General features: G+C 66.0%; 55 protein-coding genes, 1 tRNA gene and 1 pseudogene (1 of these 57 cut by a window edge). 27 read left to right on the top strand and 30 right to left on the bottom strand.

Features of this window, described 5'->3' with window-relative positions; translation table 11 throughout:
* Positions 1-448, bottom strand: partial view of a trimeric intracellular cation channel family protein gene (locus IEV67_RS14625; RefSeq protein WP_188437320.1) — the 5' portion only. 239 nt of this gene lie to the left of the window's left edge; only the first 448 of its 687 coding nucleotides appear in the window; the start codon lies at positions 446-448; its stop codon lies beyond the left edge, outside the window.
* A gap of 36 nt (positions 449-484) precedes the next feature.
* On the opposite strand from IEV67_RS14625, the gene recO reads away from it, so the two are divergent.
* Together recO and IEV67_RS14615 are read left to right on the top strand one after the other, a co-directional pair.
* The gene (gene recO / locus IEV67_RS14620) at positions 485-1,228 is read left to right on the top strand and encodes a DNA repair protein RecO (RefSeq protein ID WP_188437319.1); all 744 of its coding nucleotides are present in this window, start codon (positions 485-487) and stop codon (positions 1,226-1,228) included.
* Positions 1,225-2,022: an isoprenyl transferase gene (locus IEV67_RS14615; protein WP_188437318.1), complete on the top strand. Its 798-nt coding sequence runs from the start codon at positions 1,225-1,227 to the stop codon at positions 2,020-2,022. Before recO ends, IEV67_RS14615 begins: the two co-directional genes overlap by 4 nt.
* On the opposite strand, the gene IEV67_RS14610 is transcribed toward IEV67_RS14615, so the two are convergent.
* Together IEV67_RS14610 and IEV67_RS14605 are read right to left on the bottom strand one after the other, a co-directional pair.
* On the bottom strand, positions 1,968-2,576 hold the full coding sequence (locus IEV67_RS14610) for a P-loop NTPase family protein (protein ID WP_188437317.1): 609 nt from the start codon (positions 2,574-2,576) through the stop codon (positions 1,968-1,970). The genes IEV67_RS14615 and IEV67_RS14610 overlap by 55 nt on opposite strands.
* 74 nt (positions 2,577-2,650) lie before the next feature.
* Complete coding sequence (locus IEV67_RS14605; protein WP_188437316.1) at positions 2,651-3,244, bottom strand: P-loop NTPase family protein; 594 nt, start codon at positions 3,242-3,244, stop codon at positions 2,651-2,653.
* Between the two features lie 52 nt (positions 3,245-3,296).
* Between IEV67_RS14605 and IEV67_RS14600 the strand changes: the two genes are divergently transcribed.
* Positions 3,297-3,977 (top strand): DsbA family oxidoreductase, encoded by a 681-nt coding sequence (locus tag IEV67_RS14600; protein ID WP_188437315.1) that lies wholly within the window; start codon positions 3,297-3,299, stop codon positions 3,975-3,977.
* Here IEV67_RS14600 and IEV67_RS14595 read toward each other — a convergent pair.
* The gene (locus tag IEV67_RS14595; protein ID WP_188437314.1) at positions 3,974-4,468 is read right to left on the bottom strand and encodes a glutathione peroxidase; all 495 of its coding nucleotides are present in this window, start codon (positions 4,466-4,468) and stop codon (positions 3,974-3,976) included. The genes IEV67_RS14600 and IEV67_RS14595 overlap by 4 nt on opposite strands.
* A gap of 61 nt (positions 4,469-4,529) precedes the next feature.
* Here IEV67_RS14595 and dusB point away from each other — a divergent pair, with 61 nt between their 5' ends.
* The 5 genes from dusB (at position 4,530) to IEV67_RS14570 (ending at position 9,925) form a co-directional block, all read left to right on the top strand.
* Positions 4,530-5,684 (top strand): tRNA dihydrouridine synthase DusB, encoded by a 1,155-nt coding sequence (gene dusB / locus IEV67_RS14590; protein ID WP_188437313.1) that lies wholly within the window; start codon positions 4,530-4,532, stop codon positions 5,682-5,684.
* On the top strand, positions 5,677-7,083 hold the full coding sequence (locus IEV67_RS14585) for a deoxyguanosinetriphosphate triphosphohydrolase (protein ID WP_229703159.1): 1,407 nt from the start codon (positions 5,677-5,679) through the stop codon (positions 7,081-7,083). The genes dusB and IEV67_RS14585 overlap by 8 nt, the downstream gene beginning before the upstream one ends.
* On the top strand, positions 7,083-8,942 hold the full coding sequence (dnaG, locus tag IEV67_RS14580; RefSeq protein WP_188437311.1) for a DNA primase: 1,860 nt from the start codon (positions 7,083-7,085) through the stop codon (positions 8,940-8,942). Before IEV67_RS14585 ends, dnaG begins: the two co-directional genes overlap by 1 nt.
* Before the next feature lie 36 nt (positions 8,943-8,978).
* Complete coding sequence (locus IEV67_RS14575; RefSeq protein ID WP_188437310.1) at positions 8,979-9,755, top strand: ATP-binding cassette domain-containing protein; 777 nt, start codon at positions 8,979-8,981, stop codon at positions 9,753-9,755.
* Positions 9,756-9,849: 94 nt separating this feature from the next.
* Positions 9,850-9,925, top strand: a tRNA-Asn gene (locus IEV67_RS14570).
* A 191-nt stretch (positions 9,926-10,116) separates the two neighbouring features.
* Here the strand turns inward: IEV67_RS14570 and IEV67_RS14565 are convergent.
* Both IEV67_RS14565 and def read right to left on the bottom strand, forming a co-directional pair.
* The gene (locus tag IEV67_RS14565; protein ID WP_188437309.1) at positions 10,117-10,659 is read right to left on the bottom strand and encodes a septum formation family protein; all 543 of its coding nucleotides are present in this window, start codon (positions 10,657-10,659) and stop codon (positions 10,117-10,119) included.
* Between the two features lie 118 nt (positions 10,660-10,777).
* Complete coding sequence (gene def / locus IEV67_RS14560; protein WP_188437308.1) at positions 10,778-11,344, bottom strand: peptide deformylase; 567 nt, start codon at positions 11,342-11,344, stop codon at positions 10,778-10,780.
* A 61-nt stretch (positions 11,345-11,405) separates the two neighbouring features.
* Between def and IEV67_RS14555 the strand changes: the two genes are divergently transcribed.
* Complete coding sequence (locus IEV67_RS14555) at positions 11,406-12,485, top strand: DMT family transporter (RefSeq protein WP_188437525.1); 1,080 nt, start codon at positions 11,406-11,408, stop codon at positions 12,483-12,485.
* Here the strand turns inward: IEV67_RS14555 and pgl are convergent.
* Genes pgl through tkt form a run of 6 tightly spaced genes read right to left on the bottom strand, consistent with a single transcriptional unit; the run spans position 12,479 to position 20,581 of the window.
* The gene (gene pgl / locus IEV67_RS14550; protein WP_188437307.1) at positions 12,479-13,258 is read right to left on the bottom strand and encodes a 6-phosphogluconolactonase; all 780 of its coding nucleotides are present in this window, start codon (positions 13,256-13,258) and stop codon (positions 12,479-12,481) included. The two genes, IEV67_RS14555 and pgl, sit on opposite strands and share 7 nt — an antisense overlap.
* Before the next feature lie 5 nt (positions 13,259-13,263).
* The gene (locus IEV67_RS14545; RefSeq protein ID WP_188437306.1) at positions 13,264-14,199 is read right to left on the bottom strand and encodes a glucose-6-phosphate dehydrogenase assembly protein OpcA; all 936 of its coding nucleotides are present in this window, start codon (positions 14,197-14,199) and stop codon (positions 13,264-13,266) included.
* Complete coding sequence (gene zwf / locus IEV67_RS14540) at positions 14,196-15,743, bottom strand: glucose-6-phosphate dehydrogenase (RefSeq protein WP_188437305.1); 1,548 nt, start codon at positions 15,741-15,743, stop codon at positions 14,196-14,198. Before zwf ends, IEV67_RS14545 begins: the two co-directional genes overlap by 4 nt.
* 22 nt (positions 15,744-15,765) lie before the next feature.
* Positions 15,766-17,373, bottom strand: coding sequence for a phosphoglucose isomerase-related protein (locus IEV67_RS14535; RefSeq protein WP_188437304.1), 1,608 nt, complete (start codon positions 17,371-17,373; stop codon positions 15,766-15,768).
* Complete coding sequence (gene tal, locus IEV67_RS14530; RefSeq protein ID WP_188437303.1) at positions 17,370-18,482, bottom strand: transaldolase; 1,113 nt, start codon at positions 18,480-18,482, stop codon at positions 17,370-17,372. The genes IEV67_RS14535 and tal overlap by 4 nt, the downstream gene beginning before the upstream one ends.
* Entirely contained in the window at positions 18,479-20,581 is a 2,103-nt protein-coding gene (gene tkt, locus IEV67_RS14525; protein ID WP_373284492.1) for a transketolase, read from the bottom strand. Before tkt ends, tal begins: the two co-directional genes overlap by 4 nt.
* A gap of 242 nt (positions 20,582-20,823) precedes the next feature.
* On the opposite strand from tkt, the gene IEV67_RS14520 reads away from it, so the two are divergent.
* Positions 20,824-21,729: a heme o synthase gene (locus tag IEV67_RS14520; RefSeq protein ID WP_188437302.1), complete on the top strand. Its 906-nt coding sequence runs from the start codon at positions 20,824-20,826 to the stop codon at positions 21,727-21,729.
* Here the strand turns inward: IEV67_RS14520 and IEV67_RS14515 are convergent.
* The 3 genes from IEV67_RS14515 to IEV67_RS14505 all read right to left on the bottom strand — a co-directional run bounded on the left by IEV67_RS14515 (position 21,675) and on the right by IEV67_RS14505 (position 24,026).
* On the bottom strand, positions 21,675-22,130 hold the full coding sequence (locus IEV67_RS14515) for a hypothetical protein (protein WP_188437301.1): 456 nt from the start codon (positions 22,128-22,130) through the stop codon (positions 21,675-21,677). The genes IEV67_RS14520 and IEV67_RS14515 overlap by 55 nt on opposite strands.
* A 121-nt stretch (positions 22,131-22,251) precedes the next feature.
* Entirely contained in the window at positions 22,252-22,926 is a 675-nt protein-coding gene (locus IEV67_RS14510) for an HAD family hydrolase (RefSeq protein ID WP_188437300.1), read from the bottom strand.
* Positions 22,923-24,026 (bottom strand): COX15/CtaA family protein, encoded by a 1,104-nt coding sequence (locus IEV67_RS14505; protein ID WP_188437299.1) that lies wholly within the window; start codon positions 24,024-24,026, stop codon positions 22,923-22,925. Before IEV67_RS14505 ends, IEV67_RS14510 begins: the two co-directional genes overlap by 4 nt.
* Positions 24,027-24,257: 231 nt before the next feature.
* On the opposite strand from IEV67_RS14505, the gene sufB reads away from it, so the two are divergent.
* The 7 genes from sufB to IEV67_RS14470 are packed head-to-tail and all read left to right on the top strand — an operon-like array spanning position 24,258 to position 30,853.
* A complete protein-coding gene (gene sufB / locus IEV67_RS14500; protein WP_188437298.1) occupies positions 24,258-25,676 on the top strand; it encodes a Fe-S cluster assembly protein SufB in 1,419 nt (472 codons plus the stop codon).
* Positions 25,677-26,897: a Fe-S cluster assembly protein SufD gene (sufD, locus tag IEV67_RS14495; RefSeq protein WP_188437297.1), complete on the top strand. Its 1,221-nt coding sequence runs from the start codon at positions 25,677-25,679 to the stop codon at positions 26,895-26,897.
* Positions 26,894-27,220, top strand: coding sequence for a non-heme iron oxygenase ferredoxin subunit (locus tag IEV67_RS14490; RefSeq protein WP_188437296.1), 327 nt, complete (start codon positions 26,894-26,896; stop codon positions 27,218-27,220). Before sufD ends, IEV67_RS14490 begins: the two co-directional genes overlap by 4 nt.
* Positions 27,221-27,991, top strand: a complete 771-nt coding sequence (gene sufC / locus IEV67_RS14485; RefSeq protein ID WP_188437295.1) for a Fe-S cluster assembly ATPase SufC — start codon at positions 27,221-27,223, stop codon at positions 27,989-27,991.
* Positions 27,992-28,000: 9 nt separating this feature from the next.
* Entirely contained in the window at positions 28,001-28,330 is a 330-nt protein-coding gene (locus IEV67_RS14480; protein ID WP_188437294.1) for a metal-sulfur cluster assembly factor, read from the top strand.
* A 7-nt stretch (positions 28,331-28,337) separates the two neighbouring features.
* Positions 28,338-29,495 carry a MalY/PatB family protein gene (locus IEV67_RS14475; protein WP_188437293.1) on the top strand — a complete coding sequence of 386 codons (1,158 nt, stop codon included), beginning with the start codon at positions 28,338-28,340 and terminating at the stop codon, positions 29,493-29,495.
* Positions 29,492-30,853 carry an MFS transporter gene (locus tag IEV67_RS14470; protein WP_188437292.1) on the top strand — a complete coding sequence of 454 codons (1,362 nt, stop codon included), beginning with the start codon at positions 29,492-29,494 and terminating at the stop codon, positions 30,851-30,853. The genes IEV67_RS14475 and IEV67_RS14470 overlap by 4 nt, the downstream gene beginning before the upstream one ends.
* On the opposite strand, the gene IEV67_RS14465 is transcribed toward IEV67_RS14470, so the two are convergent.
* The 4 genes from IEV67_RS14465 to IEV67_RS14450 all read right to left on the bottom strand — a co-directional run bounded on the left by IEV67_RS14465 (position 30,775) and on the right by IEV67_RS14450 (position 34,822).
* Positions 30,775-32,106 (bottom strand): acyltransferase family protein, encoded by a 1,332-nt coding sequence (locus tag IEV67_RS14465; protein ID WP_188437291.1) that lies wholly within the window; start codon positions 32,104-32,106, stop codon positions 30,775-30,777. The genes IEV67_RS14470 and IEV67_RS14465 overlap by 79 nt on opposite strands.
* A gap of 99 nt (positions 32,107-32,205) precedes the next feature.
* A complete protein-coding gene (locus IEV67_RS14460) occupies positions 32,206-32,874 on the bottom strand; it encodes a response regulator (RefSeq protein ID WP_188437290.1) in 669 nt (222 codons plus the stop codon).
* The gene (locus tag IEV67_RS14455) at positions 32,871-34,163 is read right to left on the bottom strand and encodes a sensor histidine kinase (RefSeq protein ID WP_188437289.1); all 1,293 of its coding nucleotides are present in this window, start codon (positions 34,161-34,163) and stop codon (positions 32,871-32,873) included. The genes IEV67_RS14460 and IEV67_RS14455 overlap by 4 nt, the downstream gene beginning before the upstream one ends.
* Positions 34,160-34,822 (bottom strand): DedA family protein, encoded by a 663-nt coding sequence (locus IEV67_RS14450; RefSeq protein ID WP_188437288.1) that lies wholly within the window; start codon positions 34,820-34,822, stop codon positions 34,160-34,162. The genes IEV67_RS14455 and IEV67_RS14450 overlap by 4 nt, the downstream gene beginning before the upstream one ends.
* Positions 34,823-34,996: 174 nt before the next feature.
* Here IEV67_RS14450 and IEV67_RS14445 point away from each other — a divergent pair, with 174 nt between their 5' ends.
* Both IEV67_RS14445 and IEV67_RS14440 read left to right on the top strand, forming a co-directional pair.
* Complete coding sequence (locus IEV67_RS14445) at positions 34,997-36,595, top strand: ABC-F family ATP-binding cassette domain-containing protein (RefSeq protein ID WP_188437287.1); 1,599 nt, start codon at positions 34,997-34,999, stop codon at positions 36,593-36,595.
* A gap of 23 nt (positions 36,596-36,618) precedes the next feature.
* Positions 36,619-37,356: a class I SAM-dependent methyltransferase gene (locus IEV67_RS14440; RefSeq protein WP_188437286.1), complete on the top strand. Its 738-nt coding sequence runs from the start codon at positions 36,619-36,621 to the stop codon at positions 37,354-37,356.
* A gap of 99 nt (positions 37,357-37,455) precedes the next feature.
* On the opposite strand, the gene IEV67_RS14435 is transcribed toward IEV67_RS14440, so the two are convergent.
* Positions 37,456-38,049, bottom strand: a complete 594-nt coding sequence (locus IEV67_RS14435) for a histidine phosphatase family protein (RefSeq protein WP_188437285.1) — start codon at positions 38,047-38,049, stop codon at positions 37,456-37,458.
* Positions 38,050-38,088: 39 nt separating this feature from the next.
* A complete protein-coding gene (gene map / locus IEV67_RS14430) occupies positions 38,089-38,871 on the bottom strand; it encodes a type I methionyl aminopeptidase (protein ID WP_188437284.1) in 783 nt (260 codons plus the stop codon).
* A gap of 116 nt (positions 38,872-38,987) precedes the next feature.
* Between map and IEV67_RS14425 the strand changes: the two genes are divergently transcribed.
* From IEV67_RS14425 to IEV67_RS14395, 7 genes are all read left to right on the top strand, one after another.
* Positions 38,988-39,494: an MFS transporter permease gene (locus tag IEV67_RS14425; protein ID WP_188437283.1), complete on the top strand. Its 507-nt coding sequence runs from the start codon at positions 38,988-38,990 to the stop codon at positions 39,492-39,494.
* Positions 39,495-39,660: 166 nt separating this feature from the next.
* The gene (gene rplS, locus IEV67_RS14420) at positions 39,661-40,005 is read left to right on the top strand and encodes a 50S ribosomal protein L19 (protein WP_033107360.1); all 345 of its coding nucleotides are present in this window, start codon (positions 39,661-39,663) and stop codon (positions 40,003-40,005) included.
* A gap of 125 nt (positions 40,006-40,130) precedes the next feature.
* Positions 40,131-40,862 carry a signal peptidase I gene (gene lepB / locus IEV67_RS14415; RefSeq protein WP_188437282.1) on the top strand — a complete coding sequence of 244 codons (732 nt, stop codon included), beginning with the start codon at positions 40,131-40,133 and terminating at the stop codon, positions 40,860-40,862.
* A complete protein-coding gene (gene rnhB, locus IEV67_RS14410) occupies positions 40,859-41,518 on the top strand; it encodes a ribonuclease HII (protein ID WP_188437281.1) in 660 nt (219 codons plus the stop codon). Before lepB ends, rnhB begins: the two co-directional genes overlap by 4 nt.
* 20 nt (positions 41,519-41,538) lie before the next feature.
* Positions 41,539-41,865, top strand: a complete 327-nt coding sequence (locus IEV67_RS14405) for a DUF2469 family protein (RefSeq protein ID WP_033107234.1) — start codon at positions 41,539-41,541, stop codon at positions 41,863-41,865.
* A gap of 93 nt (positions 41,866-41,958) precedes the next feature.
* The gene (locus IEV67_RS14400) at positions 41,959-42,321 is read left to right on the top strand and encodes a YraN family protein (RefSeq protein WP_188437280.1); all 363 of its coding nucleotides are present in this window, start codon (positions 41,959-41,961) and stop codon (positions 42,319-42,321) included.
* Entirely contained in the window at positions 42,318-43,424 is a 1,107-nt protein-coding gene (locus IEV67_RS14395; RefSeq protein WP_188437279.1) for a YifB family Mg chelatase-like AAA ATPase, read from the top strand. Before IEV67_RS14400 ends, IEV67_RS14395 begins: the two co-directional genes overlap by 4 nt.
* A 174-nt stretch (positions 43,425-43,598) precedes the next feature.
* Here the strand turns inward: IEV67_RS14395 and IEV67_RS14390 are convergent, their stop codons facing one another.
* The 8 genes from IEV67_RS14390 to IEV67_RS14355 form a co-directional block, all read right to left on the bottom strand.
* Positions 43,599-46,391, bottom strand: a complete 2,793-nt coding sequence (locus tag IEV67_RS14390; RefSeq protein ID WP_188437278.1) for an NACHT domain-containing protein — start codon at positions 46,389-46,391, stop codon at positions 43,599-43,601.
* Between the two features lie 71 nt (positions 46,392-46,462).
* Positions 46,463-47,221 (bottom strand): hypothetical protein, encoded by a 759-nt coding sequence (locus IEV67_RS14385; protein ID WP_188437277.1) that lies wholly within the window; start codon positions 47,219-47,221, stop codon positions 46,463-46,465.
* A gap of 385 nt (positions 47,222-47,606) precedes the next feature.
* On the bottom strand, positions 47,607-47,924 hold the full coding sequence (locus IEV67_RS14380) for a metal-sensitive transcriptional regulator (protein WP_188437276.1): 318 nt from the start codon (positions 47,922-47,924) through the stop codon (positions 47,607-47,609).
* A gap of 14 nt (positions 47,925-47,938) precedes the next feature.
* Positions 47,939-50,158 carry a heavy metal translocating P-type ATPase gene (locus IEV67_RS14375; RefSeq protein WP_188437275.1) on the bottom strand — a complete coding sequence of 740 codons (2,220 nt, stop codon included), beginning with the start codon at positions 50,156-50,158 and terminating at the stop codon, positions 47,939-47,941.
* 74 nt (positions 50,159-50,232) lie between these two features.
* The gene (locus tag IEV67_RS14370; protein WP_188437274.1) at positions 50,233-50,493 is read right to left on the bottom strand and encodes a YHS domain-containing protein; all 261 of its coding nucleotides are present in this window, start codon (positions 50,491-50,493) and stop codon (positions 50,233-50,235) included.
* A gap of 19 nt (positions 50,494-50,512) precedes the next feature.
* The gene (locus IEV67_RS14365) at positions 50,513-52,840 is read right to left on the bottom strand and encodes a heavy metal translocating P-type ATPase (RefSeq protein ID WP_188437273.1); all 2,328 of its coding nucleotides are present in this window, start codon (positions 52,838-52,840) and stop codon (positions 50,513-50,515) included.
* 52 nt (positions 52,841-52,892) lie between these two features.
* The gene (locus IEV67_RS14360) at positions 52,893-53,855 is read right to left on the bottom strand and encodes a DUF8832 domain-containing protein (RefSeq protein ID WP_188437272.1); all 963 of its coding nucleotides are present in this window, start codon (positions 53,853-53,855) and stop codon (positions 52,893-52,895) included.
* Complete coding sequence (locus IEV67_RS14355; RefSeq protein WP_188437271.1) at positions 53,852-54,064, bottom strand: heavy-metal-associated domain-containing protein; 213 nt, start codon at positions 54,062-54,064, stop codon at positions 53,852-53,854. Before IEV67_RS14355 ends, IEV67_RS14360 begins: the two co-directional genes overlap by 4 nt.
* Before the next feature lie 101 nt (positions 54,065-54,165).
* Between IEV67_RS14355 and IEV67_RS14350 the strand changes: the two genes are divergently transcribed.
* Complete coding sequence (locus IEV67_RS14350; RefSeq protein ID WP_188437270.1) at positions 54,166-55,230, top strand: NAD(P)/FAD-dependent oxidoreductase; 1,065 nt, start codon at positions 54,166-54,168, stop codon at positions 55,228-55,230.
* On the opposite strand, the pseudogene IEV67_RS14345 reads toward IEV67_RS14350, so the two are convergent.
* A pseudogene (locus IEV67_RS14345) lies at positions 55,196-55,903 on the bottom strand (ISL3-like element ISPfr2 family transposase); the annotation flags it as partial. The gene IEV67_RS14350 and the pseudogene IEV67_RS14345 overlap by 35 nt on opposite strands.

The raw sequence follows: 55,903 nt of genomic DNA, 5'->3' as shown, positions 1-55,903 counted from the left end.
CGGGCAACCCCATGATGACATCGCGCAGGATGCTGCCGCCCACGGCGGCGCACGCGCCGATGAAGACCGCGGGCACGGCCGGAACACCCAGACCGAGTGCCTTGCTGGTGCCAAAAGCACCGAACATCCCGATCACGACGGCATCGAGACCCACGATGACGGCGTTCGCACGGTTCAGGAGACCGGCAAGCAGCATGCCGATGATGGCAGCACCACCGGCGGCGATGAGATACCAGTTGTTCTGCAGCGTCGCCGGTGGCTGCCCCAGCAACAGATCGCGGATGAGGCCACCGCCCATCCCGATCAGGATGCCGATGATCGCAACCCCGAGCAGGTCGAGTCGGCGCTGGCCCTGGAACCCAGAGGCGAACATCGCGCCCTGGATACCGCCGAGGCCGACGCCGAGAAGGTCCGCCCAGAGCGGAATGGTGAAGAGCGGTTCGGTCACACGACCATTGTGTCGTGGACGGAGGATAATCGGACAGTGCCCACCTATCGAGATGAAGCGGTGATCCTGCGCACTCACAAGCTCGGTGAGGCAGATCGCATCGTCACCATGCTGTCTCGCCGCAACGGCAAGATCCGTGCCGTGGCCAAGGGCGTGCGGCGCACCTCGTCGAAGTTCGGCTCCAGACTCGAGCCGTTCATGGTCGCTGATCTGCAGTTGTATCAGGGGCGATCACTCGACATCGTGCAGCAGGCGGAGTCTCTCGGCGCATACGGCGCGGAGATCGCCGCGCACTACGACCGCTTCACCTCGGCGAACGCCATGGTCGAGACCGCCGACCGCCTGAGCGACGCCGAGGCGACGCCGGAGCAGTATCTGCTGCTCGTCGGTGGCCTTCGCGCGCTTTCCCGTGGCGAGCACGCTCCTCGCAGCATCCTGGATTCCTATCTGCTGCGTGTGATGGCGCTGTCGGGCTGGGCGCCTGCGCTGAGCGATTGCGCGCGGTGTGCAGCACCGGGACCGCACACGCACTTCATCGGTCAGCTCGGCGGACTCGTGTGCGCGAACTGTGCGCCCGCAGGCAGCCCCCGGGTCTCGCAGTCGACGCTGCAGCTGCTGCGCGCCCTCATGCAGGGGGAGTGGGATGCCGTGGACGCGGCGCCGCACGCCGAGACCGCCGCCGCGTCCGGTCTCGTGTCGGCATACGCGCAGTTCCATCTGGAACGCGGCATCCGCTCGCTCGCCCACGTCTTTGACTCGTCTCGAGAGGACTTTCGTTGACGCCGAAGCCCTATACGCACAAGGATGCCGTCGCGTATCGTCCGCTGGATTGGACCGGCGTGCATCCGCCGGCGTTCGCGAAGGTGCCCGAGCACGTGGCGATCGTGATGGACGGCAACGGCCGCTGGGCCAACAAGCGCGGCCTCACTCGCATCGAGGGTCACAAGGCGGGTGAGGAGGTGCTGCTCGACGTCGTCGCGGGTGCCATCCAGGCTGGCGTGAAGCATCTTTCGGTCTACGCGTTCTCGACCGAGAACTGGGCTCGCTCGCCCGAAGAGGTGCGCTTCCTGATGGGCTACAACCGCGACGTGCTGCATCGCCGGCGCGATCAGCTCAACGAGTGGGGCGTGCGGATCCGCTGGGCGGGAAGAAAGCCTCGACTGTGGGGATCTGTGATCAAGGAGCTGCAGCGCGCGGAGGAGCTGACCAGGGACAACGACGTGCTGACACTCACGATGTGCGTGAACTACGGCGGGCGGGTCGAGCTGGTCGACGCGATGCGCTCACTTGCGGGCGAGGTGGCCGCCGGGCGTCTGAAGCCGAAGGCGATCACCGAGAAGATGATCGGCCGCCAGCTGTACGTGCCAGAGCTGCCGGACGTCGACCTGTTCCTGCGCAGCTCGGGTGAGCAGCGCACCTCGAACTTCCTGCTCTGGCAGTCGGCGTACGCCGAGATGGTGTTCCTCGACACGCTCTGGCCCGACTTCTCGCGCCAGGAGCTCTGGCGGGCGATCGAGATCTATGTGTCGCGCGATCGCCGCTTCGGCGGCGCGGTGGATGCGCCGTCCGCCTGAGATTGCAGCCAGCGCTCCGTCTCGCGCGGGTGTCGAAGCCGCACGATCGTGAGATGGGGGAATCGCTCTCGGACGTCTGGCATCTTCGCCGTCCAGAACCCCAGCGTCTTGGTCTGCCACGCGAGGATGTTCTCGCCAGGATCGCGGGTCGCCAGCAGCTTCCACAAGGGCTTCTCGACGTTGCCGTTGTACATCTCGGTGCGCAGGATGCTGCGGCCGAGAGTGCGACGGATCAGTCGCGAGCGCACCACCGGATACGGATAGTCCAGCCAGAGCGCGAGCTGCGCGTGCGGCGTCATGATCTCATCCGTGCCCTTGCTGGTGTACTGCCACTCGGTCACCCAGCGGTCCGTTGCGGCGAATGCGCGCACGTCGTCGAGGAACTCAGGTCGCGGCGTCCAATTCGGGCCGTGGAAGAGCGAGTCGATCTCGATGTGTTCGAGCGACCAGAGACGTGCGATGCGGCCGGCGAGGGACGTCTTGCCCGATCCGGTGACGCCGGCGATCAGCACGCGCTCGGGCCGGAACGGGAGCGGATCGTCGGCTGAGAGCATCCGAAGATGCTATCAACGGAGGGGTGGTGCCTATGCGGCTCGGTGAGGTCGTGGCTTCGACTCGCTTCGCTCGCTCAGCCCGTTTCGTCTCGCTTCGCTCGCTCAACGCCCCGTTGGTGTGCGAGCCAGCGCTCCGTCTCGCGCGGATGCGTGAGCCGGACGATCGTCAGATGCGGGTGCTCTGCTTCGATCTGCGGCATCCGCTCGCTCCACTTGTGGCGAGTGCGGCGCTGCCAGTCGAGGATGTTCTCGTCGCTGCGCACGGTGAGCGCATGCCACAGGTTCGGCTCGACGTTCCCGTTCCAGAGCTTCGTGCGTAGGATGCGACGCTTCCAGGTGCGACGGATGAGCCGTCGGCGTGCGACGCCGTACGGGTAGTCGATCCACACCAGCAGATCAGCACTTCGCGGGAGGACCGTGTTCGTTCCCTTGGACGTGTACTGCCACTCGGTCACCCACCGGTCCGTTGCGGCGAATGCGCGCACGTCGTCGACGAACTCCGGTCGGGGTGTCCAGCCGGGTCCGTGGTAGAGCGCGTCGAGCTCCTGGTGCGTGAGATCCCAGCGGGCCGCGATCCGCCGTGCAAGCGTCGTCTTGCCCGATCCGGTGACGCCGGCGACCAGCACGCGCTCGGGCCGGAACGGGAGCGGATCGTCGGCTGAGAGCATCCGAAGATGCTATCAACGGAATACTCGCGCGTCCGAGGAGGTTTCCACTGAGGTGAGCCAACCTATCTCGATTGACATCTGGTCCGACATCGCCTGCCCTTGGTGCTACATCGGCAAGCGCAACCTCGAAACAGGTCTTGCGGCGGTCGCCGACGACGAAGACGCTCCGAAGGTCACCGTGACCTTCCATTCGTTCGAGCTCTCGCCCGATACTCCCGTCGACTTCGATGGTGACGAGATCGACTTCCTCGCCGGCCACAAGGGCATGCCTCGTGACCAGGTGGTGGGCATGCTCGACAACGTGACCGGCATCGCCAAGAACGCCGGTCTCGAGTACCGCTTCGATCTGCTGAAGCACACCAACACGGTGAAGGCGCACGAACTGCTGCACCACGCCAAGGCGAACGATCTGCAGCACGAGATGGAAGAGCGTCTGATGTCGGCGTACTTCACCGAGGGAAAGCATGTCGGGCGTATCGACGACCTGATCGAGCTGGCTGTCGAGGTCGGCCTGGACGCCGATGAGGCGCGCGCAGCGCTCGAGAGCGAGAAGCACCTCCCGGATGTCCGCCAGGACCAGGAGCAGGCTCGCGCATACGGCATCCAGGGCGTGCCGTTCTTCGTGATCGACGGTCAATACGGCATCAGCGGGGCCCAGCCGCCGGAGACGTTCGAGAACGTGCTGCGTGACCTCTGGGCCAAGCGCGGCGAGACCGCAGAGTCTGCCGTCTAGCGGACCAGGGCGCCCTCGATCGCCTCGACGATCTCGGGGGCGTCCGGCTTCTGCTTCGGACGGAAGCGCTTGACCGAACCGTCAGGCAGCACCAGGAACTTCTCGAAGTTCCACTCGACGCGGCCGGCCTTGCCGCCGGCATCCGGAGTCTCCTTGAGCGCCTTGTAGAGTTCGTCGGCCTTGCGGCCGTTGACCTTGACCTTGTCGTTCACGGGGAAGGTCACGCCGTACGTGGTGGAGCAGAACTCCAGTATCTGCTCCACTGAACCGGGCTCCTGACCCATGAACTGGTTGCTCGGGAACCCGACGACGCTGAAGCCGCGTTCGCCGTAGGTGCGCTGCAGCTGCTCGAGCTGCTCGTACTGCGGTGTGAGGCCGCATTTCGACGCCACATTGACGACGAGCAGAACGTCGGCTCCCAGGTCGTCGAGCGTCTTCTCAGCGCCCGTGGCATCGGTGAATGGGATCTGGCGCACGCTGGTTTCAGTCATATCCACAGCCTAAGACGCGGTGCGGCGCCGAGGGCCGTGGGGATGGGAGAATGGAAGGGATATGACTCTCGCTTCCGCCCCCGCTCGCGCCCTGCGCATCGGCCCGATCGACCTCGACGTGCCGGTCGTGCTCGCACCCATGGCGGGCATCACCAACACCGCGTTCCGCCTCCTGTGCCGCGAGTACGGCGCCGGCCTCTACGTCAGCGAGATGATCACGTCTCGCGCCCTGGTGGAGCGCAACGACACGACGATGCGGCTCATCCGTCACCATGAGAGTGAGACGCCGCGGTCGATCCAGCTGTATGGCGTCGACCCAAAGACCATCGCCGAGGCCGTGCGCATCATCGTGGCGGAAGATCACGCCGACCATGTCGACTTGAACTTCGGATGCCCCGTTCCCAAGGTCACCCGCAAGGGCGGGGGAGCGGCGCTGCCGTGGAAGACCGGTCTGTTCGCCGAGATCGTCGATCAGGCGGTCAAGGCGGCCGGAGACATCCCGCTGACGGTGAAGATGCGCAAGGGCATCGATGCCGACCACCTCACGTTCCTCGACGCCGGCCGCGCCGCTGAGGATGCCGGTGCCGCCGCCGTCGCGCTGCATGCACGCACCGCGAGCGAGTTCTACTCCGGCCACGCCGACTGGAACGCGATCGGCGAGTTGAAGCAGGCCGTCACGAGCATTCCGGTGCTCGGCAACGGCGACATCTGGTCGGCCGACGACGCCGTGCGGATGATGGCCGAGACCGACTGCGACGGCGTCGTCGTCGGACGAGGATGCCTCGGCAGGCCGTGGCTGTTCGGTGATCTCGCCGCAGCATTCGGCGCTGAGTCGCGCCCGGTCGACGCCACCCTGGGCTTCGTCGCCGACGCGTTCCGCAGGCACGCGCAGCTGCTCGTGGAGTTCCTCGAGGACGAGGATCACGGATGCCGCGACATCCGCAAGCACGTCGCCTGGTACTTCAAGGGCTATCCCGTCGGCAGTGACGTCCGAACAGGACTCGCCACCGCGCAGAGCCTCGCGCACATCGATGACCTGCTCGGTCAGCTGGACCGTGATGCGCCGTATCCCGGCGCGGATGCTGAGGGGCAGCGCGGTCGTGCCGGTCGCCCGAAGCGCCCCGCTCTGCCCGACAAGTGGTTGGACTCACGTGATGTCGCCGGCGACACCGGCGAGATGCTGCGCGGCGCGGAGATCGAGAACAGCGGTGGTTGATCGTTCGTCCGCTGAGCCCGTCGAAGCGTCTGCGGCTGCGCGAACCGACGGCTACGAAGCACGCGACACCGCGCGCTTCGTCAGCGAGCAGCATCGCTCAGAGCGTGATGACTTCGCCCGAGATCGTGCCCGCGTGCTGCACTCGGCTGGTCTGCGTCGTCTGGCGGCGAAGACGCAGGTGCTGAGCCCTGCGAGCACTGCCGACTTCGCCCGCAACCGACTGACGCACTCGCTCGAGGTCGCGCAGGTCGGCCGAGAACTCGCCGGAGCGCTCGGCGTCTCGGCCGACGTCGTCGACACCGCCTGCCTCAGCCACGATCTGGGGCACCCGCCATTCGGGCACAACGGCGAACGCGCCCTGAACGAATGGGCGGAGCCGATCGGCGGGTTCGAGGGCAACGCGCAGTCACTGCGCATCCTCACCCGACTGGAGGCGAAGGTCCTCGACGACGATGGCCACTCCGTCGGCCTGAACCTCACACGGGCGAGCCTGGATGCGACCTGCAAATATCCGTGGACGGTCGACAGCCCGATCCCCGACCCAGGGGGACGTCTGAAGTTCGGCGTGTATCCCGAGGATGAGGACGTCTTCCGCTGGATGCGCGAGGACGCACCGGGGCGTCTGCGGTGCATCGAGGCGGAGATCATGGATCTCTCCGATGACATCGCCTATTCCGTGCACGACTTCGAAGATGCGATCGTCAACGGATATCTCGATGTGGCCACGCTTTCGAACCCGAAGGAGCACGATGCGCTGGTCGGGCGCGTGCAGCAATGGGTCGGCTACGACTTCACTCGGGAAGAGCTCGCCGACGCTCTGTACCGTCTGACGAGCCAGCCGATGTGGCTGAAGTCCTTCGATCGCTCTCGCCGCGACCTCGCCGGCCTCAAGAACCTCACCAGCGACCTGATCGGCCGCTTCGCGCGCGCCGCCGTCGCCGCGACGCGTGAGACCTACCGAGGCCCGGTGCTCGCCCGGTACAGCGCGCACGTCGTCGTGCCGCGGGTGGTGGAGGCGGAGATCGCCGTGCTCAAGGGCATCATGGGGCAGGCGATCGTGACGATCGATGCACGCAAGGGCGTCTACAAGGAACAGCGACGCGTGCTCAAGCGCCTCGCCGATGCGCTCTGGTCGACCGATGCTCTGTGGACGGCGGGAGCAGACGTGCTCGAGCCCGCCTTCGCGGCGGACTTCCACGACGCCGAGACGGATGCGCAGCGCGCGCGGGTGGTCGTCGACCAGATCGCCAGCTTGACGGATCAGACGGCTCTGGACTGGCACAGCCGGCTTGTCGGACACATCGACCCCGCAGAGGTCGGAATCTGGTCTCCGCGCCACGTCCGGCAGCGCTCCGGGGTGCACGAGGACGAACGGGCCGTCGCCGAAAGGGCGAACTGATGCCGAGGATCCGACAGGCAGACGTCGACGAGGTCAAATCGCGTACCAACATCGGCGACATCGTCGGAGAACGCGTCGCGCTGAAGTCCGCCGGTGTCGGTTCCCTCAAGGGACTGTGTCCCTTCCACGACGAGAAGAGTCCCAGCTTCCACGTGCGCCCGCAGGTGGGTTATTACCACTGCTTCGGCTGCGGAGAATCCGGCGACGTGTACTCGTTCCTGCGGGAGATGGATCACGTCAGTTTCACCGAAGCGGTCGAGCGTCTCGCGGGCCGCATCGGGTACACCCTGCACTACGAGGACGGCGGGTCTGCACCGGAGAACAGCGGCCGCAGCCGCCTGTATGCGGCGAACACCGCAGCTGCCGAGTTCTTCCGCGGCCAACTGCTGTCCGCCGAAGCGGAGACCGGGCGGAAGTTCCTCGGAGAACGCGGCTTCGATGCAGGGGCCGCAGCCCATTTCGGCGTCGGCTATGCGCCGCGCGGATGGGAGGGGATGATGAAGGCCCTCACCGCGCAGGGATTCACCCGCGACGAACTGCTCGCCGCAGGACTCGTGTCACAGGGACAGCGCGGGGTGTACGACAGATTCCGCGGCCGCCTGGTCTGGCCGATCCGCGATGTGACCGGGCAGACCATCGGCTTCGGCGCACGCAAGCTCTATGACGACGACCAGGGGCCGAAGTATCTGAACACCCCCGAGACGATCATCTACAAGAAGGCCCAGGTGCTCTACGGGCTCGACCTGGCCAAGCGCGACATCTCTCGTGGTGACCCGCGGCGCGTCGTGGTCGTCGAGGGGTACACCGACGTCATGGCGTGCCACCTTGCGGGTCTGACGACAGCTGTCGCGACCTGTGGCACGGCGTTCGGCGCGGAGCACATCAAGGTTCTGCGACGTGTGATGGGCGACGACAACGCCTCGGGAGAGGTCGTCTTCACGTTCGACGGCGACGAGGCGGGCCAGAAGGCGGCGCTGCGCGCCTTCACCGAGGACGACCGCTTCAACGCCCAGACTTTCGTCGCCGTTGCTCCGAATGGTCTCGACCCGTGCGATCTGCGCCTCCAGCGCGGCGACGCCGCGGTGCGCGGGCTCATGGAAGCCAAGGTGCCGATGTTCGAATTCGCGATCGACCGCAGGCTCGGCGGTTTCGATCTCGCCACCGTCGAGGGGCAGGTCGGCGCGCTGCGCGCCGCGGCCCCGATCGTCGCCGAGATCCGCGATCGCCTGCTGCGCCCAGGGTACGAGCGGGTACTCGCACGACGTCTGGGTATGGACCCGACCGAGGTGCGCGCGGAGGTGGAGCGTGCTGCGCGCGGAGCGAGCCACGCTCCTGCACGACGCGAATCGGCAGAGGCCGCGCCGCCGAGTTCGGATCCGGCGGCGGTCGCGCCGGTGACGCTGGCGAGCCTGCCGCGCACGGCAGACGTCGCACTCGAGCGCGGCGCGATGATGGGAGCCCTGCAGTACGGGCATCAGATCGATGAGGCCACGCTGGCGCGCGCGCTCGAGGTGCCGTTCCGTCACCCGGCGCTGGAGGCGATCCGCGAGGTCGTCGTGGCCGCACCTGACCGCACGCGCGTCGGATGGTCGATGGATGCTGTCAACGCGGTCCGCGAGCCGTATCGCTCACTCGCCGGGGAGCTGCTCATGTCGCCGTTCCCGGCACGAGATGAGGAGGGCGCGGCGAGATCGACGGCGGATCTGTTCCGGCGCATGATCCTGCGCAACCTCGATCGGGAGAAGAACGAGCTGCTCGGCGCGGTGCAGAGAGTGCCTGCGGACTCGGACGGCGGTCGGGCATTACGCATGAGACTGCGCGATCTCGACATCGAGCGCCAGCGCTTCACCGAGTCGTAACGGGCCACCGCGCCGTTTCGGGGGAGGATGGAACCCATGTCCCGAAGGCAACACTCCTCGAACGTGATCGACTGCTTCGATCTGGTCATAGATCGCATCGGGCACGGAGCTCCCACGCGCGCCGTCGACGGAGTCACGTTCGCCCTCGCTCCCGGCGACCTGATCTGCGTCGCCGGTCCCACCGGATCCGGCAAATCCACGCTGGTCGCTGCGCTCGCGGGTTCCACGGACCCATCGGTGCGCATCGTCGGCGGCACCGCCGAGGTCTGCGGTGTGAACGTGCGAAAGCCCGGTCGCCGGCACCGCGAGCTGACATATCTCACCGGCTTCATTCCGCAGGGGGCCGGCGCTGATCTTCCGCCGACGCTCACGGTGAGCGAGGTGATCGCTGAGCCGATCCTCATCCGCGAGAAGCGCGTCAACAGCAAGGCGCTCTCGATCCGCATCGCCACGCTGCTGGACGAACTGCACCTGCCGCTCGGCACAGCGGCGAAGTTCCCGTACGAACTCAGCGCCGGGATGCGTCAGCGAGTCGCGATAGCACGAGCCTTCGTCCTCGAGCCTCGAGTGCTCATCGCCGATGAACCGCTCGCGAATCTCGATCTCGAAGTGCGGCCGGTGGTGTTCGACGCGATCACCCGGCGCCGCAAGGAGCAGGGGATGGGAGCGCTGCTCGTCACGAACGATGCGGCTTTCATCCGTGAGCTCAATGCCGAGACCCTGATGCTGCGTGCCGGTCATGTGGTGGCGCGAGGGGTGGGGAAGGACCTGCTCTGGGTGCCCAATGGCGAGGCGGATTCGCTCGGCCGCTGATCCCTGTTCGACACGCCCGAGGGAAGCGGCGAGTGTCACGACCACCCTCGGGTGTTTGCTAAGATTGTGGAGTTGCTTCGGCGACGACGCCTGATCCCCAATAGCTCAATTGGCAGAGCAGCCGACTGTTAATCGGCAGGTTATTGGTTCGAGTCCAATTTGGGGAGCCAGCACAGAAGGCCCCGTCTTGCACGGGGCCTTCTTCGTTTTGCGGGCGATCCCGCGACCGATGGGAGCTATTCGCACGCGTGCGATGTTCGGAACGTGCGAGAACCTCCCATCGACTTCGATCGCGACGTTCCGCAACGCACAAGAGGCTTCGCCCGATCGGGCGAAGCCTCTCGTGCGCATCAGCGGCTGATCAGCGCGCGGCGCCCTTGAGCGTGCCGGTGACTTCGAGCGAAGCCTGCGGGTCCGCGGGGTCGGGCTCGTAGATCACGCACTGCACGAGACGGTCGTCAGCCTGCGTCCAGGTGTCCTCGGTGGGGGTGAGCCACCAGAAGTCGAGGGTGGAGTCGTAGTAGTCGATGCCGACGAATTCGCTGAAGGCGGGGACGCACTGCGCCTCGACCTCTGCGGTGATCTCGTCATCGGTCGGAAGGTCGCCTTCGGCGAGTTCGAACTCGAAGAAGACCTCGTCCGCGTGCGGCTCGGAGCACGGAACGACATCGGCATCGGTGATCTCGCCGGAGGTGTCGCTCGCCGGCATGCAGTCGCCGACCTTGAGGGAGAAGATGTCGATGTTCGAGCCCTCGGTGACCTCGCCGGTCTCTTCATCGCGCTGAGCGTCGTTGGCGCCGCCCACGATGAGGTCGTTGAGCGCGCTGCAGCCGCTGAGGGCGATGCTGAGCGCAACGGCCGTTCCTGCCAGTGCGAGCGCGCGCCGGTTGCGCAGTTTCATCATGTGAGTTCCCCTCCGAGGAATTGTCTTCAACGGACACCGATGGCCCGCCCCACCGGAACGGTACTAACACTGAACCTGAGACGCAACTTTGAATGGGTTATGCAGAAGCTGTACGCGCTCAGGCCTCGAGATCGTCGATTCCGGGCATCCAGCTCGCACCGGGCTTGCCCCATCCGCGCTTGCGCGCGATCTTCTGGACCGTCTTCCAATCACTGTCGGACAGCCGGTCGATGTAGAGGATGCCGTCGAGATGATCGAACTCGTGCTGCATGATGCGGGCCCGCCAGCCGTCCACCTCGATGCGCACTGCCGCGCCGTCCAGATCGAGACCGGTCACCAGCACGCGGTCGGCACGACGCAGCGGGAACCGCTCACCCGGAAACGACAAGCAGCCCTCGGACTCCTCGTCCGGGTCGGGGGCTCCGGGCTCGGGGGGAGACATCCACAGCACCGGGTTGATGAGCACGCCGCGCCACGGCTGGTCGTCATCATCCACATACGAATACGTGTAGATGCGAAGGGGCACTCCGACCTGGGGGGCGGCGAGGCCGACCCCAGGGGCCGTGTCCATGGTCTCGAACATGTCGGCGACGAGAGTGCGGACCTCGTCATCGATCTCTGCGACGGGCGATGCGGGGGAATGCAGAACGGTGTCGCCCATGATGCGAATCGGTAGAACAGCCACGCCACAACCCTACTGTGCGCCTTGTGCCAGGTAGTGTTTCAGTGTGAGCGCGGGCGTGTGGATGGCAGAGACGGATGTCGGCAACCAGCTCGTCGGCGTCTTCCAGAACCCTGCGCTGCTGCTCGGCATTCCGTTGGCGCTCGCGGGCGCGGTGTTCATGTCGCTCGGAGCGCAGTACCAGCACCGCGGCGTCGAGAAGGTCGAGCGCCTCAGCGGCGCAGACGGAGCGAACGGTCTGAGCGTCGACCAGCTCAAACGACTGTTGACCAGGCCGTCATGGATCCTCGGCACGCTCATGTTGGGCCTTGCGATCGTCTGCCAGCTCGCGGCACTCTCCGCTGCGCCGCTCATCGTCGTCCAGCCGCTCGGCGCGATCGCACTCGTGATCACCACCCTGCTCAACGCCCGTGTCTCAGGGCACACGCCCACCAGGAAGTCGCTCATAGCCATAGGCGCGTGCGTGGGCGGCATCTTCATCTTCGTCATCTTCGCGGCACTGTTCGCCGTTGAGCAGGAGATCACCGATCGCGAGCTCTTCGTGATCCTCGCGATCCTGCTGGTCGTGATCATCGTTCTCGGCGGATTCTGGCTGATCCTGCGCCACCGGATGCGGGCTCTCTTCTACGTCGTCGGCGCCGGCATCCTCTACGGCTTCGTCGCGACGCTGGCCAAGGCCGTCATCAAGCGCGTGCAGGCCGGGGAATTCGACTGGGTGACGCTGGTGTGCGTGATCGCCCTGGTGGCCGCATCCGCCGTCGGTGCCTACTTCGTCCAGACCGCATACAGCTCGGGCCCGCCCGACCTCGTGATCGCCGGATTGACCGTGGTCGATCCGATGATCGCGGTTCTGATCGGGATGCTCGTGCTCGGCGAAGCCGCGGCCGCCCCGCCATGGGTGCTGGTCTGCTTCGGCCTCGCCGGGGCGATCGCGATCTGGGGAGTGGTCGGGCTCGCCAGGTATCACCCGCAGGTGCTCAGCGAGAGCCAGGAACTCGGCATCGTCCGGGGGAGCGACGCCTCTGACACGTCCGCCTCTGGCCCGTCCAACTCTGACACGTCCGCCTCGGACACATCCAAAGGCTCAGGCGCCACGCGCCCAGGAACCGAGTACGGCCCAGGGGTGGAGAGCAGCGATCAGTAGACCTGTTCGATGAGGTCTTCGGAGACCTCCGACGCAGCAGCCTGATCGACGAAGAAGATCGTGCGCTTGCGTCCCTTGGCGCCCGCTGCGGGCACGTTCGTGTAGCTCGCGCCCGCGAGTGCGAGCCCGAGCGCTGAGGCTTTGTCTGCACCGGTGAGAACCAGCCAGACGCGCTTGGAGGAGTTGATCACCGGGCGGGTCAGCGTGACCCGCTCCGGCGGCGGCTTCGGAGAGTCGCGAACGGGCAGCACCGCGGCATCCGTCTCGGTGACCTCAGAGCGATCCGGGAACAGCGAGGCGATGTGACCGTCGGGACCGACGCCGAGGAAGCACACCGCGAACGACGGCCAGGCATGTTCCTCGTCGCCGAACTTCGCGAGCTCCGCGGCGTACGCCTCGGCGGCCTCATCGAGTGAGAGACCGCTGTCGGAGCCGGCGACCTCATGGATGTTCTCCGCAGGCACCGTGATGTGATCCAGCAGCGCTTCACGCGATTGCAGGGCGTTTCGATCCCGATCGTCGCGAGCGACGAATCGCTCATCACCCCACCAGAAGTGCACCAGCGACCAGTCGATGCGGTTCACCTTCGGATGTGCGGCGACAGCGCGAAGAACCGTGCTGCCCATCGATCCGCCGGTGAGGGCGACATGCGCGGTCCGGCCGTTCTTCGTCCGAGCCTTCACCCGCGTGAGGAACGCCTGCGCGACCCGGTCGGCGAGAGCGGACGGCGTCGGCTCGACGACGACCAGCTTCTCGGCGGATGATGCCTGCATGTCGTTCACTCTCCGGTCTCGGGCGGACCCAGCTTCTCCCAGCCCTCGGTGATCACTCGACCGTACAGGACGTCGGGATCAAGACGGCGCAACTCCTCCGCCAGGCACTCCCTCAGAGTGCGGCGCGGCAGATGCAGATCGTGGTTCGGCTGACCGGGCTGTGTCAGGACGGCATCGCCGGGGACAGGACGCTCCAGCATGATGTCCCCGCTCGCACGGCTGAGACGAACCGACTTGATGCCTTCGTCCCATTCATCGCGCTTCTCGTACGCCCATCGCACCGGAACGTCGAGGGCGAGCTGGAGCCATGCAGCGAGCAGTGCCGTGGACGGCGACGAGGCCGCACCTCGCACCTCCACGGCCGTGACCTCTTCGAACGGCGGCTGGTCGAGCACTGCCGCGAGCTGCTCGCGCCAGTACGTGAGACGGGTCCACGCGAGGTCGGTGTCGCCGGGGGCGTGGGAACGCCCGAGCGACTCGATCTGCGCACGCACGTCCTTGGCGGTGGCGGCGTCGGTGATACGACGCTGGGCGATGCGTCCGAGCGGGGTGGCTGACGGCTCCTCCGGAGCGTTGTCCGGCCACCAGGCGACGACCGGGGCATCCGGCAGCAGAAGACCGGTGAGCAGGCTCTCCTGATTGCTGGCCGCCTCACCGTCGGCACGGAGTACGACGACCTCGCTCGCGCCGGCGTCGCCGCCGACACGGATCTGGGCGTCGAGACGCGCTTCGCCGTCGCGTTCGGTGAGGACGATCACGCGCATCGGATGCTCACGGGATGCGTCGTTCGCCGCCTCGATCGCCTCTTCTGCGACCTCTTCGCGGGCGGCGATGACCAGCGTAAGCACGCGGCCGAGAGCCACGGCGCCGCCCTCTTCACGCAGTTTGACGAGCTGCTTGGCGACCTGGCTGACGGTCGTGTCGGGAAGGTCGATGATCACGGTCGTCTCCAGACTCGTCCGTCGCGGGCCAGAAGGGCATCGGCGGATGCCGGGCCCCACGAACCGGGGGCGTACTGCTCCACCGGTGTCTTCTGCGATGCCCAGTACTTCTCGACGGGGTCGAGGATCTTCCAGGACAGTTCGACCTCTTCGTGGCGTGGGAACAGCGGCGGGTCACCGAGGAGCACGTCCAGGATGAGCCGCTCGTACGCCTCGGGGCTCGCCTCGGTGAAGGCGTGGCCGTATCCGAAGTCCATCGTCACATCGCGGACGTTGCTTCCCGCACCCGGGACCTTGGATCCGAACCGGATCGTCACTCCCTCATCGGGCTGAACCCGGATGACGAGGGCGTTCTGACCGAGTTCAGCCGTGTTCGAGCGTCCGAACAGATGTTGCGGGGCGCGCTTGAAGACCACTGCGATCTCCGTGACGCGGCGACCCAGACGCTTGCCGGTGCGCAGATAGAACGGAACATCGGCCCAGCGTCGCGTGTTGATGTCGAGCCTGATCGCCGCGTAGGTCTCCGTGGTGGAGTGCGGGTCCATCCCGTCCTCGTCGAGGAACCCGGTGACCTGTTCGCCACCCTGCCATCCGCCCGCGTACTGGCCGCGTGCTGTGGCGAGGGAGAGATCGTCGGGAAGGGTGACGGCTGCGAGCACCTTCTCCTTCTCGGCGCGCAGGTGCTCGGCGCTCAGGCTGATCGGCTCCTCCATCGCGGTGAGCGCGAGAAGTTGCAGCAGGTGGTTCTGGATGACATCCCGTGCAGCGCCGACACCGTCGTAGTACCCGGCACGACCGCCGACGCCGATGTCCTCGGCCATCGTGATCTGCACGTGATCGACGTAATTGCGGTTCCAGATCGGCTCGTACAGCTCGTTCGCGAAGCGCAGCGCCAGGATGTTCTGCACCGTCTCCTTGCCGAGGTAGTGGTCGATGCGGAAGATCGCGTCTGCGGGGAACGCGACCTCGAGCGCCTCATTGAGGTCGCGCGCCGATTCGAGATCGTGGCCGAAGGGCTTCTCGATGACGACGCGCCGCCAGCGCTCGTCGCCGTGGTCCTCGCCGACCAGCCCGGAGTCCTTCAGCTGCTTCGTGACGACGGGGAACGACTTCGGCGGGATCGACAGGTAGTACGCGTGGTTTCCCATCGTGCCGCGTTCGACGTCGAGCTTCTCGACGGTCTCGCGCAGCTTCGCGAACGACTCGGGGTTGTCGAACTCGCCCGAGACGAAGCGGATGCCCTGCAGCAGCTGCTGCCAGGTCTCCTCGCGGAACTCGGTGCGCGCGTGCTTCTTCACCGCGTCGTACACGACCTCGGCGAAGTCCTGATCCTCCCAATCGCGTCGGGCGAAGCCGACCAGGGCGAAACCGGGAGGCAGCAGCCCTCGGTTCGCCAGGTCGTACACCGCCGGCATGAGCTTCTTGCGTGACAGATCGCCCGTCACACCGAAGATCACCAGCGCGCTGGGACCTGCGATGCGATTGAGGCGACGGTCGTCGGGGTCGCGCAGCGGGTTATGGCCGCGTGATACGGGAACGGTCATCGGCGGGGGATTCTCCTACGGGCTACTTCTGGGCGGCTTCGAAGAGGGCGAGCACGTCGGCCGAGTCCTCTGTGATCGTCAGCGAGACGACGGGGCGACCATGCTCGGCGAGCACACCGGCGTCACCGGCGGCCTGCGCCTGGATGAGCTGCCCGAAGGTGAACGGGCGCTCGGGGATCTCGAGATCGACGTCTGTGCGTTCCAGGATCTGCAGGAACACACCCTGTGCGGGTCCGCCCTTGTGATACTGGCCGGTCGAGTGCAGGAACCGAGGACCCCAGCCGAACGTGGTCGGACGGCCGGAATCGGCGGCGACCAGCTCGCGAAGGCCCTGCAGCTGCGGCAGCTCCAGACGGTTGACGTATGCCTGGATCGACACGTAGCCGTCTTCCGGCAACTGCGCCCACAACGCGTCCAGGACCGCCTCGATATTGCCCGAAGCGGCAAGTGCCGGATCGGACACGCGGACCTCTACGCCGCTCTCGACGAACGCAGGCGCCGTCGGCTCCGGTCGTGCGTCCAGCAGGCCGCGGGTGGCGACCTTGGCGGACTCGACGTCGGGCTGGTTGAACGGATCGATGCCCAGCAGGTAGCCGGCGATCGCGGTCGCATACTCCCAGACGATCAGGTTCGCGCCGAGCGATCCGCTCACGAGGATCTCGCCCTCGTGGCGCTCGCGCAGGTGGAACTCGTTCGCGTCATCGACGAGGCGCACGATCTGCAGGTCGGCGGGGACATCGTCCAGCTCGGGCGAGACCGGCAGCAGGACGACGGGCAGGATGCCGGTGCCGTCCTTGCCCGTCGACTCGGCGATGAGCTGCTCGATCCAGTCCGGCAGGCCGTTGATGTGCGTTCCGTCGGTGATCAGGCCCAGCTTGTCGCGCCGCGGGCTCGTGCCGGCGATGGCTGCGCCGAGGCGCAGTGCCGGGTTGTCGGCCGCATCGACGGCGACCTGCAGCAGCGTCGCCTCGGCCTCGTCGAGCAGTTCGGAGATGTCGGCACCGGCGAGCCCGGAGGGCACCAGGCCGAAGGCAGTGAGCGCCGAATAGCGGCCGCCCACGTTCGGGTCGGCGTTGAACACCCGGTACCCGGCCTCGCGGGCGGATGTGTCCAGCGGCGAACCGGGGTCGGTGACGACGATGATCCGCTCGACGGGATCGATGCCGAGGTCGCGGAACGCCGCTTCGAACGTGCGGCGCTGCGAGTCGGTCTCGACGGTGGAGCCCGACTTCGACGACACGACGAGGGCGGTCTGCTCGAGACCCTCGTCCAGCGCGGCCAGCACCTGGCCGGGCGCCGTCGAGTCGAGGATCGTGAGCGCGACCCCTGCGGTCTGCGTGATCACCTCCGGTGCGAGCGACGAGCCGCCCATGCCGGCGAGGACCACGCGAGTGACACCCTTGGAATGCAGCTCATCGCGGAGCGCGACGATCTCCGGAACCAGAGGACGCGATACCGACACGGCCTCGACCCAGCCGAGACGCTTGGCTGCCTCTTCTTCGGCGGCTTCGCCCCAGAGCGTCGAGTCGAACCCGGTGATGCGGGATGCGATGAGGTCGCCGACAAGCTGCGGGACGACCTCGTCGATCGCCGTCTTCGCCGCGCCCGACGCGTGGATCGAGAACGTCATCGCTGGGCCTCGAGCCCCTCGGCGACCTGGGTGAGCAGGTCATGCCAGGAGTCGATGAACTTCGCGACGCCCTCGTCCTCGAGCACCTGGGTGACATCGGCGAAGTCGACGCCGACCTTCTCGAGTCCGGCGAAGACCTCGCGTGCCTCGTCGTAGCCGCCGGTGATCGTGTCGCCCGCGATGACGCCGTGGTCGAAGGTCGCCTCGAGCGTCTTCTCCGGCATCGTGTTGACGACGCCGTTCGCGACGAGTTCTGTCACGTACAGCGTGTCGGGAAGAGCCGGGTCCTTGACGCCCGTCGAGGCCCACAGCGGACGCTGCAGGTTTGCGCCGGCATCCAGAAGCGCCTTGGCGCGGTCGCCCGCGAAGGTCTTCTCGAACAGTTCGTACGCGAGACGAGCGTTCGCGAGGCCGGCTTTGCTCTTGAGCGCGAGCGCCTCATCGGTGCCGATCGCGACCAGGCGCTTGTCGGTCTCGGTGTCGACGCGCGAGACGAAGAACGACGCCACCGACTCGATCGTCGACAGATCGATGCCTGCGGCCTTCGCCGTCTCGAGCCCGGTCAGGTACGCCTCGATGACCTCGGCGTAGCGCTCCAGGCTGAAGATCAGGGTGACGTTGATGCTGATGCCCGCGCCGATCGCCTGCGCGATCGCGGGAAGGCCCGCCTTGGTCGCGGGGATCTTCACGAGCAGGTTCGGGCGATCGATCTCCGCCCACAGCTGCTTCGCCTGCGCGACCGTTCCTTCTGTGTCGTGGGCGAGGTCGGGGGAGACCTCGATCGAGACTCGTCCGTCGACGTGTCCGGACTTCTCCCACACGGGACGGAAGACGTCCAGGGCTGCACCGACGTCCTGGGTGGTGGCCGCGAACACGGCCTCCTCGGCAGTCGCGCCCGAAGCGGCGAGCTCGGTGACCTGCGCGTCGTACGACGTGTCATCCGGGTTGGTGATGGCACCGGCGAAGATCGTCGGGTTCGTCGTGACCCCCACGACGTTTCGCGACTCGATCAGCTCGGCGAGGTTGCCGGAGTTGATGCGGGTGCGGGAGAGGTCATCCAGCCAGATGCTGACGCCTGCGGCTGCGAGGTCTGCGGTGGGGGTGCTCATGCGTTCTCCTTGACAGTTGCGCGCGCCGCCTCGACGACGGCCTCGGCGGTGATGCCGAATTCCTGGAACAGGGTCTTGTAGTCGGCGGATGCGCCGAAGTGATCGATCGCGACGGAGCGTCCCTTGTCGCCGACGATGCCGCGCCAGGTGAGCGCGGAGCCCGCCTCGACGGACACGCGCGCGGTGACGGCTGCCGGGAGCACGGACTCGCGGTACGCGGCATCCTGCTCGTCGAACCACTCCAGAGACGGAGCCGAGACGACACGGGCGTTGATACCGTCGGCGGCCAGCGTCTCGCGAGCGGCGACGGCCAACTGCACCTCGGAGCCCGTGGCGATGAGGATGACGTCTGGCGTGCCGTTCGGTGCTTCCGCGAGCACGTAGGCGCCCTTGGTCGCGTTGTCGGCTGAGGCGAAGGTGTCGCCGGATGCTGCGCCCTCCCCGCGTGCGAACACGGGGATGTTCTGGCGGGTGAGAGCGAGGCCTGCCGGTCCAGCGTGGCGGCGGAGCAGCTCGAGCCAGACGACCGAGGTCTCGTTCGCGTCCGCGGGGCGCACAACCGTGAAGTTCGGGATGGCACGCAGTGTCGCGAGCTGCTCGATCGGCTGGTGCGTCGGGCCGTCTTCGCCGAGTGCGACGGAGTCGTGCGTCCAGACGAAGAGGCTGGGGATGTTCATCAGCGCAGCCAGGCGGACGGACGGGCGCATGTAGTCGCTGAAGATCAGGAACGTTCCGCCGAAGGCGCGGGTCGGGCCGTGCAGCACGATGCCGTTGATGATGGCGGCCATCGCGTGCTCGCGGATGCCGAAGTGCAGCACCCGTCCGTACGGGTTGCCCGACCATTCGTGCGTCGACCACTCGGAAGGGATGAACGATGCGGCGTCCTTGATGGTCGTGAGGTTCGACTCGGCGAGGTCGGCCGAACCGCCCCACAGCTCGGGGAGCTCTGCAGCGAGGGCGTTGATGACCTGGCCGGACGCTGCGCGGGTGGAGACGTCCTTACCCGATTCGAAGGCGGGAAGCGCCGACGAGATGTCGGAGGGCAGTTCGTGCGCCTCGACGCGGTCGAGCAGCGCCTTGCGCTCGGGATTCGCGGCGGCCCAGGCGTCGAACGACTCCTGCCAGGCGGCGCGCACCTCAGCGGCACGGTCGGCGAGCGCGCGGGTGTGCGCGATCACCTCGTCCGCGACGACGAAAGTCTGCTCAGGGTCGAAGCCGAGCACCTTCTTGGTGGCGGCGAGCTCGTCGGCGCCGAGCGCCGAACCGTGGATCTTGCCGCTGTTCTGCTTGCCGGGCGACGGCCAGCCGATGATCGTCCTGAGAACGATGAGAGAGGGCTTGTCGGTCTCGCCCTTCGCAGCCTCGACCGCGGCGAACAGCTCGGCGACGTCTTCCACGTACTCGCCGGTCTTCTTCCAGTCGACCGTCTGCACGTGCCATCCGTACGCCTCGTAGCGTGCAGCGACGTCTTCGGTGAAGGCGACGTTCGTGTCGTCCTCGATCGAGATCTGGTTGGAGTCGTAGAACGCGATGAGATTGCCCAGCTGCTGGTGACCGGCGAGCGAGCCGGCCTCACTGGTGATGCCCTCCTGCAGGTCGCCGTCGCCGGCGATCACGTACACGAAGTGGTCGAACGGGCTCTTGCCCTCAGCGGCCTCCGGGTCGAACAGCCCGCGCTCGTAGCGCGATGCGTACGCGAAGCCGACGGCGGACGCGAGTCCCTGACCGAGCGGACCCGTGGTGATCTCCACGCCCTTGGTGTGGCCGTACTCGGGGTGACCCGGTGTCTTCGACCCCCACGTGCGCAGGGACTTGAGGTCGTTGAGCTCGAGACCGAAGCCGCCCAGGTAGAGCTGGACGTACTGCGTCAGCGAGGAGTGGCCCGCGGAGAGGATGAAGCGGTCGCGGCCCAGCCAATCGGTGTCGGACGGGTCGTGGCGCAGAACGCGCTGGTAGAGGAGGTAGGCGAGGGGCGCGAGGCTCATCGCCGTACCAGGGTGACCGTTGCCGACCTTCTCGACGGCATCCGCCGCCAGAATCCGTGCGGTGTCCACCGCGCGCCGGTCAATCTCTTCCCACTGCAATTCCGACAAGGTCATGCCCTTTCCAACGGTTACGAGGGCGCCCGAATTCCTTGCGCCTCCGCATCGTCACGGACAGGAGCACAGCGCCGGGCGCGCGAGTGGTTTCAGCATAGCGTCGTGTCCCGATCCACGATGCTTCATTTCCTTCTCTTGCCACGCAAGGTGCAACCCCTGCTGTGCGCAGGGTCTGTGCGGCGCCTGCACTAGACTGGAACAGTTGGCGGAGTGTGCGCTGGGAGGCGATCGATATCTCGACTATGTCCGAGGCGACGACGGTGAAAAGGCCGATCGGCCAGACGATCAAGGCGTATGTCTCACTGACGAAGCCCCGTGTGCTCGAGCTTCTGCTCGTATCCACCGTTCCGGTCATGTTCCTCGCCGAGGGGGGAATGCCGAACCTCTGGCTCGTTCTCGCCACAGTGATCGGCGGCTCGATGAGCGCCGGATCCGCGGCGTCGTTCAACATGTACCTCGATCGCGACATGGATGCGCAGATGCATCGCACCGAGAAGCGTCCGCTCGTCACCGGCGAGATCACGCCGCGCGCGGCACTGATCTTCTCCTGGACTCTGGCCGCGGCATCCACGATCTGGCTGCTGGCGACCACGAACTGGCTGACGGCGACGCTGTCGGTCGCGGCGATCTTCTTCTACGTCGTGATCTACACGATGATCCTGAAGCGTCGTACCGAGCAGAACATCATCTGGGGCGGCATCGCCGGCTGCTTCCCGGTGGTGATCGGCTGGTCGGCCGTCACAGGCGACGTCGCCTGGCCCGCGATCGTTCTGTTCGCGCTGGTCTTCCTGTGGACGCCGGCGCACTACTGGCCGCTGTCGATGAAGTACCGCGACGACTACGAGGGCGCCGATGTTCCGATGCTGGGTGTCACGCGCAACGCATCGCAGGTCGGCCTCCAGGTCATTCTTTACGCCTGGGCGACGCTCGCGTGCTCACTGCTGCTGATTCCGGTCGCCGACATGGGGTTGGTGTACTCCGTGTCTGCTCTGGTGTTCGGCGGCTGGTTCGTCTACGAGTCGCACCGGCTGTACTCGCAGGCGGTGCGTGGAACGAACCCGCGTCCGATGCGGGTGTTCCACGCCTCCATCACCTACCTGACACTGATATTCGTCGCTGTCGCCGTCGACCCGCTGCTGCCGTTCTGATCCTCATCGTCCGCGTTCGTATCGGTCGCCGAGTCTGAGGCGACGGTGTCGGTCTCGGTCTCGGCACCTGTCGTAGCGTCGGGCGCGGGTACGTCTTCAGCATCCGCCGCCCAGTCGATCGGTTCCACGACGACGGGTGCCGCGGCGGGAACGAGGGACTTCGCTGCCGCGAGGGCGAGCGTGAGAAGGACTCCGATCACGCCGGCTCCGAGCAGGACGGCTCCGACGACGATCATCGGCTGGCCCACGTAGACCTCGACGCCGGTCGCCGTTCCGTCGAGCAGCTTGGCCGTCATGATGCTCGCGTTGTCGGAGATCAGCCAGGCGCCCACTCCGGCGGATACGAGGGACAGGACGAGCAGGAGCCAGTACGAGATGCTGCGTGTGAGTGATTTCTTCATGTGGACGAGCCTCACGGACGCTCTGATGCGCGCGCTGTGCAGCGCTTATGTGCGGCCTGTGTGCGTACCACGGCATCCGCGTCAGCTGGCGAACTGTCGTCGGTTCGGAGGGCGGCTCGGCTCAGAACGCGATGTCGTCGAGACTCGCGACTGAGGCGATCGCACGATGGAGATGCTCACCCGCTCGGTCGATGAGAATGGCCCGCATCCCGAAATCGACCGCGCCCTGGTAGTCGTTCGCGACGGAGTCGCCGACCATGAGCGAATCGACTTCTGAGAACCCCAGCTCGCGTGTCGCGGCGAGGAACGCGGACGCATGCGGTTTCCCGAACGGCAGTTCTGAGGAGCAGACGAGCGCATCGATCTCGCCGCTCAAGGCGAACCTGTCCAGCTTCCTGAGCTGTTGGGTGCGATCTCCGTTGGTGAGGATGACGACCGGACGGCCGGCAGCCCTCGCCCGTCGTGCAGCGGGAATGGCGTCTGGGAACAACCTCCACCCGGACTCGTAGCGATCGAGGTAGCCGCGGAAGGTGCGGGAAGCCTCGTCATCAGTGAAGCTGCGCCCCAGGAACTCTCGCACGCGCTCGCGTCTCTGATCTTCGAACGTGATCTCACGTGATTGATAGCGGGTGTAGTGCCTGCTGGATATCCGGGACCAGGTGCCCGCGACGTCAACATGCTCGAGCCCCAGCTCTGACGCCCAGGCGATGACGGCAGCATCTGCAGCCGAGGACTGATCGAGCAGCGTGTCGTCGAGGTCGAAGACGACGGCACGCGCCGCGGGGTCCGTGCTCACACCACCGGCCGCTTCAGGTGCAGCACGGTCACCGTGTAGGCCGCAGCAGAGAGCGAGGCGAGCACCATGTGGATGCCGACGAGCAATTCGGGCAGTCCTTCGCGGGCCTGCCAGATGCCGACGCCGACCTGCACCAGGATCGCGAGGACGAGAACAAGGAACCAGCGCCGTGGTGCGAGCCGCTGCACCCACGCGACGACCGTCAGCACAGCGACCAATGCCGCGAGCACGTAGCCGGGCCACGAGTGCACGTGCGCGAGGATCGTGGCGTCGAACCCGTCGCGCACGACGTTCGCGTCGCCGGAGTGCGGGCCCGATCCGGTGGTGAGCACCCCGAAGAAGATGGTCACAGCCAGCGCGAGCCCGGTGACGTGCGATCCGATCGCGAACCATTTCGGCACGACGCGCTCGCGCGGAGCCCCGGATTCGCGAAGTCTGACGAGGTAGGCAGCCGTGACGCAAACGAGCAGCAGCGACGACGTGTAGTGGAAGCCGACGATGAACGGGTTCAGGTCGCTCAGCACGGCAAGGCCCCCGACGACGGCTTGCGCCATGACCCCGGCGAGGACGATCCACGCGAGCGCGGAGAGATCCCGTCTCCGCGTCGTCAGTCGCAGCGAATCCACAGCCGCGACGAGGACGGCCAGCAGCAGGGCACCGGAGGCGAAGCCGAACGCGGGAAGGCCGAACGGATCGGTGACGAGGTAGGCGACGACAGCGGCGACGACACCACCCACGGCGAACCACACCGCCCGCATGACCAGGCGCCGCCCGCCGATCGCGTGAAGCGTCAGCAGCAGGACGGCGAGTGCGAGCAGGCCCACGACCCCGGTCATCGTGCGGTTGCCGAACTCGATGAGTCCATGAATGCCCTGGACCTCATAGATCGGCACGAGCGATTCGGGTGTGCACAGCGGCCACTCCGAGCAGCCGAGACCGGATCCGGTCAGGCGCACGGCGCCGCCTGTGCCGATGATGATCACCTCGGCGATGAACGACAGCCACGCCAGAACTCGCAGCGGCTGCCCGAATGCGGAGGGTCGACGACCCCTATGACCTTCGTATGGGGAAGTGGCTGCGGGCGCTGCGGTGTCGGGCATGTGTCCTCCGGCCCGCGCCCGAGCGTACGGGCGCGGCCCGTTTGTCAGGGGGAACCTGTAGAATCGAATTGTTGCGATGCCCGCGGAAAGCGCGAGGTGCATCACCAACAGTTTAGGCGCGAAGAATGCGTCCGTGATGAGGCCCACCAGCGGCACCCACACCCGTCGACTCGAACGGGCCATGAGGTGTCGGGGCGGATGACACCGTTGAGGCCTGACAAGGAGAGTGTGATGTCGGATGTGCTGATCGATCGCCCGGAACTCGACAGTCTGGGGGTGTACGAGTTCGGCTGGCACGATGAAGACGCCGCAGGAGCGATCGCGAAACGCGGCCTCTCTGAGGACGTCGTACGCGGTATCTCCGCGCTGAAGAACGAACCCGAATGGATGCTGAAGACCCGTATGAAGGGTCTGTCGCTGTTCGGACGCAAGCCGATGCCGACGTGGGGCGCGGATCTCAGCGACATCGACTTCGACAACATCAAGTACTTCGTCCGCTCGACGGAGAAGCAGGCGCAGTCCTGGGAAGACCTGCCCGTCGAGATCCGTGAGACCTACGAGCGTCTCGGCATCCCCGAAGCGGAGCGTCAGCGCCTCGTCGCCGGAGTCGCCGCGCAGTACGAGTCCGAGGTGGTGTACCACCAGATCCGTGAGGACTTGGAAGCACAGGGCGTCATCTTCATGGACACCGACACCGCGCTGCGCGAGCACCCGGAGTTCTTCGAGGAGTACTTCGGAACGGTCATCCCCGCCGGCGACAACAAGTTCGCTGCGCTCAACACGGCCGTCTGGTCTGGCGGATCCTTCGTCTACGTCCCCAAGGGCGTGCACGTGGAGATCCCGCTGCAGGCGTACTTCCGTATCAACACGGAGAACATGGGCCAGTTCGAGCGCACCCTGATCATCGCCGACGAGGACAGCTACATCCACTACATCGAGGGCTGCACGGCCCCGATCTACAAGTCCGACTCGCTGCACTCGGCCGTGGTCGAGATCATCGTGAAGAAGAACGCCCGCGTTCGGTACACGACGATCCAGAACTGGTCGAACAACGTCTACAACCTCGTCACCAAGCGTGCGGTCGCCCACGAGGGCGCCACCATGGAGTGGGTCGACGGCAACATCGGCTCCAAGGTGACGATGAAGTACCCGTCGATCTACCTGATGGGCGAGCACGCCAAGGGCGAGACGCTCTCCGTCGCTTTCGCGGGCCCCGGCCAGCACCAGGATGCCGGCGCGAAGATGATCCACATGGCGCCGTACACGCAGTCATCGATCGTCTCCAAGTCGATCGCCCGCGGCGGTGGTCGTGCTGGCTATCGCGGCGAAGTCCGTGTCGATGCCAATGCCCATCACTCCGCGAACACGGTGCGCTGCGACGCGCTGCTGGTCGACACGAAGTCGCGCTCCGACACCTACCCGGCGATCGACATCCGAGTGGATGACGTGCAGCTCGGCCACGAGGCGACCGTCTCGAAGGTCAGCGAAGAGCAGCTCTTCTATCTGCAGTCGCGCGGCATGCCGGAGGACGAGGCGATGGCGATGATCGTGCGCGGCTTCATCGAGCCGATCGCCCGCGAGTTGCCGATGGAATACGCCATGGAACTGAACAAGCTCATCGAAATGGGCATGGAAGGATCGGTCGGCTAAATGGCGGCCTCGACGACAGCGCCCAGCGAGGCGCAGCACACGAACGCGCCCCAGGCAGGCGCGCACATCGACCCCGCAGCCCAGGTGGCCTCTGCCGGATTCGTTCCGGTGCAGACCCGGTCTGCGCGTCCGCGCTCATTCGAGCCCGCCGATTTCGGCGCTCCGACCGGCCGTGAGGTCAATTGGAAGCACACGCCGGTCGACCGCCTCTCCGGGATGTTCACCGTCACCGCGCAGAACGACGGCGTCGACTACGAGATCACGACCGGCGAGCAGTATGTCGCCGAGTCCCTCGCCATCGGTACCGCGCCTCGAGGCGAGCACTTCCTCTCCGAGGACGTCGTCTCGGCAGTCGCCTGGCAAGGTTCGGCCGAAGCACTGCACGTGCGCATCCCGCGCGATGAAGAGGTCGCAGAGCCGATTCTCTTCACGATCACCGGCCACGGCGCCGATAAGCGCGCTGACGGCCACATCGTCATCGAGGCGCTGGAGCACAGCTCTGCCACAGTGATCCTCCGCCACCGTGGATCGGCGCAGTACGCGCAGAACGTCGAGATCATCGCTCGTGCCGGATCGCGACTGACAGTCGTGTCGGTGCAGCGGTGGGACGACGACGCCGTGCACGCGGCATCTCACCAGGCCCGCGTCGACAACGACGCCGTGCTCAAGCACTTCGTCATCAGCTTCGGCGGCGGGCTCGTCAGGGTCAATCCGAACGTGGAGCTCGCGGGCAACGGGTCGGAGGGCTACCTCTACGGACTCTCGTACGCCGATGCCGGACAGCACCTGGAGAGCCAGGTCTACCTGCACCACAAGGGCGCGCACACCAAGGGCGACGTGCTCTACAAGGGCGCGCTGCAGGGTGAGAGCGCGCACAGCGTGTGGATCGGCGACGTGCTGATCGGCGCGAACGCCACCGGTACCGACTCCTACGAGGCGAACCGCAACCTGGTGCTCACAGAGGGTGCTCGCGCCGACTCGATCCCGAACCTGGAGATCGAGACCGGCGACATCCTCGGTGCAGGACACGCCAGTGCGACGGGTCGTTTCGACGATGAGCAGCTGTTCTACCTGCAGGCACGAGGAATCACAGAAGAAGAGGCGCGTCGCCTCGTCGTGCTGGGCTTCCTCACCGACGTCGTGCAGCGACTCGGCATCCCTGCCCTCGAGGAGGAGCTGCTCAGCGCGATCGAAACCGAACTCGCGGCGGTGAGCGCATGAGCGCACAGCGCGCCTGCGGACTGAGCGAACTCGAGCAGGACACCCCGCTGCGGGTGGAGCTCGATGGCGTTCCGATGGCCGTCGTGCTCGACTCAGCGGGGGAGGTGCACGCCATCGGCGACACCTGCACCCACGGCGAGATATCGCTGTCCGAAGGCTTCGTCGAAGGCGACACGCTGGAATGCTGGGCTCACGGCTCCGCATTCTCGCTGCGCACCGGCATCCCCCAGAATCTCCCCGCATATGAGCCCGTACCGGTCTACGTCGTCCAGATCGACGGCGACGACGTGCTCATCGATCCGACTGTAACTAAGGAAGTCTGAATGTCTGTTCTCGAGATCCGCGACCTGCACGTCACGGTCGACACCGAGGCCGGGACCACCCCGATCCTCAACGGCATCACCCTGACGATGAACACGGGTGAGACGCACGCCATCATGGGCCCCAACGGCTCGGGCAAGTCGACCCTGGCGTACACCATCGCCGGTCACCCCAAGTACACCGTCACCAGCGGTTCGATCACGTTCGATGGGGCAGACGTCCTCACGATGACCGTCGACGAGCGTGCGCGTGCCGGTCTGTTCCTCGCCATGCAGTACCCAGTGGAGATCCCGGGTGTCACTGTGACGAACTTCCTGCGCACGGCGAAGACCGCGCTCAACGGTGAAGCACCCGCCATCCGCTCGTGGACCAAGGACGTCAAGGGCGCCATGGCGAACCTGCGCATGGATCCGAAGTTCGCGCAACGCAACGTCAACGAGGGCTTCTCCGGCGGAGAGAAGAAGCGTCACGAGATCCTCCAGCTCGAGGTGCTCAAGCCCAAGTTCGCGATCCTCGACGAGACCGACTCCGGTCTCGACGTCGATGCCCTGAAGATCGTCTCCGAGGGCGTCAACCGCGCCAAGGAGTCCACGGGCCTCGGCGTACTGCTGATCACGCACTACACCCGCATCCTCCGCTACATCCACCCCGATTTCGTGCACGTCATCGTCGCGGGGAAGATCGTGGAAGAGGGCGGCCCGGAGCTCGCCGACCGACTCGAGGACGAGGGATACGACCGTTTCCTCGACCCCGCAGCCCCTATCGAGGCGTAGGCTGATCGCATGACCGCGACTCTTGCCCCAGAGAAGTTCGATGAGGTCACCGAGGCTCTCAAGGACGTGATGGATCCCGAGCTCGGGATCAACGTCGTCGACCTCGGACTCATCTACGATCTCGCCTGGGACGACGAGAACGACGCCCTAGTGATCCACATGACACTGACGAGCGCCGGCTGCCCGCTCACCGATGTGCTCGAGGAGCAGACGGCTCAGGCACTGGATGCTGTGGTCGACCGCTTCCGCATCAACTGGGTGTGGATGCCGCCGTGGGGCCCGGAGAAGATCACGGATGACGGGCGCGACATGATGCGTGCCCTCGGCTTCGCCATCTAGCACCGCCGTGAGCACGATCGTCCGTGCGCTTCCGCTGAAGCAGCTCCGTGAGCGCACCAGCGAGAAGTGGCGGGAGTATCCGGCCGATGTGCTGCCGTTGTTCGTCGCCGAGACCGATTTCCCTCTAGCGCCCGGGATCACCCGGGCGCTGGAGCAGGCGGTGGCGGCGGGAGACACGGGGTATGTGGCCTCGCGCACGCCGCTCGCCGCCGCCTATTCGGAGTTCGCACGGCGTCGGTTCGGCTGGACGCCGGATCCTGCACGCATGCGTTCCACCGCTGATGTCAGCATGGGCATCGTCGAGATCCTGCGTCGCGTCACTGCACCAGGCGACCGTGTGATCGTGATGCCGCCGGTCTACCCGCCGTTCTACGACCTGGTCGAAGAGGCCGGGGCGATCGTCGAGCGGGTGCCGCTCCGCGACACCGCAACGGCCTGGGAGATCGACCTCGACGGCGTCCGCAGTGCGTTGGAGGGCGGCGCACGCGCGATCCTGCTCTGCAGCCCGCACAATCCCACGGGCACCGTGCATTCCGCCGCCTCGCTCACGGCGCTTGCGGAACTCGCCGCTGTTCACGGCGCGGCGGTCGTCTCCGACGAGATCCATGCGCCGCTGGCGCAGCCGGATGCCGGGTTCACGCCTTTCCTCGCGGTGTCGGACGTCGCGCGCGAGGTCGGCTACGCCGTCGTGAGCGCGAGCAAGGCGTTCAACCTCGCCGGCCTCAAGTGCGCGCTGATCGTCACAGCATCCGATGATCCGACGCGGGTCCTGCGCTCCCTGCCGATCGAGGTGGAGTGGCGCACCGGCCAGTTCGGTCTTCTCGCCGCCGTCGCCGCATTCAGCGCGGAGAGCGACGAGTGGCTCGACGGGCTGCTCGCGACTCTCGACGAGAACCGGCGCCTGCTCGCGACTCTCCTCTCCGAGCATGTCCCCGACGCTCGTTACCGGATTCCGGACGCAGGATACCTCGCGTGGATCGACTTGACCGATCTCGGCTGGGGTGAGAACCCGGCCAGGCGGATCCTCAGGGAGGCCAAGGTCGCACTGCACTACGGGCACGCTTTCGGCGCGGAAGGCGCAGGTCACGTGCGCCTCAACTTCGGCACCGGTCCCGAGATCCTGACTGAGGCCGTCGCGCGCATCGCCGCGCTCCGTGACGTATGACCGACGTTCATCCCGTCTCGATTTGGGATCGGGAACGCATCTGGGTGACGGTCGGCGCCACTGCGCTGATCTTCCTCGGCGCGATCGAGGCGCTGGCAGTGACGACGGTCATGCCTGTTGTCAGCGAGGCGCTCGACGGGCAGGCGCTCTTCGCCGTGGCATTCGCGGGGACACTGGCCACCAGCGTGATCGGCATGGTCGCGTGTGGTGCCGCATCGGATGTCCGCGGCCCGCGAGGCGCTCTTTACACCGCGGTGACGCTCTTCGTCGCCGGACTCGTCATCTCAGGGTTCGCGTTCACGATGGAGCAGTTCCTGATCGGACGACTCGTGCAGGGGCTCGGTGCCGGCGGTCAGACCGTTGCTCTGTACGTGGTCGTCGCACGCCTGTACCCCCCTCATCTGCACGGACGGATCTTCGCGGTATTCGCTGCCGCCTGGGTGGTCCCCTCGATGATCGGACCGTTCCTCGCGGGCGCCGTCGCCGAGTTCCTGGACTGGCGCTGGGCGTTCCTCGGTGTCGCAGTTCTGACCCTGATCGCATTCGTCACGATCGCCGCGCGTCTGCACGGTGTCGACTTGGGCGGCGGGAACGCCTTGAGCGTCGGTCGAGTCTGGCTTCGGTTGCTGCTCGCCCTCGTCGTGGCCGTCGCCGCAGTGACCGTTGGACTCGCTGCCGACCTCCCTCCGAGTACTGGTTGGCCGACGGCTGTCGTGGCGGTGCTCATCATCGGGTTCGCCGTGCTGAAGCTGCTGCCCAGAGGCACGCTTCGCGCTGCGCGTGGACTGCCGAGCGTGGTGCTGGCGCGCGGACTCATCGCCGGGGCGTTCTTCGCCGCAGAAGCGTACATCCCGTATCTGCTCATGGAGCAGTTCGGCTTCTCACCGACCTGGTCGGGAGTCGCGCTGATGCTGGGCGCCTTGGCGTGGGCCGGGGGATCCGCACTTCAGGGGAGATACGGAGAGGCGCTCGGCAACCACCGCATCGCGATGACCAGCATCGCGCTGATCCTCGTGGCACTCCTTGCGGTGCTCGTGACGGCACTCGCGGATGCTTCGCCGATCGTCATCGTCGTCAGCTGGGGACTCGCGGGAGGAGGCATGGGGCTCATATATCCGCGTCTCAACGTGCTGATGCTGGCGTATTCGGAGCGGGGCAACGAAGGGTTCAACTCGTCAGCGCTATCGATCTCGGACGCCACCGGATCTGCCATGGCCGTCGCACTGGCGGGACTCGGCGTGGCGACCCTCGGTGGGGGCGTGCACGCGTTCCCGGTCGTCTACGCATTCTGCATCGCTCTGGTGCTTGTCGCGGCGATTCCCGGGTTGCGGCTCGGCCACGCCGCCGAAGCGGCGTGACGCGGACGCGCAAGTCGCAGGGACGCGATCAGCAGAGCCACCGCGATCATGGCGGTCACCGGCGTCGTGCCGACGACCAGCAGCCCGACGATGGCGACGGTGCCGATCGCGCTCGCTGCGAAGAGACGCCCATTGGAACGCGTGGGTTCCGGAATGCGCCGTGCCTCGATGCCGGCGAGCACGGAGGCGATGAGGGCGGTCAACACGACGACTGTGGCGAGCCACAGCGGCCTGGTCGTCCACCATGCGATGCTGCTGGGCTCTGGCAGAGCGATGCCTGTCGTCAACGCGAAGACCGCTGACACTCCAGCCATGGCGAGCAGCACCGGCATGTGCCACAGGTAGATGGTCATGGCACGCGGGGTGACGAAGTTGCGGAACCGGGTGGGAAGGGGACGCGCGCTCCACACCGCCAGGCGTCCGCGCAGCAGCGAGAGCAGCATGGTGTGTGCGACTCCTACGAGCAGCAGTGACGCCGTGGGCGGATTGATGTTCGCGATCAGGTCGGGGGAGTACACGCCGGTGAGGAACGTGCCGGCGAGGGCGGCGACGGCCGCGACGCCGATCACCGTCCGGGTGCGTCGGCTGAGAGCGTCGATCCGTCCGTCGGCGAAGAAGAAGCCGAGCTGCTGCAGCGCGAGCCAGACGAACGCGAGGTTCACGAACCCGACGCCCTCGATGCCGGTCGCATTGCGCACGGCATCCACTGCCACGGCCGCGGCGACGAGCAGAGTGATCGTGATCCACGGGGCGCGTCTGTGGGCAGCCGCGAACAGCGGCAGCAGCACCTGGCACAGCAGGAAGACGCCGAGGAACCAGAGCGGTTGGCCGTAGCGGTAGCCGGCGATCGCCACGAGATCAGCGGGAACCCCGTTCGCGAGAAGCACTGTCAACACGATGCCGACGACGCCGATCGTGACGACGGCGGGCAGGACGAGCCGGTGGATGCGTGCCGCCACGAACTCCTTCGCGGTGCCGCCGCGCTGCTGCGCGCGCCGGAGCGATGTGTATCCGGCGAATCCGCCGATGACGAAGAACAGCGGCATGACCTGCAGCACCCAGCTCAGCGGAGTGATCCACCACGAGCCGTCACTGGCATTGGCGAACAGAGGACCGGATTCGGTGACTGTGACGCCCACCATCATCGAGTGCAGCAGGACGACTCCGAGCACGCACAGCGCTCGCACGAAGTCGATGCCGGTGTCGCGCGTCGATTTGGTGGTGATGCTCGATCGCAGTTCCGCGATGGCCATGACGTCCTCCTCAGTGGGTGTTCGAGGAGGTTATTCACGCGGCGGCCGTGGTCACATCACACTGCGGGGTCGTCATGACCCCTACCGCGGTAGGGCAGATCAGGCGGGTTCGGCGAGCCCGGTGTCGTAGGCGAAGATCACGGCCTGCACGCGGTCGCGTGCGCCGATCTTCGCGAGCACCTTGCCGACATGCGTCTTCACGGTCTGCTCCGCGATGAACAGGGTGGCGGCGATCTCGTTGTTCGAGCGGCCCTGTCCGATGAGGACCAGCACCTCTCGCTCGCGGTCGGTGAGCTCGGCGAGCAGATTGCCGGATGCCGTGGCGCGCGGTTTCTGCGTCGCGAACTGCGCGATCATGCGCCGGGTGACGCTGGGCGACAGCAGTGCGTCACCCGCGGCGATCACGCGCACGGCGTGCACGAGCTCCTCCGGCAGGGCGTCCTTGAGCAGGAACCCGCTGGCACCGGCTTTCAGAGCGTCGTAGACGTAATCGTCGATGTCGAACGTGGTGAGCATCAGGATGCGCGGCACTTTGGCGGCGGGGTAACCGGGTCCGAGGATGCGCCTGGTCGCCTCGATTCCGTCGAGTTCCGGCATCCGCACGTCCATCAGGATGACGTCGGGATCGAGCCTGGCGGCGAGCGCCACGGCCTCTGCGCCATCCGATGCCTGGCCGGTGACGGTGATGCCATCGTGAGCGTCGAGGAGCGCGGCGAAGCCGGCGCGCACCATCGCCTGATCGTCGGCGATGAGGACTTCGATGCTCACATGCTCTCCTGCTTCGACACCCACGGAAGCGCAGCGGCCACGGTCCAGTCGCCGTCCGCATCCGGACCGGCCTCAAGAGTACCGTCGACGAGGGCGACACGTTCTCTCATCCCGCGAAGGCCGTGCCCATTGGACTGTGCAGCACTCGGCGATGTCTCACCGGTCGCGGCGGTGTTGTGCACGCGGAGACGTATCGCCGAGTCATCGGTGCGGACACTGACCGAGATGCGGGATCCGGGGGCGTGCCGCACGGCGTTGCTCAGTGCTTCCTGGACGATGCGGAACGCGGCGATCTGCACGCCGGCCGGTGCAGCGGACACGTCAGCGGTGACGAGCTCGAGCCCGACGTCGACGCCGGCGCGTCGGATGCTGTCGACGAGCGCCGGAATGTCGTCGATGCCCTGTTGCGGGGCGAGTTCGGCGGACTGGTCCTCGGTGCGCAGCACCCCCAGCAGACGACGCATCTCCGTGAGCGACGAGCGGGCCGTGGCCGCCAGATCGTCGAACTCGGATGCCGCGTCAGCCGGGAGATCGGGCAGCCGGTAGCGGGCGGTGGAGGCCTGCACCTGGATCACCGACATGCTGTGCGCGATGACGTCGTGCAATTCGCGTGCGATCCGGGTGCGTTCCTCGATCAGTTCCCGCCGGGCCTGCTCCTCTGCGGTGTGCTCACGTTGGCGGGTGAGTTCGTCACCCAGGCGTAACCGTCCCGCCAGCAGCACCGCGATCAGATAGATGCCGCCGACGACCGAGGTCGTGACGATGAGCGAGTTCGCACTTGGCACCGTTGGCAGCATCACCGACGCGACGAGACCCGCGGCCGTGCCCAGCGCGAGCATGATCAGTCCGTGGCGCCACCCGTGTTGGAAGGTGAGCGCGGCGACCGTGACGGCGAAGGCGATGAGCATCGGGACCGACCATGGCCACGGTGCGTGCAGCGCCGCGTCTCTGCTGATCGTGAGGGGGATCAGCACTGCGGCGACCGTGAACATGATGATCGCCAGGTTCGGATATCGGACGCCGACCAGAGCCGCGGTGACCGCGACTGCTGCCAGGAGCATCATGATGGGAACAGAGCTGGCGTACAGCGCGACGTGCACGGGGACGGTGACCGAGTAGAGCACCAGGGCGATCGCCGAGAGGATCACGATCATCGTGGTGCGTCGGTCGAGCGGACGGCGGGCCGCCCTGCCCCGCTGCTTCCGCTCGCGCTTCTCGTTCTTCTGCTCGCGCTTGTGCTCGCGCTTGTACTCGCGCTTCTCGAGTCGGGCGGCCTTCATGGGAGTCATCCTGTCACTCCTGCGGGTTGGCCGGCGTGCACCTCGTCGTCGGCAGATCCGCAGTCGACAACGGTGCGGCGTCGGCGGATCGCCGCTGCCACGCGGTCGATCACGAAGCCGAGCACCAGAGCGAAGGCGACGCCGAAGACCGCGCTGAGCAGTGGCTGATCCTCGAGCCAGTGACCAGCGAGCAGGCCGATGCCGGCGCTGTACACAGCCCACATCACACCGCCGACGACGCTGAGCGGCAGGAAGCGCCGCCAGGAGTATCCGAGCGCGCCTGCCGACATGTTCACCGCGACGCGGCCGACCGGGATGTAGCGGGCGCCGAGGATCAGCGGCGCGCCGCTGCGTGACAGAGTGCGCTGCGCACGATCGAACGCCGCAGCCACCCTCGGCCGGCGCATCCACGCGAACCGCGTCGTGCCGACCGACCGACCGATCGCGTACGCGATGTTGTCGCCGATCATCGCCCCGAGAGCGGCGACGGCGATCAGCAGCGGCATGTTCGTCTCGCCAGTGGATGCCGCGACGGCTGCCGCGGCGACGAGCACGGTCTCGCTGGGGATGGGCGGGAAGAAGCCGTCGATCACCGCAGTCGCGAACATCACGAGGTAGAGCCAGGGCGAGGCGGCGGCTTGAAGGATGAGGTCGTTGACGATGTCCACCCGTAGAACGTACGTATCGGCCGGGTACGCCCACATCACCCTCAGGTATCGACCTCGTCATACTCCAGAGGTGTCTTGTACATGCTCCTGTGGGCGTCCTGACAGACGAGCCGACCTATACTGAGAGGCTGGCCCATCGGCCGACTTCCCTCCCTGACGAAACGGACCATTGCTGTGCTTGCCGTGCACGACCTCGAGATTCGCGTTGGCGCCCGCCTCCTCATGGACGGCGTGTCGTTCCGCGTCTCCGACGGCGACAAGATCGGACTGGTCGGCCGCAACGGCGCCGGCAAGACCACTCTGACGAAGGTGCTCGCAGGCGACCTGCTGCCTTCGGACGGCAAGGTGACGAAGTCCGGTGAGCTCGGCTACCTGCCGCAGGACCCCCGCAGCGGTGATCCGGAGATGCTCGCGCGCACGCGCATCCTCGACGCACGAGGCCTCGGCACGATCCAGCTGGGCATGACCAAGGCCGCTGAGGACATGGCATCGTCTGACCCGGCCGTGGCCGACAAGGCCATGCGTCGATTCGGCAATCTCACGGAGCAGTTCGAAGGACTCGGCGGGTATGCTGCGGAGGCTGAAGCGGCCTCCATCGCCAACAACCTTTCGCTGCCGGACCGGATTCTCGACCAGCCGTTGAAGTCGCTCTCCGGTGGTCAGCGCCGACGCATCGAGCTCGCGCGCATCCTGTTCTCCGACGCCGAGACGATGATCCTCGATGAGCCGACGAACCACCTCGACGCCGACAGCGTCGTGTGGCTGCGTGAGTTCCTGAAGAGCTACAAGGGCGGGCTGATCGTGATCAGCCACGATGTCGAGATCGTCGGCGAGACGGTCAACCGGGTGTTCTACCTGGACGCGAACCGTCAGAACATCGACATCTACAACATGAACTGGAAGAACTACCTCCGCCAGCGGGTCGCCGACGAGGAGCGTCGCAAGAAGGAGCGCGCGAACGTCGAGAAGAAGGCGACCACGCTGCAGCAGCAGGCCGCTCGCTTCGGAGCCAAGGCGTCGAAGGCCGCCGCTGCGCACCAGATGGTGGCGCGCGCCGAGAAGATGCTGGCCGGCCTGGATGACGTGCGCGAAGTCGATCGCGTCGCCAAGCTGCGCTTCCCGAAGCCCGCGCCCTGCGGCAAGACGCCGATGATGGCGACGGGCCTGTCGAAGTCGTACGGGTCGCTGGAGATCTTCACCGATGTCGACCTCGCGATCGACCGCGGTTCGAAGGTCGTCGTGCTCGGACTCAACGGTGCGGGAAAGACCACGCTGTTGCGCATGCTCGCCGGCGTCGACGAGCCGGACACGGGCGAGCTGCAGCCCGGCTTCGGCGTGAAGATCGGCTACTACGCGCAGGAGCACGAGAACCTCGACGTGGAGCGGTCTGTGCTCCAGAACATGGTCTCGGCAGCCCCGCACATCACGGAGATGGAGGCGCGACGGGTTCTCGGCTCGTTCCTGTTCACGGGCGACGATGTGCTCAAGCCCGCCGGGGTTCTCTCCGGTGGCGAGAAGACGCGTCTGTCCCTGGCGACCCTCGTTGTGTCATCCGCGAACCTGCTGCTGCTCGATGAGCCCACGAACAACCTCGACCCCGCGTCGCGTGAGGAGATCCTCGACGCCCTGGCGCACTACGAGGGCGCTGTGGTGCTCGTCTCGCACGACCCTGGGGCCGTCCAGTCGCTCAACCCCGAGCGCGTGCTGATCCTGCCTGACGGAGTCGAAGACATCTGGAGCCAGGAGTACCAGGACCTGATCGAACTCGCGTAGCCTGCGGCTGTTAGCGTCGAGGCATGCAGAAGCAGCAGCTGGCGAAGTCGTTCGAGAACATCGGCGAGGAGTACGACCGGTTCCGGCCGGGGTTCCCTGATGCCGCCGCAGCCGAGATCCTTCCTTCGCGCGTGAGCACGGTGCTCGACCTCGGAGCCGGCACCGGCAAGTTCACCGAACTGCTCTTCACTCGCGCCGACCGAGTGATCGCGGTCGAGCCGTCTGCGGCGATGCTCGATGTGCTTCGCGCCAAGCTTCCCGACACCGAGGCGATCGTCGCGGGTGCGGAGAGCATCCCGCTGCCCGATTTGTCGGTGGATGCCGTCACCGTCGCGCAGGCGTTCCACTGGTTCGATCGTGATCCCGCGTGCGCGGAGATCGCCCGTGTGCTCGTTCCGGGCGGCACGCTGGGCCTGCTCTGGAACCACTCGGATCCGACGTGCGCCTGGGACCGTGCCTGCCATCGCGTCGCCCACCCGGCAGTGGCCGAGAAGGATGCGACGACCGAATCCGCCGCGGAGGATCTGCCCGGATTCACCTTCGACCGCAGAGCCGAGATCGCATGGTCGGAGAGCATCACCCGCGCCGACTACATCGCTCGTTGGCTCACGGTGAGCAGCTTTCTCGTCGCCGATGAGGAGACCCGCGCGGGTATGGTCGCCGGGATCGAGGAGATTCTGGATACGGACCCTCAGACCGCGGGTCAGCCGCGGTTCGAGCTCCCCATGCTGACCGAAGTCTTCGTCTACCGCGCGGTCTGACCGCGATTATCCTGCTTGAGGCAACATCCGCTGCGTGAGACACCCCGCTATGGTTGGGGTCTCATGCAGACGGTGGGGTCTCACGCGAGAGAGTAGTGGCTACAGCATCCGCTCGGAACGGGCGGTCACCTCGAACACCGAGCCGAGCGGATGCCGCAGCGCGAGCGCCTGCGCAGCATCCAGTCCGCGCAGCTCCGCGCGCAGCATCCGCCCGATCATCTCGTGCGTCACAAGGACAGGGACTCCGTCGGCCGCCCATCCGCATGCCGACAGCGCCGTACGCGCCCTGCCCCGCGCCGCGGCGTAACTCTCCCCGCCGGGGAACGCCCAGCCGTAGCGATTCTCCGCGCGTGCCTCACGCGCGCCGGGGAACGCCTCCTCGATCTCGACGCGGGTCATGCCTGCCATCTCGCCCAGGTGCAGCTCGCTGAGTTCAGGCACCTCGACCAGGTCTGCGCCGAGCCGCTCGGCGATGATGACCGCTGTTCGCAGCGCGCGTCCCTGCGGGCTGGAGCACACCGTGCGTGCGCCGAACGGCACCAATCGCTCGGCGACCGCCGACGCCTGGGCGATGCCGTCCGCCGTCAGGGCGGAATCGAGCTGACCGTGCAACCGCCCTTCGCGATTCCACTGGGTCTGGCCGTGACGCACGAGCAGCACACGGTGCGGTACGTGACGGTCCTCAGGGATCATGCCCTCAGAGTGGCATACCCGAGCGCGAAAGCGGAGAAGTCAGTTCACCCCGAGGAAAGAGCGGTCGGTGAGGATGATGGGACCGTCCTCGGTGACCGCGATCGTGTGCTCGGAGTGCGCGCCTCGAGAGCCGTCGACACTGCGCAGCGTCCAACCGTCCGGGTCGGTGACGAGCTCGTCGGTGGTGGCGAGCAGCCACGGCTCGATCGCGAACACGAGCCCCGCGCGGAGCGGGAAGCCGCGGCCCGCACGGCCGTCGTTCGGGATATGCGGGTCGCCGTGCATGATGCGGCCGACCCCGTGACCCCCGAAGTCGGTGTTGATGGAGTAGCCCTCGCCGTGCGAGATCGCGGCGATCGCCGCAGAGATGTCGCCGATGCGATTGCCGATCGTGGCGGCTTCGATAGCCGCATCCAGCGCCCTCTCGGTGGTGTCGATGAGGCGGAGGTCCTCGTCGCGGGGCGTGCCGACGACGAATGACACGGCGGAGTCGGCGACCCAGCCGTCCACGGAGACCGCGAAGTCCAACGTCACCAGGTCGCCGTCACGAAGCGTGTAGTCATGGGGGAGTCCGTGCAGCACGGCATCGTTGATCGAGGTGCAGATGACCTTGCCGAACGGACTGGCGCCGAACGAGGGGTGGTAGTCGATGTAGCAGGATTCGGCGCCCTGCTTGCGGATCATGTCGTGCGCACGCCGATCGATCGAGAGCAGATTCGTTCCGATCTTCGTCTCATCGCGCAGCGTCGCGAGTGTCTCGGCGACGAATCGTCCGGCCGCTCGCATCTCGTCGATCTCGGCAGGGGTGCGCAATTCGATCATGGTGTTCCTCTCGTCTGTTCCATTCTCCCCGATGCGCGCGGTCTGTCCGATGCGTGCGGTCCATGCTCACAGCGAACACCCGCCGTGCGCGCAGGAGAGAGTCGTACGATCTCAGCATGTGGTTGCGACGAGCGTTCTATCGATGGCTCATGCCGGCGGCTGTCGTGCTGCCGTTGTGGCTGCTGATCGGCTGGGGGATCTTCAATGCCGGCGGGTGGGCATTCCTCTGGGTGCTGTTCATCGCGATCCCGTCGGTGTTCATCGGTCAGCTCGCCCTCACTCTGCTGGTGCGCGCGCGTGCATCGGTGCGCGAGACCCGCATGGTGTCGTGGTGGGACGTGCTGGGATTCGGCGTCTGGCATGCGTTGACGATCGCCGTCGGCTGCTACCCGCAGGCATGGTTCCCGCTCCTTCTCACCGGCGCGATCGCTGTGGCGCTGGCGCTGTTCTGGCTCATGCTGCGACAGTTGTGGGACGAGGCGCGCGGCGCGGGTGGCGGCATCCGCGTCACGATCCCCACTGTCGGTGCGCCGCAGCCGGAGGCTGAGACCGAACGCCCGCGTCGCACGCCCGCCGACGGCGAAGTGTTCGTGATCAGGGAGAAGCCCGCCTCAGAGCACTGATCCGTGTTTTGGTGCCATGCCGGATCCATGGCAGAATAGATCTTTGTGCCGTTACCGGCTCTGCCTCAGGGGAGCCCGCGGTCGCATCACGCGCCGTCAAGCACACATTCACGTAATCCTTCCATCCCATGCATCCGACCTGAGGCGAGTGCAGAGAGAGACGATCATGCAGATCCTGGATGCCGTCGACGCGGCTTCGCTCCGTTCCGACATTCCTGACTTCAACCCCGGTGACACCGTCAAGGTGCACGTGAACATCACCGAGGGCACCCGCTCCCGTGTCCAGGTCTTCCAGGGCATCGTCATCGGCCGCCAGGGCGATGGCGTGCGCGAGACCTTCACAGTCCGCAAGATCAGCTTCCAGGTGGGCGTCGAGCGCACCTTCCCGGTGCACAGCCCGGTGATCGACCACATCGAGGTCGTCACCCGCGGTGACGTGCGTCGCGCGAAGCTCTACTACCTCCGCGAACTCCGCGGCAAGAAGGCCAAGATCAAGGAGAAGCGCGGCTGACGCAGCTTCTTCTTCACAGAGCACCCCGGGACACAGCGTCCCGGGGTGCTTTCGTTCACGCCGGAGTGTGCGAACCTAGATGGTGCCGTCAGAGCGCGGTGCGAAGACCCTCCTGAAGGAATGCGATGACGACTGAATCCGCCCCCGACGTGCGTCACAAGAGGCGCCGCGGATTCCTGATCTTCCTTCGAGACGTTCTGGTGATCATCGTGATCGCGGCGCTCGTGTCCTTCCTCGTCAAGACATTCGTCGTGCGCTCGTTCTACATCCCGTCGGCCTCGATGGAACGCACGCTCCTCGTCAACGACCGGATCCTGGTCGATGAGCTGACGCCGAACTGGACGGGGTATGCGCGAGGCGATGTGGTCGTGTTCGAGGATCCGGGCGGATGGCTGCCCGCCCACACGCAGGAGCCGGCCGGTCCGCCTCTGGTCGAGGCGATCGACTCGGTACTCACCCTCATCGGGCTCTCCGCTTCGGACAGCGAGGATCATCTGGTCAAGCGCCTGATCGGCCTGCCAGGTGATCACGTCGTCTGCTGCAATTCACTCGGACAGATCGAGATCAACGGCGCTCCCATCGACGAGCTGTCGTATCTGAACCTGCCTGAGGGCGACACGGCGGCATCCAACGAGCCGTTCGATGTCACGGTCCCCGAGGGCTCCCTCTGGCTGATGGGCGACAACCGGGACCGTTCGCAGGACGCACGCGCGCACCAGGATCTGCCCAGCGGCGGCTTCGTTCCGCTGGACAACGTGGTGGGCAAGACGTTCGTGACCACGTGGCCGCTGAACCGGATAGGCACGGTCGATGGTCATCACGAAGTGTTCAACGGCGTACCGGATCCGCAGGAATGACTGTCGTCGCGCCCACGCTCAGACTCGAGCGCAAGCTGCTCGCCGAGTTCGACCTGATCATCTCGCTCGACGAAGTCGGTCGCGGCGCGCTTGCCGGTCCTGTCGCGGTCGGTGCATCGGTCATGGATGCTGCCGGCTGCCGTCGTCGGGTCCCAGAGGGGCTGCGCGACTCGAAACTCGTCACCGAGAAGCGCCGACCCGACGTGGCCGCTCGCGCCGCTGCCTGGGTGCAGGCATCCGGTGTCGGGTGGGCGAGCGCCGCCGAGGTCGATGACGGAGGCATCATGCGTGCGCTGGGACTTGCGGCATCCCGTGCGATCGATGCCGTCGTCGCATTGGGCGCGTCGCTCGACGGAGCTCTGGTGATCCTCGACGGCAACTACGACTACGTCTCGCGCGTGCACTCGGCACCCCTGCAGGTGCGCTCGGTGATCAAGGGCGACCGCGACTGCGCCTCGGTGTCGGCGGCGTCGGTCATCGCCAAGGTCGCACGCGATGACCACATGAGCGCACTGCACGTCGATCACCCGGCGTATCAATGGGACCGCAACAAGGGCTATGCGAGCCTGGAGCACCGCGCGGCGATCCGTGAGGCGGGGCTCTCGCCGTTCCACCGCGCGTCGTGGGCGATCGCCGATGCCCCCACTCTCTTCTGAACTCGTAGGATGGACTCATCATGGACGAAGAGGCATTCGACGATTACGACCGCGAACTCGAACTCGCACTGTTCCGCGAGTATCGCGACGTCGTTGGGCAGTTCCAGTACGTCGTCGAGACCGAGCGCCGGTTCTATCTCGCGAATGAGGTGAACGTCGTCCGGCGAGACACCGAGCACGATTTCTACTTCGAGATCTCGATGACCGATGTCTGGGTCTGGGACATCTACCGCGCCGACCGCTTCGTCAAGGCCGTTCGGGTGCTGACGTTCAAGGACGTCAATGTCGAAGAGCTGCAGCGGCGTGAGTTCGAGCTTCCCGAGGAGCTCTCGCTCGACGGCAAGTGACTCTCTCGGCACCGAAAATCATTTTGGTGCCGGATCCCCAGGTCGCGTGAATCACGCGGATGAAGGATCTGCGATCACGCGCATGCTGTCTCCATGGCAGCGAAAGACGACCTCGGACGTGCGGGTGAAGACCGCGCCGCACAGCACCTGGCCGCGCACGGGTATCGCATCCTCGATCGCAATTGGCGCTGCGCCCAGGGCGAGATCGACATCGTCGCCGAGCTCGACGGCATCCTCGGCATCGTCGAGGTCAAGACCAGGCGCAGCACAGGCTTCGGCCATCCCTTCGACGCGATAGACGAGCGCAAGAGGCTGCGGCTCTGGCGGTTGGGATACGCGTGGGCCGCTGAGCATCGAGATCTCGCCGGACACCGGATGCTGCGCCTCGAGATCATCGGGATCGTCGGCGCAGACCCGGCGACGGGCACGCTCGAGCACTTGGTCGACCTGCGATGAAGACGGCTCGCACGTGGGCTGTCGCTCTCACCGGTGTCGACGGCCACCTCGTCGAGATCGAGGCGGACGTGTCGAACCAGACACCGGGGTTCAAGATCGTCGGCCTGCCGGACAAAGCGCTGGGTGAAGCCGCGCAGCGCGTGCACAACGCCGTGACGAACGCGCAACTGGAGTTGACTCGCCGCAGGCTCACGGTGAATCTCTCGCCGGCGAGCCTGCCCAAGCACGGCAGCGGATTCGACCTCGGTATCGCGATCTCTGCCGTCGCGACCGGGGGAGTGCTCGACGCCGGGTCGATCGCGCGCACCGTGCACATCGGCGAGCTGGGCCTCGACGGCAGGGTACGTCCGGTGCCTGGCGTGCTCCCCGCGGTCTTCGCAGCCGCCCGCGCGGGATTCGAACAGGTGATCGTGCCCCATGCGAACGCGGCGGAGGCGCGACTCGTGCCGGGGATGCAGGTGCGCGCCGCGACCACGCTCGCGGAGGTGGCGATGTGGCACGGCGCCGACATCGCACCTGTCGACGTCGAACCAGTGACTGCCGCTGTTGCGCCCCGGCACGAGCCGGAGATCCTCGATCTCGTCGATGTCGTCGGACAGGAGGAGGCCGTCGAGGCCCTGATCGTCGCTGCTGCCGGTGGACATCACCTGCTGATGAGCGGCCCGCCAGGGGCGGGGAAGACGATGCTGGCGCGTCGGCTGCCGGGGATACTTCCTCCATTGACCGAGGACGCGGCACTGGAGGTCGCGTCGATACGATCGCTTTCCGGCGCAGCCGTCGACGTTCTCGACGACGTGCCGCCGCTGGAGGCGCCGCATCACAGCGCCTCGGTGGCAGCGCTCGTCGGCGGTGGTTCGAGGGCGGTCAGGCCCGGGGCGATCGTCCGCGCTCATCGGGGAATCCTGTTCCTGGATGAGGCAGCGGAGTTCTCACGTGTCGCACTCGACGCGCTGCGCCAGCCGTTGGAGACAGGGAGCATCGAGATCGACCGCGCCGGCTTCCGTGCCCGGTTCCCCGCACGATTCCAGCTTGCAGTCCTTTGTGTACGTCTGGACACTATCCAGTCATCGCGGAGACCTCGACCGGATGCCGGAGGTCGCTAGTCATGGTCTCTTCGTGGCCCTGCCTCAGGCTCGTTTCGTCCGCAATCGAACGGGCTGGCGATCTGATCATCAGGTTGGACCGTACTGGCGTTCTTGGACCAGTGCGGGAGTGTCGGCATAAGGGCATGCATCAGTCCCCACGGCCTGCGAAACGAGCGCGACCGCAGCGCTGCATCAGCCGCTGATGTCCCCGAACGCGGTTGCGCCGAGGAAGTGTCCTCTCGGTGTCGATTGCATCGTGGCGAGCAGAAGACGTCGCAACAAGATGGGCGCGGCGGCTCGACTGATTGGCACTTTGTTCGCAGTGCGGACGAGGGCTTCTTGCGCCGCTGGATCCTCGAGGGAAGCGTGCCTCACGGCTTTAATCTCAAGTTCGGCATTGCCGAACGCGACAGCCTCTAACAGAAGGCTGTGATCAGGTACAGCAATCTCGTCGAGCACTTCGCGCGCCCGCTTCCACCCATTTTGATCCTTCGATGCCGCTCCAGCGGGCTGGTGATACTCGTCGAGCAGGGCTCCGATGGTGATTTGACGTACCGGCGCAGACTTTGGCCGGGACGCTAGATCAATGTTCTCAAGCTTGCTGCGGGCGAAACGCCCGGATTCGTTCCGATCTGATTTCCAATGCTGAAGTATTGAGACGGCGCTGAGATGCGATCTTCCAGTTGAGTCGAGGCCGTCGGCGAGTGCGTCGAGCACGATGTTTTCAGAGACCTGGTCACCGCTATTGACGGCATCTCGTGCTAACCGCGCCAACTTCTTGAGGTCAGGTCCGGGCCATCTGGTCGACTGCGTCATGGCCAGCGCGAGGAGCGATCTCCGGTGTGCGGGAACGCTCGATGCAAAGTTATCGTCGAGCAACTCGACGGAGAGTTGTGCACCGAACCCGAGGAAGCCGCCGATCAGTGAGTCGCTGTCGAGCTGTCGTAGCCGCTCAATGAACGCGTCGCGTTCATGATCACGCGAGCCATAGAAACGTCCTGCGGCGAGTAACCAGGTGTTTCGCCAATACGCCGAGGGTGCGAGGTTGGAAAGACGATCGAAGACGGTATGCGCGTCGCCCTTGACGAGCCACCGGGCCGCCATGTACTCCTGCAGGCTCCGCACCTCGAATTCGACGCGATCCTCGCCCTTCGGGATGAGGAGCACTAGCCGCTGCTTTGTGGCCTTCTCCAATTCGTCAGAGAGTCGATCCACCTCTCCCGCGTCGTACTGCTGCGCTTTGAGCCGCTCAGCGATGAGCTGCCTGACTTCCGCGTCAGGCAACGACGCAACGGTTTCGCCCGAATGCTCTAATTGTGCTTGGAGGCCCACCGCGACGCGTTCGTGTACCCACGCCACCTGTTCCTCGTGGGTGCGTAGGACCCTGCCCAAGCGGCCGGCTTTTCTGCTCTCTCGTGAGTAAATCGCCTTGTAGTAGCCGTCGAAGAGTTCGTGACGGGTGCGGGGGACCTCGAAGAGCTCCTCAACGAGGAACTCCATGATGGACACCTGAAGTGGTGTCGTCATGAGCTTCGCAGCATGGTTTTGAACGCTTGCTTCTCGCAATTTGTCAGTTAGTGCAGAGATACGTTCTGGGTCGGTGGTGAACTTGGTGGCAATGATCTGTCGCCCGTATTCGAATCCTTCGCTGGGGGTGAGCGAGCGAAGCTCGAGTCGTTCGGGGCGCAGTTCGTCGAACTCGTTCTCATATCCCTGGGGCCGGGTTGTGGCGACGATAAGCACGTCCCAGTTGCCCACTCTTGATTCGATGATGAGATCGTTCAGAGCTTGAACGACTGCACTACGGCTTGCAGGCGCCGGGACCTCGTCGAGACCGTCGAAGATCAGGACCCATGGCCACGCCGCGAGCCAAGACACCAGCTGTCCGGCAGTGACTGACGCCGCCTGATTGCGAAGCTGCCTCGCGATGTACTCCACGATCGTAAGGTCTCCGTTCTCGGAGATGGCGTCTGCGAACGAGGCGATATCGATAGTTACTGGCCAGCGCCGGTTTCGAGGTTGCGCGAGTCCCATATCGCTGATGCGGCGCCGCGTGTCTGCAATGGCCGCGTCGATGCGAGGCGAGATAGAGACCGTCTCGTCCTGGAGAAGGGCGACTCGATATGACTGCGCGACAATCTGTCCCAAGGTGCTCTTTCCTTGGCCGGGCCCGCCTATGACGACAAACCCGTAAGGATCCTCAGGCTTATGAGAGGCGCGAAGCGAATGATCGCCGCACTGCAGGATTCGCTGGATCGTCTGAACCTCTGATCCATATCGGCCCTTGGCCGGTAGGTCGATTGCTACGTCGCTTAGCTGAACCTTGGCGACATCAGTGATCTCGCCCGTGTCTAGCTTGAGTTCTTGTCGTGCCATGACCTGTGCGGCAGCATGTCCACGCAGAATAGGGCCGAGCTCGACCGCGCTCCCCTCGAGTACTTCGATGAGTCGAGTTAGGACGTCGCCGGGCGTGATGAAGCCCGCAAAGGTTCGCCGTATGCCGGTGTGCCGGTCCAGTAGCCGGCAGATGTGCTCGTAGTGCCAGACAGCGAAGCCCGCGAGACGTACTGGGTGTTCGCGAAGGACCTTCTCGACCTGGTCTAACCCGCCGCTTCCGGGGAAGGGCGTGAGCCGCACATTGGTGGCAATGATGTAGTACTGCGGGGCGGGGTCTCGCTCAGGGTCCGACCCGTTGGTCGCTATGAACCGATCCAGTTCCGAGGTGACGGCGGATGCGATTGAGGTCGCGTTGGTTGAAGTTGTTCCTTCGAAACGTATCGTCTTCGCTTGGACAATCCCGTAGCCATCCCACTGCCTGTAACTGGACTCGTCTGGGGTACTGACAGCCCCTGAGAACGTTGCTTCTCGGCCACCGTCGCGTCCGGCTCCGAACGTTGACACCCGTATGCCGAGCTCCGCTATGGCGAGTGCTTGCACCATGTGTTCGAACTCAGTCGGGCCAAGTCGGGCAAGGTCATAGTCCATAGGGACATCTTGGCGGATAGAAGGGACACTCCCGATCAGCGCTGAGCGCGGTAGCTCGGGGTGGTCTATTACTAGTGCACCGAGACGAGGCTGATCGCGCGTTCGTTCGCGTCGTACTTCAGAGCAATCAGCCGTCGTGTCGGCGTGCCATCTGCAGATGCAAACTCAGCCGTGACGGCAAACGTTGGCGTTCCCTCTTCGGCGTACTTCAGATCGTAAATGTACCTCTGCAGCAGCTTCTCGCGAATGACCCCGGCGAGTTCGTCAGGGGTAACGTCCTGGAGGCCGATACGAGTCATAAGGCGTAGCCGGTCGTCCTTCTTGAGTAAGTATCCGTCGAGTTTCAACGCGGGGACCACGATCGGACAACTCTCGACGTCGACGATGGTGCCAGTAATAGCAGCAAGGTTCAGCGTACGGTCCATCTCGGCGCCCGCGGTGTGCCCGATTTCGACCTTGTACGACAGGAACGTGTCGAAGTAGTCGTCCATCAGGCTTACGAGACGGAGCCCGTGGTCACGGAAACCGAACCTCATTGGATCTTCGCTGCCGATGACAGGTTCTTCGACGCCGTGGCCGACGAGCGCGATTCCGTCGCTGAGGAGCATCTGGCTGACCAGCGTGCTGGCAACGTAGTCGCGAACTGGGCTGGTATAGGAGACGTCGATATAGCCCCCGTAGCGCGGTTCGTCGAGAAAGACTGTGTGAAGATCTGAAACGTCTTTTGAAGTGAGGTTGCTGCAATAGACCGCGTGTTGCGTGTCCCAGTTGATGCGTCCGCCAGCGCCTGGCACACGGGAACGCTCAAGCTCAGGAACAGGGGCCCGCATGGGACCGATGCTATGCAGGTCCCCATGAAGCACGCTGGTACGCATGGTGCGGCGCAGCTTGGGCAAGTATCGTTGCGCAAACTGAACTGCGTAGTTCGATGAGGTGTCTTCCCACCAGTCGTAGAGAAAACGATCTGATGCCTACCATCCGGAGTAGGTTGCAACGCCGACTTGAGAACCGTGCGCAGACGAGCGAGAGCGCGGCCAGAGCAACAGCGATGAGGGCCGTGGCCGCGAAAGGGATCCAGGGCGCGGCGGTGTGCGGGATGGGGACGTGCAGGAGCCGCCCGAGGACTTGCACGACGCCGAGGAGGCCGAGGGCCCAGGCGGCGAGCATGGACAGCTCGAGCATCCAGAAGCGGCGCCAACGACTATCACAGATACATCAGCGAACGAGTCGCGCGATGGCTTGTGAGGCTTCGCGGATTTTGCCTTCGATGTCTGCGTCGGTTCGGGCGGCGTCTGTAACGCAGTGGCGGAGGTGGTCTTCGAGGAGTCCGACGGCGACGCTCTGCAGGGCGCTGGTAAGGGCAGAGATCTGGGTGAGGATGTCGATGCAGTACTTCTCGTCCTCGACCATTCGGTGCACGCCGCGTGCTTGTCCTTCGATGCGTTTGAGGCGGGCGAGGTAGCGGGATTTGTCGGTGATGTAGCCGTGGTTTGCGTGTTCGCAGGACGTCGCCTGCTCAGCGGTATCGGTCATGGGTGCTCCTGGTGTCAGTGCTTGTCGAGGACTATCCGGGTGGTGGTGTCGGGTCGGAGGTCGAGTCGGCGCAGCAGTTGTGCGTTGAGTGCGACGACGATGGTTGACAGCGACATGAGGATTGCTCCGACGGACATCGGCAGGACGAACCCGATCGGCGCGAGCACCCCTGCCGCGAGCGGTACCGAAATGAGGTTGTAGCCGGCGGCCCACCACAGGTTCTGCTTCATCTTCCGGTACGCGGCACGCGAGAGTTCGATGACGGAGAGGACGGAGCGGGGGTCGTCGCTGGCGAGGATGACGCCCGCGGATGCGATCGCGACATCGGTACCGGCTCCGATAGCCAGTCCGACATCGGCCTGTGCGAGCGCGGGGGCGTCGTTCACCCCGTCGCCGACCATCGCGACCTTGCGGCCTTCCTTCTGCAGCTCCTGGACCTTGGCGGCCTTGTCCTCGGGACGAACTCCCGCGAAGAACCGGTCGATCCCGAGGTCTTGAGCCACGGTGTGCGCGACGGCTTCGGCGTCTCCGGTGATCATGACGACTTGCACGCCGAGCGCGTGGAGTGCGTCGACGGCTTCACGGGACTCGGATCGCACTTCATCGGCGAGTTTCAGAGCACCGATCACTTGCCCATCCTGCACGACGTGCAGGATGATGGCGCCGTCCTGCCGCCAGCTGTCCGCCACAGTCAGCTCGCCCGCGTTCTCCTCCGTGAGCAGGTGCGGTCCGCCCACCCGAACCGTCGTCTCGTTTACGGTCGCGGTGACGCCAACGGCCGGTGAGGAGGTGAAGTCGCGGCTCGCGGGTACGGTGAGGTTCTTGTCGGCGGCCGCGCGGACGATGGCTTTGGCGAGGGGGTGTTCGCTGTCCGCCTCCGCGGCGGCCGCGAGGGCGAGAACCTGATCACGGTCGCCGCCGTCGGGTACCGAGACCTCACTCACGACGGGCTCGCCTCTGGTGAGCGTCCCGGTCTTGTCGAAGAGCACGGTGTCAACGGTGCGCATGCTCTCCAGTGCGAGCCGATCCTTGACGAGCACACCGCCGCGCGCGGCCCGCTCGGTGGCGATGGAAACGACGAGCGGGATGGCTAGACCCAACGCGTGGGGGCAGGCGATCACGAGAACGGTGATCGTGCGCACGACGGCGGCGTCGGGGAAGCCGAGCACGGTCCACACGAGGGCTGTGATTGCGGCTGCTCCGAGGGCGAACCAGAACAGCCATCCCGCGGCTGTGTCCGCGAGCCGTTGCGCCCGGGACGATGAACTCTGCGCCTCGGTGACCAGGCGTTGGATGCCGGCGAGAGTGGTGTCGTCTCCCGTCGCGGTGATCTCGATGCGAAGCCCGGAGTCCGTGGCGACGGTACCCGCGGTGACCAGGTCGCCGGCAGAGCGGGTGACGGTGGCCGATTCACCGGTGACCATGGCCTCATCCATGGATGCCCTGCCATCGACGATCCGCCCGTCAGCGGGGATGCTGCCACCGGGACGAATGACGACGAGGTCGCCGACGACGAGGTCGGCGGGTGAGACGGAGACGACCTGACCGTTTTCGATGCGTTCGGCCTCATCGGGCAACAGCGCCGCTAGCGAGTCCAGCGCGGAGGTGGTCTGGGCGAGTGAGCGCATCTCGATCCAGTGGCCGAGGAGCATGATGACGATCAGCAGCGCCAGCTCCCACCAGAAGTCGAGCTCGTGGTGGATCAGGCCGAGGCTCGCACCCCAGGAGGCGAAGAACGCGACGGTGATCGCCAGCCCGATGAGGAGCATCATGCCGGGCTTGCGGGCGCGGATCTCGCTGACGGCGCCGACGAGGAATGGTCGGCCACCCCATACGTACATGACGGTCCCCAGGACCGGGGAGATCCAGGCGAGAGCGGGAATATCCGGGAGGGTGTATCCGAGGATCATCGCAAACATTCCTGACAGTGCCACGGTGGGTACCGCGAGGATCAGCATGATCCAGAACAGTCGGCGGAACTGCCCCACGTGATCGCCGTGACCAGCATGGCCGCCGTGACCGCCGGCGTCCATATGCCCGGTGTGCTGCGCATGTTCGTCGTGGCCGGTCCCGTTTATCGAGGGCTCGTGCCGGTCGTGCGTCGCCGTCGTGGCGTGGTCCGCATGATGCTGATGCTGCGGGGCGTCGCTGGGGCCGGTTTCGTGAGATGCGTGGCCGTGGTGATCGTGATGCGCGGTGGTGTGTTCAACGTCATCGTTGTGCGAGTCGCTCATGGACCTATCCTCCTCGGGAATGGTGAAACCGTGTGAGGCCCGCATCGTGGCGAGCCTCACACGGAGGGTGCGGTTTAGGCTGCGGCCGCGTACTTTGCCGGGTCGGCGTCGAACAAGGGCCCGCATGCTGCGCAGCAGAAGTAGTAGCGGGTGCCCTCGAAGTCGCGGAACAGGCCGGCGGCTTCGGCATCTGCCTTGACCACGGTGCTTCCGGTCATGACGGGGCATTCGGCGAGATCTTCCGCCTGCGAGGCGAGGAGATCCTTGCGTCCTTCGGCGTCGACATGGGCGTGACTGTTGTGGCTGCAGCAGGAGCCAGCGGAGGTGTCAGACATAGTGTTTCCTCTTTCGATTTCAGTGGTGTGTTCCGACGGGAACCGCAGCTGTCGCGTCTTCACGCGGTGCACGGGCGCCTGCCGGAGAGGGGTCCGCCGCCTGGCTGCGGAATGAGCGCAGGCGGAGGCTGTTGCCGACGACGAAGACGCTGGAGAACGCCATCGCCGCGCCGGCGAGCATGGGGTTGAGCAGCCCGAGCGCAGCGAGCGGGATCGCCGCGACGTTGTATGCGAACGCCCAGAACAGGTTGCCCTTGATGGTGCCGAGCGTCTTTCGCGAGAGTCGGATCGCGTCGGCGGCGCTGCGCAGGTCACCGCGGACGAGGGTGATGTCGCTGGCTTCGATGGCGACGTCAGTGCCGGTACCCATCGCGAGACCTAGGTCGGCTTGAGCGAGGGCAGCAGCGTCGTTGACGCCGTCGCCGACCATCGCCACGACCTTTCCTTCTCCCTGGAGGCGGGTGATTACGTCGACCTTGTCTTTGGGGAGGACTTCCGCGATGACCTCGGTGATGCCGACCTCCGCCGCGATCTGTTCGGCCACGGCCTGGTTGTCGCCGGTGAGCAGCACAGGGGTCAGGCCCAGACGCTTCAGCTGTGTGATGGCTTCCGCGCTGGTGGCCTTGACGGTGTCGGCGACGACGAGCACACCGCGGGCGTGGCCGTCCCAGCCGACCGCGATCGCGGTCTTGCCCTGTCGCTCCGCATCGGCTTTGGCCGTGGCGAGGCGTGGGGGAAGGTGCTGTGACCAGTCGGCGAGCAGTGACTGGCGACCGACGAGCACTGCGTGTCCGTCGACGATGCCCTGGACCCCCTTGCCTTCGATGTTCACGAAGTTCTCCACGATGGGGAGGGTGCCGAGTTCTTGGGTCGCGGCCCTGGCGATGGCCTGAGCAATGGGGTGCTCGGACGCATCTTCGAGCGCCCCAGCGAGACGCAGCACGTCATTACGGGCGACGTTGTCGGCCGTGTACACGTCGGTGAGGGTCATCTTGCCGGTGGTCACAGTGCCGGTCTTGTCCAGAACGACTGTGTCGACCCTGCGGGTGGACTCGAGGATTTCCGGGCCCTTGATGAGGATGCCCAGCTGGGCGCCGCGGCCGGTGCCCACCAGAAGGGCGGTCGGCGTTGCCAGTCCGAGCGCGCACGGGCAGGCGATGATCAGGACGGCGACAGCGGCCGTGAAAGCAGCAGCGGCGGGGAATCCGGCACCGAGCCACACGCCGAGTGTTCCTAGTGCGATCGCGATGACGATGGGGACGAAGATCCCGGATATCCGGTCCGCGAGGCGCTGCACTTCCGCTTTCCCGGTCTGCGCGTCCTCGACGAGCTTCGCCATTTGCGCGAGCTGTGTGTCTGATCCGATCCTGGTCGCGCGGATCACGAGCCGACCTCCGGCGTTCACCGTCGCACCGGTGACCGAGTCGCCTTCGCGGACTTCGACCGGCACGGACTCGCCGGTGAGCATCGACGCGTCCACCGCCGATGTCCCCGAAACGATGACTCCGTCCGTCGCGATCTTCTCACCGGGGCGGACGACGAACTCGTCGCCCACGGCCAGCTCGGCGGTAGGGATACGCGTCTCCACGCCGCCGCGGAGCACGGCGACATCCTTCGCTCCCAGCTCCAGCAGGGCGCGCATCGCGGCCCCGGCCTGACGCTTGGCACGCTTCTCGAAATACCGGCCGGCGAGGATAAACATCGTCACCGCGGCCCCGACTTCGAGGTAGATGTTCGCGGCACCATCGCTGGGAGCAACGGTGAGCTCGAACGGGTGCGTCATCCCAGGAGCACCGGCCGTCCCGAAGAACAGCGCATACAGCGACCACAGCAGTGCAGCGAGAGTGCCCATCGAGATGAGCGTGTCCATGGTCGCCGCGCCGTGGCGGAGGTTCGTCCACGCCGCCTTGTGGAACGGCCATGCCGCCCACACGATGACCGGACCCGCCAGAGCGAGCGACAGCCACTGCCAATACGTGAACTGCAGCGCAGGGACCATCGCCATCGCGATGACCGGGATCGTCAGCACCACTGACGCGATCAGGCGGTTGCGCAGGCTCACGAGTTCCGCATCCGGCGCGTCGGCGTCTTCGTTGCGCGAGGGCTCATCCGGGGCGGGGAGGGCAGCCGTGTAGCCGGTCTTCTCGACTTCCGAGATCAACAGCGCCGTGTCGATGCCTGCGGGAACGGTGACCTTGGCCTTTTCAGTGGCATAGTTCACCGTTGCCGTGACACCGTCGAGCTTGTTGAGTTTCTTCTCGATCCGCATCGCGCACGATGCGCACGTCATGCCACCGATTTCCAGCTCCACGCTGGCGACGTCGGCCGCGGACTGCGTATCCGTCATGATGTTCTCCTCAATCACTGTTCGTTCAAGTAAGGCTGATGCGTATCGGCGTTCAGTGGCCGCCGTGGTCGTCGTCGCTCGTGTCCGATTCATCCTCCGAGGTCGAGACAGGCGATGCTCCCGCGTCGAGGACGAAGCTGGCGGCGTGGACTTCCCCAGCAACCTGGAAGTCCAGGTACAACAGGTAACGGCCAGCAGTGGGAACTTCAGCTGTGAACACCACGGTGGGACCGGCCACATCCCCCTCCTCGGGCTCCTCACCGTGCGCGTGAACGTGGAGGTAGGCCAGGTCGCCCTCGCGGAGTGCGACCAAGTGTCCGAACGCGCCAAGGTAGGGCTGCAACTGGGTCACAGGCTCGCCGTCTCGGGTGATCTCGAGCGTCAGATCGCTGCCCGTGCCGGCGGTGAGTTCTCCCGTGATGCTCACATCGAATCCGTCGGCCGTGTCGTGCGTCTTGATCTCTGTCGGCGGTGCCGGAGTGACAGTGCCGGCAACATCGACCGTGCGTGTGAGGGTGGCGCTCGCGCCGCCGAGCGCGGTGAAGTCTGCGTAGACGCGATATGTGCCAGCAGACTTCCACTGCCAGGGCAGCGCCCAGGTGCCGGTGGCGACGTCAAGGACCGGATGCACGTGCCGGTACTCGCTCCCATCGCTGCGCACGATGATCAGGTGAAGCTGTTTGCCGTGCGCAGTTTCGTACTCGGTGACGGGGTTCCCGGCGACATTGAGAATCTCGAAAGCCAGTTCCCCTTCGACACCGCTCTCAGACGGTGCCCGCACCGACCCGAGACGTAATTCCGACGCCGCAATCGACACGCCACTCACGCTCACTTCCTCAGCCTTCATGGCAGTGGTGGTGTCCTCGGCCTTATGCTCGCCATGCTCGGAGGAGCTGGCTTCCGTCCAGGCCGCGACGGTGCTGTCAGGGACGACGGCGCCACCGACGGCGAAGGCCGCAGCGAATACCGCCACAAGACCTGCGGCGTACGCGCCCAGGCGACCAGCGGTGTTCATCGGATCCGGACCGCCTCGTACCCGGCTTCGTCGACCGCAGCGAGAACCGCGGCATCATCGAGCGGCTGATCGCTGCTCACGATGAGCTTCCCGCTCTGGGCGGTGACGTCGATATCGGTAACGCCCGCGATCTGGCCGACCTCGCCGCGAATGGCGACCTCGCAGTGCCCGCAGCTCATCCCGGTGACCTGATACTCGTTCGTGCTCATGCTGCAACCTTCCTCAAAACGGATACCCCGGTGGGGTACTGCTACGCTCAACCGTATACCCACTGGGGGTATTCCTGTCAACTGTTGCGAAGGAGACGAAAATGACGTCACACGACTCGGATGTGCTCATCATCGGAGCGGGGGCGGCGGGGCATTCGGCAGCCACGACTCTGCGTCGCGATGGCTTTGACGGCACCGTGCGCGTCGTTCATGACGAACCTGTCGCGCCGTACAACCGCACCCTCGTGGACAAGGGCATACTCCCGGGGCTCCTCACACCCGTGCAGGCCGCGCTACCGTCGCTCGCGTCACTGGGTGTGGAGATCGTGTCGGGGAAGGCGTCCGCGATCGACCCGGCTGAGCGTCTCGTGCGACTCGCAGATGCAACGGAGCTCCCATTCCGATCTCTGCTGCTCGCGGTCGGGAGTACACCGCGTCCGGTGCTGCGGAACGGAGAGGTGGAGGGCGTGTTCCCGCTCCACCGTGCCGTCGACGCGCAGCAGATCCGATCTCATGTCGGCAGCGACTTTGCGGGACGAGTCGTGACGGTGCTCGGCGCCGGGCTGGTCGGGACGGAAGCGGCGAGTGTCTTCACCGCGTCGGGAGCACGGGTGCACCTTGTGGCTCGGTCAGAGGTCCCGCTGGTTTCGGCTCTCGGGACTCCTGTCGCCACACGGCTGCGGGATCTGCACCGCGAGCACACGATTTTCCACGGCGGCCGCACCGTGACGGCGCTGCGGCGAACCGCCCGTGGCATCGAGGTGCATCTCGACGATGCGCAGGTGTGGGAGTCCGATCTGGTTGTCACCGCGCAGGGCACGACTCCGGCGACAGCGTGGGTGCCCTCCGGCAGCGCGGGGGTCACTGTGGATGCGTCGCTTCGCGTCGAAGGGCTGCCCCACGTGTACGCTGCGGGCGGCGCAGTCCTGCATCCGAGCCCTGGTGGCGGACGTAATCGCATTGATCATTGGGACGATGCCGTCGCACAGGGAGCACACGCGGCCAGAGCTCTGCTGCATGACGTGACTCACGGAAACGATCCCGGACACTACCGACCGATCAGCGGCTACTCAGTGAACATCTACGGATCATCCCTGAATGGCGTCGGGACTGCGAGACCGGGAACGAGGCTCATCCCAATCGGGGGTGTAGGAGTTGGGGTCTGAAGCCGCCGGTCTCGAGCAGGCTTCGGGCGATGTAGTTGGTCAGGTTGCGGAACCCGAGTGCGGAGCCGCGCAGGTGTTCGAGCCGTCCGTTGAGCGCCTCGGTCGGCCCGTTGCTGGTGCCGGGTCGTTCGAAGTAGGCGAGCACGTCAGCGGCTCGCTTCTTCAGGGTCCGGCCCAGGGTGGTGAGCTCGGTGAGCACCTTGGGGACGCCGGCGCTGAGGTCGGTGATCAGCTTCTCCATGAGCTCGCGGCCACGTTGCCGGTCCTCGTGGCGATAGGCGGCGATCATCCGCTGGTAGACACCCCAGGTCGCCTCGACCTCGACGTGAGCGTCATCAACGAACAGCGCGCGTAGCCTGTCGCTCTGCTTGTCGGTGAGCAGGTCCGCGCCGGTGTGCAGCGTGCGCCGCGACTTGTAGAGCGGGTCGTCCCTGAACCCACGGTGCCCGTGGATCTCGAGTTGGACCCGGCGCCGGCACCTGTCGAGGGCGTCACCGGCCAGGCGCACGACGTGGAAGGGATCCATCACCGTGACCGCGTCCGGGATCTCCTCTGCAGCGGCGGTCTTGAACCCGGTGAAGCCGTCCATCGCGACCACCTCGACCGCGTCACGGAAGGCGTCGTCGCGGTCGGCGAGCCAGGTCTTGAACGCCGCCTTCGACCGGCCCTCGAC

Source organism: Microbacterium murale, assembly GCF_014635185.1.
Classification (GTDB): Bacteria; Actinomycetota; Actinomycetes; order Actinomycetales; family Microbacteriaceae; genus Microbacterium; species Microbacterium murale.
This window is presented reverse-complemented; position numbering and strand designations above follow the sequence as displayed.

Bases quoted from the DNA above. Each gene is read 5' to 3' on its own strand.
- IEV67_RS14610 (WP_188437317.1), bottom strand. From the start codon at position 2,576: ATGCTCTCAGCCGACGATCCGCTCCCGTTCCGGCCCGAGCGCGTGCTG.
- IEV67_RS14605 (WP_188437316.1), bottom strand. From the start codon at position 3,244: ATGCTCTCAGCCGACGATCCGCTCCCGTTCCGGCCCGAGCGCGTGCTG.
- IEV67_RS14595 (WP_188437314.1), bottom strand. From the start codon at position 4,468: ATGACTGAAACCAGCGTGCGCCAGATCCCATTCACCGATGCCACGGGC.
- dusB (WP_188437313.1), top strand. From the start codon at position 4,530: ATGACTCTCGCTTCCGCCCCCGCTCGCGCCCTGCGCATCGGCCCGATC.
- dnaG (WP_188437311.1), top strand. From the start codon at position 7,083: ATGCCGAGGATCCGACAGGCAGACGTCGACGAGGTCAAATCGCGTACC.
- IEV67_RS14575 (WP_188437310.1), top strand. From the start codon at position 8,979: ATGTCCCGAAGGCAACACTCCTCGAACGTGATCGACTGCTTCGATCTG.
- IEV67_RS14565 (WP_188437309.1), bottom strand. From the start codon at position 10,659: ATGATGAAACTGCGCAACCGGCGCGCGCTCGCACTGGCAGGAACGGCC.
- IEV67_RS14555 (WP_188437525.1), top strand. From the start codon at position 11,406: ATGGCAGAGACGGATGTCGGCAACCAGCTCGTCGGCGTCTTCCAGAAC.
- pgl (WP_188437307.1), bottom strand. From the start codon at position 13,258: ATGCAGGCATCATCCGCCGAGAAGCTGGTCGTCGTCGAGCCGACGCCG.
- zwf (WP_188437305.1), bottom strand. From the start codon at position 15,743: ATGACCGTTCCCGTATCACGCGGCCATAACCCGCTGCGCGACCCCGAC.
- IEV67_RS14535 (WP_188437304.1), bottom strand. From the start codon at position 17,373: ATGACGTTCTCGATCCACGCGTCGGGCGCGGCGAAGACGGCGATCGAC.
- tal (WP_188437303.1), bottom strand. From the start codon at position 18,482: ATGAGCACCCCCACCGCAGACCTCGCAGCCGCAGGCGTCAGCATCTGG.
- tkt (WP_373284492.1), bottom strand. From the start codon at position 20,581: ATGACCTTGTCGGAATTGCAGTGGGAAGAGATTGACCGGCGCGCGGTG.
- IEV67_RS14520 (WP_188437302.1), top strand. From the start codon at position 20,824: ATGTCCGAGGCGACGACGGTGAAAAGGCCGATCGGCCAGACGATCAAG.
- IEV67_RS14515 (WP_188437301.1), bottom strand. From the start codon at position 22,130: ATGAAGAAATCACTCACACGCAGCATCTCGTACTGGCTCCTGCTCGTC.
- IEV67_RS14505 (WP_188437299.1), bottom strand. From the start codon at position 24,026: ATGCCCGACACCGCAGCGCCCGCAGCCACTTCCCCATACGAAGGTCAT.
- sufB (WP_188437298.1), top strand. From the start codon at position 24,258: ATGTCGGATGTGCTGATCGATCGCCCGGAACTCGACAGTCTGGGGGTG.
- sufD (WP_188437297.1), top strand. From the start codon at position 25,677: ATGGCGGCCTCGACGACAGCGCCCAGCGAGGCGCAGCACACGAACGCG.
- IEV67_RS14490 (WP_188437296.1), top strand. From the start codon at position 26,894: ATGAGCGCACAGCGCGCCTGCGGACTGAGCGAACTCGAGCAGGACACC.
- sufC (WP_188437295.1), top strand. From the start codon at position 27,221: ATGTCTGTTCTCGAGATCCGCGACCTGCACGTCACGGTCGACACCGAG.
- IEV67_RS14480 (WP_188437294.1), top strand. From the start codon at position 28,001: ATGACCGCGACTCTTGCCCCAGAGAAGTTCGATGAGGTCACCGAGGCT.
- IEV67_RS14470 (WP_188437292.1), top strand. From the start codon at position 29,492: ATGACCGACGTTCATCCCGTCTCGATTTGGGATCGGGAACGCATCTGG.
- IEV67_RS14465 (WP_188437291.1), bottom strand. From the start codon at position 32,106: ATGGCCATCGCGGAACTGCGATCGAGCATCACCACCAAATCGACGCGC.
- IEV67_RS14455 (WP_188437289.1), bottom strand. From the start codon at position 34,163: ATGACTCCCATGAAGGCCGCCCGACTCGAGAAGCGCGAGTACAAGCGC.
- IEV67_RS14440 (WP_188437286.1), top strand. From the start codon at position 36,619: ATGCAGAAGCAGCAGCTGGCGAAGTCGTTCGAGAACATCGGCGAGGAG.
- IEV67_RS14435 (WP_188437285.1), bottom strand. From the start codon at position 38,049: ATGATCCCTGAGGACCGTCACGTACCGCACCGTGTGCTGCTCGTGCGT.
- map (WP_188437284.1), bottom strand. From the start codon at position 38,871: ATGATCGAATTGCGCACCCCTGCCGAGATCGACGAGATGCGAGCGGCC.
- IEV67_RS14425 (WP_188437283.1), top strand. From the start codon at position 38,988: ATGTGGTTGCGACGAGCGTTCTATCGATGGCTCATGCCGGCGGCTGTC.
- rplS (WP_033107360.1), top strand. From the start codon at position 39,661: ATGCAGATCCTGGATGCCGTCGACGCGGCTTCGCTCCGTTCCGACATT.
- lepB (WP_188437282.1), top strand. From the start codon at position 40,131: ATGACGACTGAATCCGCCCCCGACGTGCGTCACAAGAGGCGCCGCGGA.
- rnhB (WP_188437281.1), top strand. From the start codon at position 40,859: ATGACTGTCGTCGCGCCCACGCTCAGACTCGAGCGCAAGCTGCTCGCC.
- IEV67_RS14405 (WP_033107234.1), top strand. From the start codon at position 41,539: ATGGACGAAGAGGCATTCGACGATTACGACCGCGAACTCGAACTCGCA.
- IEV67_RS14400 (WP_188437280.1), top strand. From the start codon at position 41,959: ATGGCAGCGAAAGACGACCTCGGACGTGCGGGTGAAGACCGCGCCGCA.
- IEV67_RS14395 (WP_188437279.1), top strand. From the start codon at position 42,318: ATGAAGACGGCTCGCACGTGGGCTGTCGCTCTCACCGGTGTCGACGGC.
- IEV67_RS14390 (WP_188437278.1), bottom strand. From the start codon at position 46,391: ATGGACTATGACCTTGCCCGACTTGGCCCGACTGAGTTCGAACACATG.
- IEV67_RS14385 (WP_188437277.1), bottom strand. From the start codon at position 47,221: ATGCGGGCCCCTGTTCCTGAGCTTGAGCGTTCCCGTGTGCCAGGCGCT.
- IEV67_RS14380 (WP_188437276.1), bottom strand. From the start codon at position 47,924: ATGACCGATACCGCTGAGCAGGCGACGTCCTGCGAACACGCAAACCAC.
- IEV67_RS14375 (WP_188437275.1), bottom strand. From the start codon at position 50,158: ATGAGCGACTCGCACAACGATGACGTTGAACACACCACCGCGCATCAC.
- IEV67_RS14370 (WP_188437274.1), bottom strand. From the start codon at position 50,493: ATGTCTGACACCTCCGCTGGCTCCTGCTGCAGCCACAACAGTCACGCC.
- IEV67_RS14365 (WP_188437273.1), bottom strand. From the start codon at position 52,840: ATGACGGATACGCAGTCCGCGGCCGACGTCGCCAGCGTGGAGCTGGAA.
- IEV67_RS14360 (WP_188437272.1), bottom strand. From the start codon at position 53,855: ATGAACACCGCTGGTCGCCTGGGCGCGTACGCCGCAGGTCTTGTGGCG.
- IEV67_RS14355 (WP_188437271.1), bottom strand. From the start codon at position 54,064: ATGAGCACGAACGAGTATCAGGTCACCGGGATGAGCTGCGGGCACTGC.
- IEV67_RS14350 (WP_188437270.1), top strand. From the start codon at position 54,166: ATGACGTCACACGACTCGGATGTGCTCATCATCGGAGCGGGGGCGGCG.